This is a genomic window from Bartonella sp. AA16NXGY (assembly GCF_042197325.1).
GTDB lineage: Bacteria > Pseudomonadota > Alphaproteobacteria > Rhizobiales > Rhizobiaceae > Bartonella.
In genome coordinates this window covers 1-41,272 of the sequence record NZ_JBHIRR010000014.1, presented here as the reverse complement: position 1 = coordinate 41,272, position 41,272 = coordinate 1, and the positions used below count along the sequence as shown (strand labels likewise).

The 41,272-nt window shown below is 36.1% G+C and carries 33 protein-coding genes, 1 tRNA gene and 4 pseudogenes; 18 read left to right on the top strand and 20 right to left on the bottom strand.

Features of this window, described 5'->3' with window-relative positions:
• Nucleotides 1-78: 78 nt before the first annotated feature.
• Nucleotides 79-2,708 (top strand): annotated as a pseudogene (locus ACFINK_RS07610) (restriction endonuclease); the annotation flags it as partial.
• A 93-nt stretch (nt 2,709-2,801) separates the two neighbouring features.
• Here ACFINK_RS07610 and ACFINK_RS07605 read toward each other — a convergent pair.
• The 7 genes from ACFINK_RS07605 to ACFINK_RS07575 all read right to left on the bottom strand — a co-directional run bounded on the left by ACFINK_RS07605 (nt 2,802) and on the right by ACFINK_RS07575 (nt 8,507).
• Nucleotides 2,802-3,083 (bottom strand): hypothetical protein, encoded by a 282-nt coding sequence (locus ACFINK_RS07605; RefSeq protein ID WP_375638593.1) that lies wholly within the window; start codon nt 3,081-3,083, stop codon nt 2,802-2,804.
• A 245-nt stretch (nt 3,084-3,328) separates the two neighbouring features.
• Nucleotides 3,329-3,637 (bottom strand): BrnA antitoxin family protein, encoded by a 309-nt coding sequence (locus ACFINK_RS07600; RefSeq protein ID WP_375638596.1) that lies wholly within the window; start codon nt 3,635-3,637, stop codon nt 3,329-3,331.
• A gap of 690 nt (nt 3,638-4,327) precedes the next feature.
• Nucleotides 4,328-4,894 (bottom strand): biotin transporter BioY, encoded by a 567-nt coding sequence (locus ACFINK_RS07595; protein ID WP_375629706.1) that lies wholly within the window; start codon nt 4,892-4,894, stop codon nt 4,328-4,330.
• A 257-nt stretch (nt 4,895-5,151) separates the two neighbouring features.
• Nucleotides 5,152-5,709: a biotin transporter BioY gene (locus ACFINK_RS07590; RefSeq protein WP_375638591.1), complete on the bottom strand. Its 558-nt coding sequence runs from the start codon at nt 5,707-5,709 to the stop codon at nt 5,152-5,154.
• Nucleotides 5,706-6,362, bottom strand: coding sequence for an energy-coupling factor transporter transmembrane component T family protein (locus ACFINK_RS07585; RefSeq protein ID WP_375613809.1), 657 nt, complete (start codon nt 6,360-6,362; stop codon nt 5,706-5,708). The genes ACFINK_RS07590 and ACFINK_RS07585 overlap by 4 nt, the downstream gene beginning before the upstream one ends.
• Nucleotides 6,359-7,039 carry an energy-coupling factor ABC transporter ATP-binding protein gene (locus tag ACFINK_RS07580; RefSeq protein ID WP_375613810.1) on the bottom strand — a complete coding sequence of 227 codons (681 nt, stop codon included), beginning with the start codon at nt 7,037-7,039 and terminating at the stop codon, nt 6,359-6,361. Before ACFINK_RS07580 ends, ACFINK_RS07585 begins: the two co-directional genes overlap by 4 nt.
• A gap of 40 nt (nt 7,040-7,079) precedes the next feature.
• Entirely contained in the window at nt 7,080-8,507 is a 1,428-nt protein-coding gene (locus tag ACFINK_RS07575; RefSeq protein WP_375638589.1) for an amino acid permease, read from the bottom strand.
• A 164-nt stretch (nt 8,508-8,671) separates the two neighbouring features.
• Here ACFINK_RS07575 and ACFINK_RS07570 point away from each other — a divergent pair, with 164 nt between their 5' ends.
• Entirely contained in the window at nt 8,672-9,010 is a 339-nt protein-coding gene (locus tag ACFINK_RS07570) for a hypothetical protein (RefSeq protein ID WP_375638587.1), read from the top strand.
• Between the two features lie 527 nt (nt 9,011-9,537).
• Here the strand turns inward: ACFINK_RS07570 and ACFINK_RS07565 are convergent.
• Entirely contained in the window at nt 9,538-9,714 is a 177-nt protein-coding gene (locus tag ACFINK_RS07565) for a SlyX family protein (RefSeq protein WP_375612388.1), read from the bottom strand.
• A gap of 454 nt (nt 9,715-10,168) precedes the next feature.
• Here ACFINK_RS07565 and ACFINK_RS07560 point away from each other — a divergent pair.
• Nucleotides 10,169-10,244 (top strand) — tRNA-Thr (locus ACFINK_RS07560).
• Nucleotides 10,245-10,331: 87 nt separating this feature from the next.
• Here the strand turns inward: ACFINK_RS07560 and ACFINK_RS07555 are convergent.
• A pseudogene (locus ACFINK_RS07555) lies at nt 10,332-10,533 on the bottom strand (helix-turn-helix transcriptional regulator).
• A gap of 1,027 nt (nt 10,534-11,560) precedes the next feature.
• Between ACFINK_RS07555 and bgtA the strand changes: the two are divergent.
• Complete coding sequence (bgtA, locus tag ACFINK_RS07550) at nt 11,561-12,223, top strand: gene transfer agent endolysin BgtA (protein WP_375612387.1); 663 nt, start codon at nt 11,561-11,563, stop codon at nt 12,221-12,223.
• Nucleotides 12,220-12,447: a hypothetical protein gene (locus ACFINK_RS07545; protein WP_375618608.1), complete on the top strand. Its 228-nt coding sequence runs from the start codon at nt 12,220-12,222 to the stop codon at nt 12,445-12,447. The genes bgtA and ACFINK_RS07545 overlap by 4 nt, the downstream gene beginning before the upstream one ends.
• Before the next feature lie 1,800 nt (nt 12,448-14,247).
• On the opposite strand, the gene ACFINK_RS07540 is transcribed toward ACFINK_RS07545, so the two are convergent.
• The 3 genes from ACFINK_RS07540 to ACFINK_RS07530 all read right to left on the bottom strand — a co-directional run bounded on the left by ACFINK_RS07540 (nt 14,248) and on the right by ACFINK_RS07530 (nt 19,593).
• Nucleotides 14,248-14,520 carry a DNA adenine methylase gene (locus tag ACFINK_RS07540; RefSeq protein WP_375638585.1) on the bottom strand — a complete coding sequence of 91 codons (273 nt, stop codon included), beginning with the start codon at nt 14,518-14,520 and terminating at the stop codon, nt 14,248-14,250.
• Nucleotides 14,521-16,200: 1,680 nt separating this feature from the next.
• Nucleotides 16,201-17,352: an FMN-dependent L-lactate dehydrogenase LldD gene (gene lldD, locus ACFINK_RS07535; RefSeq protein WP_375632491.1), complete on the bottom strand. Its 1,152-nt coding sequence runs from the start codon at nt 17,350-17,352 to the stop codon at nt 16,201-16,203.
• 1,152 nt (nt 17,353-18,504) lie between these two features.
• The gene (locus ACFINK_RS07530; protein ID WP_375613513.1) at nt 18,505-19,593 is read right to left on the bottom strand and encodes a 2'-deoxycytidine 5'-triphosphate deaminase; all 1,089 of its coding nucleotides are present in this window, start codon (nt 19,591-19,593) and stop codon (nt 18,505-18,507) included.
• A gap of 238 nt (nt 19,594-19,831) precedes the next feature.
• On the opposite strand from ACFINK_RS07530, the gene mutL reads away from it, so the two are divergent.
• Nucleotides 19,832-21,685 carry a DNA mismatch repair endonuclease MutL gene (gene mutL, locus ACFINK_RS07525; RefSeq protein WP_375638583.1) on the top strand — a complete coding sequence of 618 codons (1,854 nt, stop codon included), beginning with the start codon at nt 19,832-19,834 and terminating at the stop codon, nt 21,683-21,685.
• 109 nt (nt 21,686-21,794) lie between these two features.
• Nucleotides 21,795-22,031: a DUF2093 domain-containing protein gene (locus ACFINK_RS07520; RefSeq protein WP_375608064.1), complete on the top strand. Its 237-nt coding sequence runs from the start codon at nt 21,795-21,797 to the stop codon at nt 22,029-22,031.
• Nucleotides 22,032-22,050: 19 nt separating this feature from the next.
• On the opposite strand, the gene lpxK is transcribed toward ACFINK_RS07520, so the two are convergent.
• Both lpxK and waaA read right to left on the bottom strand, forming a co-directional pair.
• Nucleotides 22,051-23,091, bottom strand: coding sequence for a tetraacyldisaccharide 4'-kinase (lpxK, locus tag ACFINK_RS07515; RefSeq protein ID WP_375638582.1), 1,041 nt, complete (start codon nt 23,089-23,091; stop codon nt 22,051-22,053).
• Nucleotides 23,081-24,403, bottom strand: coding sequence for a lipid IV(A) 3-deoxy-D-manno-octulosonic acid transferase (gene waaA, locus ACFINK_RS07510; protein WP_375638580.1), 1,323 nt, complete (start codon nt 24,401-24,403; stop codon nt 23,081-23,083). The genes lpxK and waaA overlap by 11 nt, the downstream gene beginning before the upstream one ends.
• 1,203 nt (nt 24,404-25,606) lie before the next feature.
• Here waaA and ACFINK_RS07505 point away from each other — a divergent pair.
• From ACFINK_RS07505 to ACFINK_RS07455, 11 genes and pseudogenes are all read left to right on the top strand, one after another.
• Nucleotides 25,607-26,233, top strand: a complete 627-nt coding sequence (locus ACFINK_RS07505) for a beta-ketoacyl-[acyl-carrier-protein] synthase family protein (protein WP_375638579.1) — start codon at nt 25,607-25,609, stop codon at nt 26,231-26,233.
• A gap of 10 nt (nt 26,234-26,243) precedes the next feature.
• Nucleotides 26,244-27,077, top strand: a complete 834-nt coding sequence (locus ACFINK_RS07500; RefSeq protein WP_375638577.1) for an AMP-binding protein — start codon at nt 26,244-26,246, stop codon at nt 27,075-27,077.
• 107 nt (nt 27,078-27,184) lie between these two features.
• Nucleotides 27,185-27,652: a hypothetical protein gene (locus tag ACFINK_RS07495; protein ID WP_375638575.1), complete on the top strand. Its 468-nt coding sequence runs from the start codon at nt 27,185-27,187 to the stop codon at nt 27,650-27,652.
• Nucleotides 27,640-28,002: a hypothetical protein gene (locus tag ACFINK_RS07490; protein ID WP_375638573.1), complete on the top strand. Its 363-nt coding sequence runs from the start codon at nt 27,640-27,642 to the stop codon at nt 28,000-28,002. Before ACFINK_RS07495 ends, ACFINK_RS07490 begins: the two co-directional genes overlap by 13 nt.
• A gap of 463 nt (nt 28,003-28,465) precedes the next feature.
• Nucleotides 28,466-29,059, top strand: coding sequence for a class I SAM-dependent methyltransferase (locus tag ACFINK_RS07485; RefSeq protein WP_375638571.1), 594 nt, complete (start codon nt 28,466-28,468; stop codon nt 29,057-29,059).
• Between the two features lie 6 nt (nt 29,060-29,065).
• Entirely contained in the window at nt 29,066-29,509 is a 444-nt protein-coding gene (locus tag ACFINK_RS07480) for a hypothetical protein (RefSeq protein ID WP_375638569.1), read from the top strand.
• A 50-nt stretch (nt 29,510-29,559) separates the two neighbouring features.
• Nucleotides 29,560-30,282, top strand: a complete 723-nt coding sequence (locus ACFINK_RS07475) for a phenylacetate--CoA ligase family protein (protein ID WP_375638567.1) — start codon at nt 29,560-29,562, stop codon at nt 30,280-30,282.
• Nucleotides 30,283-30,373: 91 nt separating this feature from the next.
• A complete protein-coding gene (locus ACFINK_RS07470; RefSeq protein ID WP_375638594.1) occupies nt 30,374-31,057 on the top strand; it encodes a citrate/2-methylcitrate synthase in 684 nt (227 codons plus the stop codon).
• Nucleotides 31,058-31,149: 92 nt separating this feature from the next.
• Nucleotides 31,150-31,452: a hypothetical protein gene (locus tag ACFINK_RS07465; protein WP_375638565.1), complete on the top strand. Its 303-nt coding sequence runs from the start codon at nt 31,150-31,152 to the stop codon at nt 31,450-31,452.
• Nucleotides 31,443-32,240: an ApeI family dehydratase gene (locus ACFINK_RS07460; protein ID WP_375638563.1), complete on the top strand. Its 798-nt coding sequence runs from the start codon at nt 31,443-31,445 to the stop codon at nt 32,238-32,240. The genes ACFINK_RS07465 and ACFINK_RS07460 overlap by 10 nt, the downstream gene beginning before the upstream one ends.
• A 91-nt stretch (nt 32,241-32,331) precedes the next feature.
• Nucleotides 32,332-34,607, top strand: a pseudogene (locus ACFINK_RS07455) (type ISP restriction/modification enzyme); the annotation flags it as partial.
• Between the two features lie 960 nt (nt 34,608-35,567).
• Here the strand turns inward: ACFINK_RS07455 and ACFINK_RS07450 are convergent.
• From ACFINK_RS07450 to ACFINK_RS07425, 6 genes and pseudogenes are all read right to left on the bottom strand, one after another.
• Entirely contained in the window at nt 35,568-36,038 is a 471-nt protein-coding gene (locus ACFINK_RS07450) for an SMI1/KNR4 family protein (RefSeq protein ID WP_375638561.1), read from the bottom strand.
• A gap of 270 nt (nt 36,039-36,308) precedes the next feature.
• Nucleotides 36,309-36,659 carry an HNH/ENDO VII family nuclease gene (locus ACFINK_RS07445; protein ID WP_375618707.1) on the bottom strand — a complete coding sequence of 117 codons (351 nt, stop codon included), beginning with the start codon at nt 36,657-36,659 and terminating at the stop codon, nt 36,309-36,311.
• An 88-nt stretch (nt 36,660-36,747) separates the two neighbouring features.
• The gene (locus tag ACFINK_RS07440) at nt 36,748-39,312 is read right to left on the bottom strand and encodes a DUF6990 domain-containing protein (RefSeq protein ID WP_375638559.1); all 2,565 of its coding nucleotides are present in this window, start codon (nt 39,310-39,312) and stop codon (nt 36,748-36,750) included.
• Between the two features lie 6 nt (nt 39,313-39,318).
• Nucleotides 39,319-39,672, bottom strand: a complete 354-nt coding sequence (locus ACFINK_RS07435; protein WP_183194745.1) for a hypothetical protein — start codon at nt 39,670-39,672, stop codon at nt 39,319-39,321.
• 135 nt (nt 39,673-39,807) lie between these two features.
• Nucleotides 39,808-40,416, bottom strand: coding sequence for a hypothetical protein (locus ACFINK_RS07430; RefSeq protein WP_375638557.1), 609 nt, complete (start codon nt 40,414-40,416; stop codon nt 39,808-39,810).
• 127 nt (nt 40,417-40,543) lie between these two features.
• Nucleotides 40,544-41,272: pseudogene (locus ACFINK_RS07425) on the bottom strand (DUF637 domain-containing protein); the annotation flags it as partial.

Below are 41,272 nucleotides of genomic sequence, written 5' to 3'. Positions count from 1 at the left end.
AATGGATTTAATAAGCTTCGTTTTAATTCTTTTGATAAGAATTAACCCTCTCATATGAAAACGGAGCCCTGTTGTAATATGCATCACTTTAATAAGTATGATAATGAACATGTCACTTTACGCTCTCTCTTACAATCCTATCGTGAACAGGCAACTTCAAATACTCTACGAGGGAAAGTGTTTGAAGATTTTGTGACAAAATATCTTATGCATGCCCCTCTTCATTATGGACGCTATGAAAAGGTAGAAACCTATTATGAATGGGCAAAAGAGCATGGGGAAGATGGGCGTGATATCGGCATTGATCTGGTTGCTAAAATTCGTGATGAAGAAGGATATGCCGCTATTCAATGTAAGTTTTATAGTGTAAATCATCAAATCAAGAAGGAAGATATTGATAGCTTTATTGCTGCCTCGGGAAAAAAGATCTTCACACGCCGTATTCTGGTTGATAGCACCGAAGGTAATTGGAGTAACAATGCCGATCTCACCTGTGAAGGACAAGGAGTCCGCATTCAACGGATTAATCTTTTTGATCTGGAAAACAGTCAAATAGATTGGTCAACCTTTGAAAGCAAAGGGGAAGCTACTCTTAAGAAAAAAGAACCGAAAAAGCTTTTAGATCATCAACAAGAAGCGCTTAAAGCTGTTTGTGACGGTTTACAAGAAGCAGACCGCGGCAAGCTGATTATGGCGTGTGGAACGGGAAAGACCTTTACCAGTCTGAAGATAGCAGAAGCTCTTGCTGGTCAAGGTAAACGTGTTTTATTCCTTGTCCCCTCTCTTTCTTTAATGTCACAAACAATAAGAGAATGGACAGCAGATACAGCAATACCCTTGCGTTCCTTTGCGGTGTGTTCTGATACACAAGTTGGCAAGCGTCGTAAAGCCCAAGATGATGCTGCCGAACTCGATGTCTCGGATCTCGCTCTACCAGCAACAACAGATTCTCAAAAGCTTGGAGAAAAAGCCAATAAGACTTCTCCTGATGCCATGACAGTGGTCTTTGCTACCTACCATTCGATCCAAGTGATTTCGGATGCGCAAAAAAACCATGATTTACCCGAATTTGATCTAATCATCTGTGATGAAGCCCATAGAACCACTGGGGCTTCATTGGGAACAGAGGACAATGAATCTGATTTTATCAAGGTTCACGATAACAGCATCATTCAAAGCAAAAAACGTCTGTATATGACAGCAACGCCCAAGATCTTTACCGATGATGCCAAAAAGAAAGCCAATGAGATCAATGCCGTTCTAGCATCTATGGATGATGAAGAGCTCTATGGAAAAATCCTTTATTCTTATAGTTTCTCCCATGCTGTAAAGAATGGACTTTTAACGCCTTACAAGATTATCGTTTTAGGTGTTGATGAAGGAGAAGTGAGTAAATCTATCCAGCATCTGATGACAGATGAGAATTATGAACTTATTCTTGATGATAGAACAAAGATCATGGGTTGTTATCAAGCTCTTACCAAAATAGATCTGAAAATTGATCTTGGAGATGATACAAGACCCATGCATCGGGCTTTGGCTTTTTGTAGAAATATTGATACTTCTGAACGCATATGTAGAACATTCAACGATGAAGAAGTTAAGAAAGATTTACGTGATCTTCATGAAAACCATAAAAATATTCCTCCTCTTAACTGTCAAGTAGATCATATTAATGGAAAATCTGGTGCCAAAAACCGTACGATAAAACTTGATTGGTTGAAAGAAGATGCGGGTGAGAATGTCTGCCGTATATTAACCAATGTACGCTGCCTTTCAGAAGGTGTTGATGTTCCTTCCCTTGATGCGGTTATGTTTTTACACCCGCGTAAAAGCCAAGTGGATGTGATACAAGCAGTGGGACGTGTGATGCGTCGTGCAAAAGGCAAAAAGATGGGTTATATCATTTTGCCGGTTGGTGTTCCTGCTGGTGTTTCACCAGAAGAGGCATTAAAAAACAATAAGAGATACAGTGTTGTCTGGCAAGTTCTCAATGCTTTGCTTGCCCATGATGAGAATTTTAGTAAAACCCTTAACCAGATGGTCTTAGGACAAGACGTAAGCTCTATCATCGACATTGTTACAGTTTCTAAAAAGACCGAATTAGAGAATGTCACCACGGTTATTGACGAAATCACGCTCCACGAAAAATCAGAAAAATCCGGACTTCGTATTGGGACACAAGCTCATGAACCGCAACATAGTCATAGCGTAACAGGAAGATTACCCTTTTTTGTTGAGTTTCCCAATGCTCTCAAAACACTGATTGTTAAAAAATCTACTATGAGTGATTATTGGGGCATTTGGGCGAACAATGTTGCTGAGATTGCACAAAACCATATCACACGCCTTCAAACTCTGCTTTCTGATCAAACAAGCGGAGCTTATCATGCCTTTGATGCGTTTCATAAGGAATTAAAAAACAACTTAAACAGTGAGATAAAGCAAGAAGAAGCGATTGAGATGTTAGCGCAACATCTTGTAACGCGTCCCGTGTTTGAAGCTTTGTTTGAGGGCAATGAATTTGTGCAAAACAATGCCATTTCGCAAGCAATGGAAAAATCTTAACAGAACTCGATAAAACCAATATTGAAGAGAAAACGAAAGATCTTGATAAATTTTACAACAGTGTCACGTTCTGTACAGCAGAGATTACCAAAACTCATGCAAAACAGAATCTTATTATAAACCTTTATGAAAGTTTTTTTGTAGTGTAGCTGCAAGAATTTGTTTAACTCTTTATTTGAAGAAAAAAGAGTTAACTCTATAGGAATCAAAATTCCAAAATATTGCTTATTTTGTTAAATCTGATTTTTAGAACGTGGGTTAGGAATATTCTGAAAGTCGTTTTCAGAATCAATCACTTCAGGATTATAAAGACTATTTTCTCCCGTTAAAACATAAATCCAATAGCAGATCTTCGAGTTAACAGAAAACTTTTCGATTATTAAGGTAGCACATTGATTATCACAGTTAAAATCGTATCTCCCTTCCTCTAAAAATTTATCAGCATCATTGATATTAACTAATTCTGAGGCTGGATCTATTTTATATTTATAAGAAAGGAAGTTAATGGTATTCATAAAGTTAACATAATTACAATGTCTATGTCTTATCAGACGGCAGGTGTTGCCTAAGTTATCTTAGTGACAACGGGAGGGTAGTGTATCCCAAATATACTGCGTCGTTTAGAATCGTTTGGCTGAAAATTAAGGCTATAAAATTTTAATTGCAAAAGCAATACGAGTTTTAGAGAACTCTGCAGTGAAAGCTGCTTAGATTTTTAGAATATGGGCCCCCCCTTCTCGGCTTTTAAGTGGAGGAGAAATCAGTGCATTGAACGAAGCATGGCATCACGTAAAATGGCGTTAATCCGCTTTTGATATCCTTTCCCTTGACTTTTAAAGTCACGCGCTAGCACGTCTGAATCCACACGCACTGTTGTGACAGTTTTGGGTAGTTTATAGAATGGATTGCGAACGGCATTTTTCCAGAACACATCATTGAGTGACGGAATATCACTATGATCAATTGCACTGTCCGGCATTGCAGCCAGTTTATCAACTTCAACTCTCTGTTTATCTGTCAAAGGTGATAAGTTACCTACATCAATTTTATAACGAACTTTCTTCTTTATAACGTTTCTTTTCTTTCGAGTTGGCTCGTCGTGCTGAAATAATACGGATTACCTCTATGCCATCTTTATCGTCATGGACAGTATGCGCTACGAATATTAATAAAAAACCATCCATGAGCCATAAAGCTTGCTCACCATACTCTCGTTTTCAATACGGTCTTGTTTAACCATAGTGAATGGGGCTGCAAAAACACTTGCAGCTATTTCAAAACTTTACACGGTGCTTTCTAAGATTACTTTTTGTTTTAGCTTCATTCCATTCAAATCTCATTTTTATACCTTATATTAATACATTTACTTATATTAACACATTTATAAGGGTATTATATACATCAAGAGTTTTAGATGAACACTTAATTATCCATGTTTTTGTACAATTAATATAATAATAATTTAAAAATTAGTGATTAATTAACTAAAAATATTAAAAAAATAATAAATTATTCTAAGGCTTTATGCATATAATATGCAAATCGAATAAAACTTACAAGCATGTTGAATAAAATGATATTAATTGGCTATTTGGGAGCTGCTCCTGAAAGCAAAAATGAATTTTGGTGCCGAAACATTCAATTTTCGTATGGCTATCTCTGAGAGCTATGCAGATAAAAATACCAATAAAAAGTAGACAAAACAAAATGGTATTCCGTGGTGCTTTTTAAGCTACATACATTTGGCAAAACTTGTTCTTCAGTACAGAACTGCCCCTTTTTCCGAATGAATGAGAGGAACGGTTTTTTTAATGGTCAACGCTACAAAGGATGCAATCAGCACTTTCAAGAAACCACTAACCAAAAAACCTAATGAACTTATTAAAACTGTCAGCAAAGGGACCTGTGTCATATAAGCCACCCATGGTATTCCAAAAGAATAGACTATCCCAATGCCACCCACAGTATTTATCACAAATAATATTATAAAATTTAACCGGTGCCAAAATAATTCTACCATAAAGCCAATAAAAAATGCAGCAAATGGAAAACTAATCAGATAACCACTCGTAACTCCTGAAAAAACACTAATTCCACCACGACCACTAGGCAATAGAGGTAACCCAATCGCAATAAGAACAAGGAAAAGAAGTGATGCTAAAGCTCCCCTTTTCGCTCCAAGTATAGAGCCTGCTAACATCGGAGCCATAGACTGAGCTGTAATAGGGACGCCCAGCAAAAAAGGAAGATAAATAGGAGGAAAAAGACTCAAAACAGCGTAAATAGCGGCAAATAAAGCAATATAAACTAAATCTTTTGTATTCACTGAATTATTCCTTCACTAGGGAAAAGCTTTCGTTATTGTTGTACAATTAATAAAAAGTATCAGATTTATAAAAGTACACTTTAAATGCCTTAGATATAGAGAAAAATACTATAATAATTTATTTTAATAACATCACTTATATGAATCATATTAGATTCTACAGTGTTTAATTACATCATAAATTACTATAGTTAAATTCAATAATAGTGATATATGAATATTATATAATAACAATATAACAAAATAATACATTTATTTTAGTTATTATGCTTTGAATGAATGAGAGGAACAGATCTTTTAATCGCGAGTGCAATAAAGGATGCAATCAATACTTTTAAACAATCGCCTATCAAAAAAACTGATGAAGCCATTAAAACCTTCAGTAAAGAAACTTTGGTCATATAAGCTGTCCATGGAACACCAAAAGAATAAACTATCCCAATGCCACCAAAAGTATTTATTATAAATAATGTTATAAAATTTAACCGCTGCCAAAAAAACTCTACCATTAAACCAATAAAAAATGCGGCAAATGGAAAACCTATTAAATAACCACTTGCAATTCCTGAAAAGACACTGATTCCACCACGACCACCAGGCAACAGAGGCAATCCAATCGCAACAAGAACAAGAAAAAGGAGTGACGCTAAAGCACCCCTTTTTGCCCCAAATATAGACCCTGCTAGCATCGGTCCCATCGATTGAGCCGTAATAGGTACCCCTAGAAGAAAAGGAAGATAAATAGAAGGGAAAAGGCCCAAAATAGCATAAATAGCGGCAAATAAAGCAATATAAACTAAATCTTTTGTATTCATTTGATTCTTCTTTTACTATAAAAACTTTTATTATTATGAGATGCTATATCAATAGTATCAGCATCATAAGAACGCGCGTCCAATGCTTCAGCCACTTCTGAAGCCATTCTTATGGTTCGTATAATTAAAGGTATCGCAAGAGCAACAATGTTAGTATTAAGTCCTCGTGCTTGCTGTGCTTCATGTACCTCATTAAACTTTTCACCCAAAAGAGGAATAAACCTGATCGCCATAGAGATAACCATACTCACTTTTGATGGATTTATACCAAAACAACGAAAGGGCTGGAGGCCTGCTTCAATTGCATCCACCATATCTGACACTTTTGTTGTGAATGAAATAACTGATGATAAAGAAAAGAGGATAACAAGACGTAATATGACCTCAACCCCCGTAAGCCAACCGCTAAAAATAGTTTGAAATACAAATAGAAGAACTAAAAGCAATCCCATCGATTTAAATTGCTTTATCACAGTTTTGAAAGGGATTTTGGCGACTCTATAGAATAAGATGACCAACAATAAAAATAAACCAAGAAGCGCTATGGAAGAAACCATTATTATAAAAGTTCCACAGGCCGTAAGAAATAATAACTTAACTCCAGGACTTAACCTATGAATAAATGTATCCCTCGGAATATATAAACCGATCATGACATTCTTCTTATATACTCCTTTATAGCAACAAAAGGTACATCATCAATTGCTATCTCCCCCTTATCAAAAACCAGCACTCTATCAAACTTTTTCAAAAACTCTAAATCATGCGATACAACTATTGCCGTTTGCGGTAATTCTTCTATCACTTGCGTAACGCGATGCTTATTTCGCAAATCAAGTAATGTCGTCGGCTCATCAAAAATAATGTAGTCTGGTTTCATTGCAACTACACTAGAAATAGCAACAAGTTGTTTTTGCCCACCACTTAATAAATGGACAGCGTGATTTCTGAAATCTTGAAGTTCATAGCGCTGTAAAATTTCATCTACACGCTCCTTAATTTCATCTTTATTAAGCTTTAAATTTTTGAGACCAAAGGATAAATCCTCTTCAACTAATGGTAAAACAATCTGATTATCGGGATTCTGAAAAACAAATCCAACTTTACGTTTTACTGCTTTTGCATCGCGTTTTGTATCAAGCCCATCAACGCTTACAAAACCATGAGATGGTAATTGGAGCCCATTAATAAGGCGAACAAATGTACTTTTTCCAGAACCATTCGCACCTATAATAGCAACTCGTCTTTCGGTAAGCTGTACAGTAATATTTCTTAAAACACACAAATCACCAAAAACTTGTGTTACCTTATCAAATTTTATAATCCCCAAGGTTTATTCCAATCAATCCCTTTTATTAGCTCTTCTTTCTCTATCGCTTCAGTTTATAACCTAAAAGTAATAACAAGCACCATAGAGGAATAATAATGACTGCCAAACTCATATCAGGCATCTGTACAGGAATATATGCTTCAAGAAAAGGCAAGCTTATTCCTATCATATCAAAAAGTCGAGTCATCAATCCATTTTTCCCAAAACCACTGACAAACATAATGCAAAATAATAAAGCAAGAAAGCAGAGGCAAAGATAGTTAGCGTAAGGATATAAACCAAACGCATAAATAAAATCGCCCTTTCTGTTCTTATGGGCATTGCGAAATTTCAAATGAACAATAACAATAATAGCCCAAGTAATCACTGCTGCTGCAGTTGCAAGAGCCATGATCCGCATGAAACTATTATCAGGAACAAGAGCATTAACAACGACAATCAACGCCGTACATAATGAAGAAAAAAGGATAGCAATATAAGGAACACGAGCAGCACTCAGTTTACTAAAAATATGTGGTGCATTTTTTTGTACAGCTAAACTATAAAGCATACGGCCATTAGAATAAATGCCACTATTGTAAACAGAAATAGCAGCCATAATCACCACAAAATTCAAAATATGACCAGCAGCAGGAATTCCTATAGTCTCGAAAATTGTGACAAAAGGACTACCATTTTTTCCAATCATATTCCAAGGGCTGATTATCATAATAATGCTGATAGATCCAATATAAAAAATTATAATCCTCCACATAACTTGACGGATAGCCGCTGGAATTGTTTTTTGTGGATTAGATGCCTCTCCAGCAGCAATACCAATAAGCTCCGTTCCTCCAAAAGAAAACATTACTACAGAAGTTGCTAAAACAACCCCTACTGCTCCATAAGGGAAAAAACCACCATGGTCCCAAAGATAATGAATATTCGCTTGATTTTCCCCTAGTCCAGTGACAATGAGAAAAATTCCAAAAATAATCATACCAATAACAGCAGCCACTTTGATCAAAGCGCAAACAAATTCAAATTCTCCATAAAAACGAACATTAAACAAATTAACAAATGTAACAAATAAAAGAACAATGAAAGATGTCTTCCAATGATCAATCAAAATCCAATGATCAAGGTAAAACCCTATCACTGTAAGTTCAGCCATGCTCACAAGAATATAAAGAAACCAATAATTCCAACCTGTTATGAAACCAGCTAATCTCCCCCAATATTTATAAGCAAAAAAACTAAATGCTCCTGAAGACGGTTCTTCTACTGACATTTCACCAAGCATTCGCATAATGAAATACATAATAAGCCCGCCGACAAGATAAGATAAAATAACTGAGGGACCAGCTAATTGAATTGCCTCGGTTGACCCATAAAAAAGTCCCGTCCCAATAACGCCACCCAAAGCAATCATTTGAATATGGCGATTTTGAAGGCTACGCTTCAATTCCTCGTGCTTTTTTTCAGACATCATGCCTCACTACTTTTGTTGAACTTAACCTCAACTTTTATTGAAAAATTAGGCACCTCTTTCAAAAAACACAAAACAAACGTAAACTTATTTTCTTATCATAATGCAACTCCTTATTTTTTTGTGCATTATACGTATGTCCCGTTGAAGTTTTAAGAAAAAATATGCTCCACCCTTTATTTAAATTAATGTCCTTCATTTTCGTTACACTAACCATTATAGCATTGGTCATTGATAACGCACACTCTGTAATCACATCACATTGGACAACAACCCCCTTTAATAAAATTTTAACAAACCTTCTGCAAACAGATATCTATCACCTTAATCAATCTCTATGCAAGGTAATGCCTGATTTTCTGTCCTCAATTTGCATTACTCTCACTTATTTACCCGCATGGTCTATCTTTGGTGCTTTAGCAATAGTATTTTGTATCTTAAATTACGAAAAACAAAAGCCTTTTCACAAAATATCATATGCATATAACGAAGAGTACATTTGATCTTTAAAAAAACTTCTAGAGCTCTCTGTACTATAACATAATCGATGTCGCTTAAAACCCCTCACTCTATTAAAACAACTGAAGATCACTTGATCATCAGAAAAAATTAAAACGCTTCATTATAAATATAGGCGCTCACTTATGATTTCTATAGATAACGATAACATCACTTTATTTGTATCAATTTAAAAAAATTAGCGAATAAATCTACCTCCCATCTATAAGAAAACTCTGTACAGAAAAAACTTAAAATATTGCAGTTCATATATTTTTCTATGGCTGTTTCTTTAATACTCTACAAAAACTTTTCTTAATTTTCGTACTAGAAACCCCATATAAAAAACGTCTTCTAATATCAGCTCTCCTTATAAGATTGGAACTTATTAAAATTAATGAAGAAGCTTATAAAAATTATTCTACAAGTCTAACAAAATGCGTGAAATAAAAACTCCTCTGTAAATAATTGCAATTGTGATAAAAAATATTTCGCACCTTCTCCCTATTGAGAAAATGGTAAGATAACAGCTTCAGTAACACTCTAGTTCTTTTAAATCTGAAAATCGTCTCGCTAAAATATCAACTTTTTTAGATATCTCATCCAAACTTTTCCATTGATTAGTTACCTCTCGAGAAAGTTCCTCAATGAATTTTTCTTGGTAAGCTAGCTTCATTTCTAGTTCTATCAGCCGATCTTCATCCGACATGATTTTTACTCCCTCTTAAATAAAAAACGTGATTAATTTTATTAATCCTCCTCCCTTTTTCTTCCCATAAAAATGAGAAGTAACTTCTCAACTAATTCTACTCATCTATTTGCACATTATAAAAGGTTTATGATGATCTTTATTTTCCCAATCACTCTATGCAACAAATTTCTTTCTTAAGAATCAGAAAATGTTTTTATCTTTACTAAGTTATCTTGACACCATTTTTCATCCTAAAGATCTACATTCCCAGCTTCTTAATTTAAGTGCTATCGTAAATTGAAAAGCATTTTATAGCATTAAGGTCAAAGAATACTTTCCTCTGACTTTTACATAATTCTCCTTCAAATTATTATCATATGTATAAATTATTGAAAAAATGCATTCTTGCTTTTATACGTACTTTTAGCTATTACCCTCAAATTAGTTTTGTCTCATTGACTTACAAACCTATGCCGCATTAGCTCAGTTGGTAGAGCACATCATTCGTAATGATGGGGTCGCTGGTTCGAATCCGGCATGCGGCACCATTTTATTTCTTAAACATATTGAAATATATATTTTTTTTAATTAATTATCTGTTTGAAGACCACCTTCTAGGGTTTATACAATTTTATCTAATCTGTTGTTATTTGCTCCGTATTTTTCTCTGGAGTAAATGCTAAAATCTCTTTCTTTCTCCACCTCACTGCTCTCCCTAGCTTATATGGCTCCGGCCCCCCTCTGAAGCACCCAATTGCGAATCGTTGTTGTGGATATACTAAAAAGCTGTGCACACTCACGTATTGTTACATATCTATTGCCATCATCAAATATCATCTCATTGCCTTTTTATTTTTTATGTTATGTGAATGGGCTGGGATGCTAGGAGGAGAGAGCTTCCTATATTGTCAAGCAGCTTTTTGTCAAAATCTTTTGTGTCTCTTGTGCTATTGCCTCTAAAAAGATTTCAATAGCTTGATTGATTTGTTTAAGAGGCTGCTGGAAACGTAGCCAATACAACACCAGACAAAGATGATACCATTGGACCCGAACGCCCTACCAAATGCTTCATATGAAAAAGAAAATATATGAAACCGAACTAATTGTTCAAATTTATTACAGTACAATATTCTTAAAAAAACTATCAAATATCATTGGTCTATATATTGAATATGCTCCACTAATATATTGTTTCAGTTGGAAACAGACTGTAAGAGAGGAGAAATATCCATTATGTTTTTTATGTAACAGTTTATTTAAAATCCTTCATAAAGTTATTTTTTAATGAAATTAAGCAATTAGGGGAAAAAACAAAGAATAATTAAATTAACTATAGATTTTTTTATTAAATATGTATAACACGTTATGTATATGTTTCATTGATTCTAAGATAATTTTTAGATATATAATGTTAAATTATAATGTTTTTTTGTTTTTATAAAAAAATTCTGTGGTGCAATTTATGACTTTTGAAATTACTTAAAAATCAACACCTAATTATTTCATTAATTATTATGTCTCTTATTTTTTGTTAAAAATGCTTTTTGTCATTGGAATTATTGAAGTTTTTTCAAGTAAAGTTCTTCTAAATCATTCTGGATCAACTGTAAGAATTTGTGAGTGAAATCTATCTGATTATAAATGGAATTATTATAAAGTTATTGTCTTTAGATGGAGATCAATTGCTGCAAAATGAATAGTATTTAGCATAATCTTTATTCAAAAAAATGATATAGATCTTAAAATAATCCACTATGGATGTTTTGAATTTATTATGCCCTTTCGCTGTTCTGTTCTTAAAAATGAGTAGATGTAAGTTTTTAATTCATATCCTGCTTTGTGTAGTTTTTTATAGGTAAAAATAATGCGAAAAATATCAAAAGAAGGGCTTGTATTGATTAAGCAATTGGAAGGCTTGCGTTTATCAGCTTATGAAGATTCTGGTGGTGTCTGGACAATTGGTTATGGACATACAAGTGCTGCTGGTGCCCCAAGCGTTCACAAAGATATGCAAATTACGGAAAAAGAAGCTGAAAAAATCCTTTGTCAGGACTTGAGGGAGTATGAAGCTGTTGTTGAAAAAGCCGTTACCGTTCCTTTAAACGATGAACAATTCGCGGCATTAGTATCATTTTGCTATAATGTAGGAATCACAGCATTTCGTAGTTCTACACTTTTAAAAAAGCTTAATAAAGGTGAATATGAAGCGATACCAACCGAATTGCAAAAATGGACAAGAGTGGGAGGAAAACGTATCCAAGGTCTTGTCAATCGCCGAGCAACCGAAGCAGGATTGTGGGCAAAAGGAGCTCATGTTGCCCCCAATTATCATGTAGTAGAACCAGAAGGCGTAACAGGTATTTGCAAAGTAGAAGCTCTTGCACCAATCATAGGTTCTTTTTCAGGGCTTGGAGGTCTTTTTGCAGGAAATGGTCCTGTTCAATGGGTTCTAGCAGGCATTATGGTTTTAGCCGCTTGTACGGCTATGATATACATTGCTAAACGTTTTCAGGAACACCGTCTATGATTTTATGGATAAAAAAATATCTGACAATGACGTCAGCGCTCATAGCAGCTTTTCTTATAGCTTTAGTCAAAGCCTTTTTTCTTGGGAAAAAAGTTGAGAAGCAAAAGCAAACAAAAGAAGATTTCAAGATAGCGACAACACGGCTTGAGGTAGAAAATGAAATTAATAAGAAAAGTGATGCTGATGTGCGCACTAAGCTTTCTAGCTGGTTGCGCGACGAATGAACGAACTTCTTGTATTGGATGGCTGCCAATTTATTTGAATCGACAAGATATCAATGTCATTAGTCCAAATTTGGCGAGAGATATTTTAAAACATAACGAACAAGGTGAACGTTTATGTGGTTGGAGAGATAAACGGAAAATAAAGTGATAAAAATATAATTCCTCTGAAACATCAATCAATGAAAAGATTTGAAAGAGGTGGATACATTCAGATTAAAAGTAAAAGCACTTAAAGGATTAAAACACTCTGGTGGTCAATTAGATTTAATTAGAGTGACTGAGGTGTCTGAATTGAAACTAAAGGATTCAACAGATTATGTTTGTGTAAAATGATTGAGTCTATTGATGTATTCTAAGGGCATCTTTGTTATCCTATCAAAAGAAGATGAGAAAAGATTTTATGGATTGCACTACTATCGTCGTTCAAAGAACTGATCATACACAAAGGCTCTGTTTTCAACAAAAATAACATCTAGGGGCTGGCATGCTTGAAGAAAAGAAATCTACGGAGCTATATAATGAATAATGGTAAGGCTTTTATGTGATTTGTAAATGACGTTGCTTCAACTTCCTAATTATAATAATGGTGTTGACGATAAGGCAAATACTTTCGCACTGTATCTGCTTTTTCATGCTAAAGTGGCGGGAAAACATTGTGAATGATCTTGGCTTTTAATTTTTCTATAGGTAAATTCCCTATGTGGGAAATGACATGCAACTCCAGTCGAGAAAACCAACAACCATTTTTGCTTTTATTTTTTAACTTAGCTTTTTTACTTTCAAAAGTCGCCTAGCAATTTCTTGAAAAATATTGCTTTACTATTTTAAGATAATTTTTTTCTGAAATAAAATCCTTCTTTTAAAATATTACGGTAATATCTTGCAAACTCATGTACTGCTTTTAGAGAAAGTTTGTAATAAGACCGTGCCTTTCACGGCTTTTATTGTGATGTGTATAACGGAAAAATTAAGAGTGCGTATTATCTTTTCGAACATTCAACTACAATCTTATTTCATCACAATATTTATCTTGAGAAGATACTTTTAGAAAGATACTGATAATCTATAAATCGCTCTCCCCTAATTCACCTTCTCGCTCATCCTTCCATGCATTGCCTGTCCACCTTTTAAACCACCTTAAATTTTTGATATAAAATTTTTTCTTTAATTTTTATTTTTTATTGAATCATAAAAATGATATGTCTCAATCTCACCTCTATGCATCTTTATACGCTCTGATTCTTGTTTCTAAAGCCCAGATTGCCTACATATCGTACTGTTTTTATATTTAATGTATATTTTTAGATTTATTCCTAACTTGTTAGAAAAGTTGCTATATTTTGATAGAAATATCTTCTATCAGTTCACTTTTTTCAAAAGATTCTGAAAGGATTCTCAAAAAGTCTGTAAAGTTAAAGACTATTTAATACGTATTGTTTCTTTTTTAGAAATCAAAATTGGTGATGCCCCATTCCTTACCAGCAATTGTGTTATTTGCAGAGCAGTCTGTATAAGATGGTGTATAAAGTTAACTAAAGTTTTTTGAATTTCTAGCATATTGTTTAAAGACAAAAAACTCCCTCTTATTATGCAAGCAGCTTAGACATCGGCTGATAATCCTCCCGCTTATAAAAATCCTTTCTTTAATAACCTTCAAAACCACAATTAAAGTGGTGAAAGATAAAACAAGATTTTTAGGCGATCATAACGCACAATAAAATCAGACCAGTCTAAATGTTCAATGCTAACACCTGCTAAACAGTGGAAATAAGTTTTAGCACGCATTCAAATTGGAAGGGCTTAAGCCCCCCGCGCGCTACGATGGTTTTCTACTCTCATCGTACGATTTACATTCCCTCTAAAACTTAATCGCTGTAAATATAAAAATCTTGAAGCCCGTTCTAAATCCGTGAGAGTTTCTGGATCTTGCTGTATTAAACGTTGAAATTCCTCACAACTGCTCATCTGAAATGCTAACATTTTCATAAAAGGACGATAGTGGCGTTGTAACATCCCTAAAAAGTTTACGACATAACCTGAGAGATTATTGCTGATTTCAGGAGATAGAATCAATTTCTGCTCAAAGAAAATCTCACCCATACCAACAAAAAGGTTTAATGCTACATGCTATGAGGAATGTTCTCAAATAATTTTGATATTTTTTGATCAAATTTCTTTTGCCACCAATATCGGCAGCAACTGGTGTAGAATTAACAAAATTATAATTTTTTATCTTAAAATGTATCCATCATTTTTTACATTCTTTCATCTATCTTAGCCTTCTTTTCACAGCTTCAAATGATAAAAAGTAACTGCAATGTTAAGTCGTTTTGCATCGAACAAATTTCTCGCAAACTATCCCTATTGGCTAGATGACAATCCATCCTCTATTTAAAGAGAGAAAAACTTTTCTTTTTTATTCAGCGATAAAGTAAATATTATCCAATTACTTATGAGTAGTAATTCGATCAAATGGAAACTGTAATTCTTTCTACTCTAAGTAATCTTGTACCCATTTATATAGGTTTAGGAAAGCGTGTTGTTATAAATATTCATAAAAATGCTTCAAAAATTGATATCAGCAAAACTTCTGTTTAAAAAAGGAAAAGATGTTCTCTTACCTACTACTGAAGAAACTATTCAGATTTGTCTTGATGTTGCTGAAGAGCTTCAAAAAACATGAAGTTATCCCAACGCTTACAAGTGTGCCAACAATTCAACTTTGAGATAATAGATCAGTGAGTTATGCCAATCTCACCAATCTGTTGTTGTCTGTGAAGAGCATAGTATCAAAGGAGAAGCTTGGAGATGCAATTGTTAAATCGCTTATGGAACAAAACATTCTATGCCAATTTGTATCATTGCCCCCCCCCCACCATCCCCATCTGCAATAAAAACGAACTGGATATTTTAACAAGTTATAAAATCAATCGAGAACGCATAAATAGTGTTAGAAATGACATACTATACAAAAAATATTCAACTGCTTCCTAATATGCTCGTCAGTTCAAAAACATCATAAATCATTGAGAATACAAGAAAATAAGAAAGAAAAGCACATTAATTCACGCAGTTTTGCTCTCAGTAAACGAGCTTTTTTAAAGATAGTACGGATATTTTTTTCATTGCTTAAAAATGTACTCCATAAAAACAATATCATATCCATATAATATATTATCCAATGATAATTAATATAAATAATATATAGATTATAGAAATATTATCTATTAGATACATTTTTTATTATAATTATAGCTTAAAATAAATACATATTGACATTTTTAATAATTTTATTTATATACTATAATTAATATTATTTATATTAAAATAAAACTAAATGGATTTTATAAATTTACGTTTTATGCCAATATGGAAAAGAAGTAATTAACATATTATATTTTAATGTTTTTTATATACAGGAGGGAAAAATGCTCACAGCATTATTTATAGCTATTTTTTCTATATCAACAGTTGTTTTACCTTTAATATCAGCGCTTGTTCCTTTTTATCCGTAGAATGAGCTTTTAATAAAGTAAATAAAATATGTATGCAATGTTATTATTGTTTTTTTTCGTGTTTATTATTATTAATACTTAATATTATTGTAGTTACTGAGTATTTTCTGTGATTTTATAGAGGAGCTTATTGATCTTTTCTATTTAACTTTAACTGTCAACATATTTTTTAAAATATATAATTATGCTCCTCTATAAAAAGACTTTCTTTTTCTGAAAGAAGTATAACATATTGCTTTCATTGCTTAAAAACATCTATATTTACTAAACTCTTGCGTGTAATATCTTTGATTGTCTGAGTACCAGTCAGTGTCATAGCTACCCGCATTTCATTGGCAAAAAGATCAAGGAGATGCATAACACCTTTCTTACCTGCTGCTGCAAGCGCATAAACAAAAGCACGGCCAATCATAACAGCATCCGCACCTTGTGCTATCATGCGTACAACATCAAGACCAGAACGAACACCTGAGTCCACTAAAATAGTCAAATAATCCTTTACAGCATCCGCAATTGCAGGCAACGCTCGTGTTGTTGATAATACACCATCAAGCTGACGTCCGCCGTGATTAGAAACAACAATACCATCCGCACCAAATTTTACTGCTTCTCGTGCATCTTCTGGATCAAGAATACCTTTCAAAATCATTTTTCCTTTCCAAAAATCGCGAATCCATTGTAAATCATGCCAACCAATTGATGGATCAAAATTTGCACCAAGCCAACCAACGTAATCATCCAATGCAATTTTCTTTTTGAGATAAGCAGAGACATTTCCAAGATCATGAGGGCGCCCCATAACACCAACGTTCCAAGCCCAATATGGATGAGTCAAAGCTTGTAAAAAACGACGTAAACCAGCATAAGGACCAGACATTCCCGAATGCGCATCACGATAACGTGCACCAGGAATTGGCATATCAACTGTAAAAACCAACGTGCGTACACCAGCCAACCAAGCCCGTTCTAGTGCATCACGCATGAAACCGCGATCTTTGAGAACATAAAGTTGAAACCAAAATGCACCTCCAACCGCTTCTTGCACTTCCGCAATAGGACAAACTGAAACAGAGGATAGAGTAAAAGGAATCCCTTTTGCCGCTGCGGCACGCGCTGCTTTTACCTCTCCACGACGTGCATACATGCCCGTTAGCCCAACAGGCGCAAGTACAATCGGTAAATCAAGTGTCTGATCAAAAAGCTTGATTGAAAGATCAACTTCACCAACTTGCCTTAGAATCCTTTGACGCAATGCAAGTGCTTGAAGATCTGTACAATTACGTCGCATCGTTTCTTCAGCATAAGCCCCACCATCAATATAGTGAAAAAGAAAGGGAGGAAGACGACGCTTTGCTGCCTTACGATAATCAAGTGTTGAAGAAATAATCATTGATGGCACCATTGTTCCTAAATGAAAAGAGAAAACATCCTAAAACGCATAAAAGCGAATCCATGTACCTACCTATTCGCTATTCTCCCAAAGCACTCTATTGAATAGATAGAAGCAACAGAGACTGCCACTTTCTAAAAAAACTAATTGATAAAAACAACGTCTTTATTGCTCTTATCCAAATTTAAAATCTCACAGTATGAAGTATCATTAATAACGTATCTACTCATATATTCTTCATGTGCAATTAAAATGTTATACTCTCTTTAAAGCAATCCCTCTTCGAAAGCGATTGCTCCGTAGCTTAATTAGTCATAATTTAAAGTCGCTTCTCCCTCCAAAGATCCTTACATTATCAGTTATTAAGAATATAGAGTGTCATTAAGTATAAATCATAATCTCCTCCAAAAGATGAAAAAATCCTTTATTAATACTGGAAATAAAGCTGTCGCATACATGCAGAAATCTTCTTATATCAATATTCAAAACTGAGATCTGTTACTTATTCATGAAAGTTTATAAAAATATATAGTGCCTAATTCATATAAAGCATAAAAACTTTTAATGTTCATACCAATAGAAACCTTCATATTTAATTGAATAATTTTCTAGCAATATTATATCTTGAGGCTATAAATGAGTTACTAAAATTAGAATAATGTTTATTGAAAATAATTGTTACTAAACTGGAGTGAAAACTTATTTATTAACTCTTAAGGATAATTTTTATGCGGAATAAAATATACTGGTTATTACACTCTAGAAAAATTGAGTCAATTGCAGCATCCAATCTCGCATATTTACTTTGAAAAGTGAGTAGCTACTGTTATGTTGAATTTTATTAACCTATTGATTTATTATAATAATAAATATGAATAACATATTGAATATAGTAAAATTCTTTCATTGTAAATTTTGTCACGATGAAATAATCAAAACTATTCTTTTGCACATCATAAATGGAGTTCGTATAGATAGAACCTCTTGAAAAAAGAAGTAAAAATGCCTCTCATACCCTCTCAAATGCAAGAGATGAGATAACCTTGGAAATTAAAAATAGAATGCATGACGCCAGTTTTGCGAAGCACAAAATTTTCTTTTATCTAAAATACGCTTTCTGCATACATGTTATCAAAATTCGTAGTTCCCAACTCATTTAAAATGCTTGGACAACTTTAAACCCTGTGCTTGATAATGTGATCCAACATCATGTCCATAAAGGGTTGATGGTCGATTAAGCATATGCTCATAGACCAAACGGCCAATAATTTGACCATGCTCTAAGATAAAAGGAACTTCATGGCTCCGCACTTCTAAAACCGCTCTTGCTCCTTTTCCACCCGCCTCCTTATGCCCAAATCCTGGATCAAAAAAGCCTGCATAATGCACCCTAAACTCGCCAACTAAAGGATCAAAAGGTGTCATTTCTGCGGCATAAAGCGGAGGCACATGAACAGACTCTCGTGAAACTAAAATGTAAAATTCATCAGGATCAAGAACCAACTCCCTTTGACCACGATCAAAAAGAGGTTCCCAAAAATCTAAAACGTGGGCAACGGCACGTTTATCAATATCAATAACACTTGTATGATGTTTACCACGATAACCTATAAGCCCGTTTTTGTCTCCCTTTAAATTAATGGAAAGACCAATACCACCAACACTAATATTAGGAAAATCATCCGATATCAGTGTTTCTTGCCTTTGCAAAGTGTGCAACTCTATTTCATTTAAATAACTTTGCCCTTTTCTAAACCGAAGCTGTGATAAATGTGAGCCTGTATGCACCAAAATTGGAAATGTGCGTGGACTAATTTCCAAATAAAGTGGACCATGATAACCAGCACAAATTTTATCAAACTCCTGAGCATTATCCGTAATGACACGTGTAAAAATATCTAATCGTCCTGTAGAACTTTTGGGATTGGCAACAGCAGATAAGAATTCTGGTAAAGCTAAACTTTCTAAAAGAGGAACAATATAAACACACCCCGTTTCCAAAACGGCTCCGTCTCGTAAATCAAACTCATGCAACTTTAACCGTTCAAGCTTATCCAAAACTTTTGTATCAGGTCCCGGCATAAAAGAAGCACGTATACGATAAGCTTTCTCCCCTAAACGAAGATCAAGGCTTGCTGGTTGTATTTGAGATCTATCAAATGGATACTGAGCCTTGAGAAAGTTATTCTCAATCAAAGCTTGTATATCACTATCTGCTAAAATACCGCTTATACGCGCCATATATATTGCCTTCCCTTTTTACATTGTTTCTTTTTTGACCTAGATGATAAACTGGTGCAAGCTATTTTAAAGTGATAAAAACTATTTTTATGTTTTTTCCAACCGACTTGTTAACATAAAATAAAATAGGAGGTATTGTAAAAATAATACCTCTCATGCTCTCTTATTCTTGAATGTCTCGCAAATGATGTTATCATAATTTTCTATAGAACCCTTAAGATTCCTGTTAGAATTTATTATGATTATACGCCATCTTAGCGAAAATATTATTAATCAAATCGCCGCCGGTGAAGTTATTGAACGACCAGCAAATGTTGTCAAAGAACTTGTTGAAAACGCTATTGATGCTGGTGCAACACGCATTGAAATTATTACAGCAAATGGTGGAAAAAATTTTATAAAGGTGAGTGATAATGGTTATGGAATTCCTGCAGATCAATTAACTTTAGCAGTTTCTCGCCATTGTACCTCAAAGATTACCGATGACGTACACAATATCTGCTTCCTTGGATTTAGAGGAGAAGCCCTCCCCTCTATTGGTTCTGTTGCTAAACTTAAACTCATTTCACGAACAAAAGATGCTGAGAGCGCTGCTGAAATTTCCGTTACTGCAGGAAAAATTGTAGGACCCAAACCAGCTGCTGCGAATCTTGGAACAATTGTTGAAGTTCGTGATCTTTTCTTTGTCACGCCGGCACGATTAAAATTTATGAAAACTGATCGGGCTGAAACAAATGCTATTAGCGATATGATTAAGCGAATTGCTATCGCATTTCCACATATCCGCTTTTCTCTTTCAGGACTAGACAGAACATCTATGGAATTGTCTGCTACAGAAAATAATATTCAAGGACAATTACAACGTATTACGCAGATTATGGGAAAAGAATTTGCCCCTAATAGCATTGCGCTGAATGCTGAACGCGAAGCGGTGCGCTTATCAGGTTTTGCCTGTTTGCCATCTTTCAACCGAAATAACAGCCTTCATCAATTTGCTTATGTTAATGGACGTCCCGTGCGTGATAAATTTCTATGGGGCGCTATCCGAGGCGCTTATGCTGATGTCATGACACGAGATCGTTATCCTGTCGCTATTCTTTTTATTGACCTCCCACCTGCTGAGGTAGATGTTAATGTTCACCCAGCCAAAGCTGATGTACGATTCCGTGATCCAGGATTAATTCGTGGTTTGATTGTTGGAGCTATTCGTGAAGCATTGCAGCAATCTGGTATTCGTCCTACTTCAACCCGTTCTGAAGCAATGCTTGCTGCATTTCAAACACAACAATCATTGGCACAACAACCATTAGGCAGTTTTAAGAACACGCACCAGTTCTCTTCTTACAGTTCACAACCTCATCATTTTACCAGCGCTCCAATGGTCCAAAAACCATTGGATAGTACTCACTCTTTTGATTTAAAAGAAGATGCCGCTCCTATTATGGAGGGCTTAAATACACCAAGTGGGGATGCATACATTCCAAGCACGACATCTTCATCAGAAGAGTTATCTTATCCATTAGGAGCGGCCAGAGCACAAATCCATAAAAACTATATTATCGCCCAAACACAAGATAGTTTGATCATTGTCGATCAGCATGCAGCTCACGAACGATTGGTTTATGAAGCACTCAAAAATGCACTTTATTCCAAACCACTTCCTTCACAGTTATTACTTATTCCTGAAATTGTAGAACTCTCTGAAGAGGATGCAACATGCCTTTTAACGCATAAAGATGCTTTGCAAAAATTTGGATTAGGAATAGAACCATTTGGACCAGGAGCAATTGTTGTGCGTGAAACACCTTCCATGTTAGGAGAGATCAATGTCCAAGCCCTTATTAAAGATCTCGCAGATGAGGCTGCTGAGTATGATACAACAAATAATTTAAAAGCAATGCTTGATTATGTTGCAGCAACGATGGCCTGTCACGGCTCAATACGGTCAGGGCGCCTTTTACGCCCCGAAGAAATGAACACACTATTACGACAAATGGAGGCAATACCTAATACAAGTACATGTAATCATGGACGCCCTACTTATATTGAACTCAAATTGGCAGATATAGAACGGCTTTTTGGCAGAAAATAAGCCCTTCATCATTTTTACAAGAAAAATATTTTAAAATTAACTCTCGACTTTATAATATATTTTATGGCACTTTTCTTGAATCTCTTGTATCAAGTAAAAAGGAGTTATAATGTTTCCCAATGGTGAACGCGAAGCAAAAATTCATTATTCTAATAATGGATATGACATTATAGAATATGGTACCTATACCATTTGTGCTGTTAGCGGGCAAAAAATCCCTATAGATGATTTAAAATATTGGAATCATCACCGCCAAGAAGCATATGCTAGTTGTGAAATCTCCTATCAGCGCGAACTTGAGTGCAACCCATATCTCAAGCAATTGTTAAAAACAAAAGAAAAATAACCCCTCAAAAGCTATAAATTTAGCCTTTGCCTTTTAGACAAGAAAATTCAAGGGAACGTTTTCTAAAGCGGGTTATGACCTCTTCAAGGACCATACGACAGAAGTTTTTTTGAACAAAATCGACATTCACATCAAAGATAATAAGATTTTTCAAATCTTTTTGCATGTGAATTGTCTGTATACGGGTATAATCTTTAGCTGTTGTTGCTAGCCATAAATTGTGCATTTTAGCCTTTTGTATAAGGCTTTTTAAATTTTTATCTGTGAAAAAATAGTGGTCTGGATATATATAAGTTTGCACCACATGACCAGACAATTCTTTAATAGATTTAAAAAATTTATCTGGATTGCCAATACCAGCAAATGCCAAAAATGATTTTCCTGAAACCTCATCAGAGGCACTGGCTTTAAGATGAGCACGATATAAAGGCTTTCCAGTACGCAAAACAAAAAAAGCGACATTATCAGGCGCATCGGAGTGACCAATCAATAAAACACTATCCATAAAAGAAAACTGCGTTTTTAATGGTACGCGCAAAGGTCCTGCTGGAAAGACAGCTCCATTACCAAAACCGCGCATCGCATCAACAACGAGTAACGCATAATCCATATAAAGACGGCGACTTTGAAATCCGTCATCCATTAAAATAAGATTACATCCCTCTTGTTTAAGCCGTTGTGCCGCTGCATAACGATTAGGTGATACAGCTACAAAAGCATGCCGTGCAAGTAAAAGTGCCTCATCTCCAACATCGCGTGCATTGTCATATTTTTCATTTACAAGATGTACCCCTTTAACTGATCCACCATAACCACGAGATATAATACCAGGTACGAAACCAAGTTCTTTAGCCACTTTTGTAAAAGCAATAACAACCGGCGTTTTACCCGCACCACCACATGTAAAATTTCCAATACACAAAACTGGCAGATCAATCACGGGAGGCTGTCTTGTCATAAAACGACTTGAAAAATAACCATACCCCCATGAAACTGGAGCTAACACAAAACGCAAAAAGCTTTTATTTTTCCACCAAAAACGAGGGGCGCTAATATGCATATCTACCCTGACGCTGACGTAAACCTGTTTGTATTACAAGGGGTTGTAAAAATGGATCTAAAATCTTTAATGTGCGCTCAAATGCACCTGCCATACCTGTTGCCACTTCATGAGCCTTATCAACCATTTCTTGCCGCAATGTTTCATTTGTTAAAAGCTTATACACCTGAATAGCAAGCTGTTTTGTATCTTGAACCATATATGCTGCATCACGCGTTAGAAATTGTTTGAACATCTCTTGAAAATTTGAAACATGAGGCCCTGTCAAAATAGCGGAACCAAGCAAAGCCAATTCCAATGGATTGTGTCCACCATTTCCACATAACGATTTACCAACGAAAGAAACTTTCGATAAGCGAAGAAAAAGTCCCATTTCTCCAATGGTATCTCCCCATAAAATATCGGTATTCATGTTTGGAACAGCATCTCTACTCCTACGAATAAAACTTAACCCCTTATTATCGCATTTTCTGATAAGATCTTCTGAACGTTCTGGATGACGAGGCACAATAATTGTTAATAAATCTGGCAAATAATTTTTAACAATTTTATGGACCTCAAAAGCAATCTCCTCTTCCCCTTCATGCGTTGAAACAGCTGCCCAAACTGGGCGATTGCCGATAGCATTACGATAACGTGCAAGCAATTCTTGATTTTCAACCAGAAAAACATCAGCCTTGAGATTACCAGAAAACGTAACAGATTTTACGCCAAGTGTATGGTAATAAGCTACATCTCTTTCATTTTGACCAATCGCCAAATCAATATCCTTAAAAATATGTTTGGCAAGAACACGTCGTTTTTGCCAAGCTTTAAAAGAACGTTCAGACATATGGGCATTAACCAAAATCTGCGGAATACGCATTTTTGCAAGTTCTTTAATACGAAGAGGCCAAATTTCTGATTCACAAATTAAGACGAGATCAGGCTTCCAATGACGAATAAAACGGCGCACTGCAAAATCTAAATCCAAAGGAGCATATTGATGAATCAACCTATTACCAAAATATTTTTTCACAAGAGTAGAAGATGTCACCGTCCCAGTTGTCATTAATACATTGATTTCCAATGATAAAATATAATTTATAAGTGGAACAAGTGCAAGTGTTTCTCCAACACTTGCTGCATGCAACCAAACTAACGAACCTTGGGGGCGTATATGAGAACTTTTACCTAAACGCTCTTTTTTGCGACACCACTCTTCTTTTCCACGAATAGCACGAAAGAACAAATAAAAAGGAATAACAGGACATAAGCAAAAACCAATCATTCGATAGCTTAAAAGAGCCGTATGTGCCTTTAATTCTACCATTTAAAATCACCTCATCCAGCTATTTTAAGATATCTATATACTTATTTTGTTAAAAAATTCATCAACACTATTGGTTGCATCCATATTTTTTAATATCATTCATATCTTAAATAAAAAAAGCTTAATCCATGAGAAAATTCAATACATATACACATTATTTAAATCTCTTTTAATTAAATTTTGTAACTTATATCGATTTTATCACTTCATTCTGCACCCTATAAAAAATCTTACTCAAAAATAACAAAACTACATTTCAGTCGATTATAATTTTTAAAATATAAATGATAAACCTATGACATAGATTGTATCAATTTTTTCAACTCACTGAATAAATACTTCTTATGATTTTAATGAGACTTTGAATTTTGCACGTTGGTATTTTAGAGAAAAAGCTTATTTTTACATATGTTAGGTATTGTCAATTTTTCAAAAAAATAACCCATATAGACATTACAACCTAATATAAATACAACAAATAAAATGTGTTTAAAAGAAAGCTCAATCTCTATTATTTCATTTCAATAAAATGAATATGTCAAACTAATCTTAAAAAACTTTTGAATAGTATAGAGTTCTCATTTTAAATTGTGATATAATCTCTTAAAGGTAATCCAGAAAAATCTAATCTTGTTTAATAGAGAATTTCTTAAAAGTCTTAAAGCAATTTAAATAAGAGTTTTCAAAATTTTAAATCCTCTCTTTTCAGGAGGTCGCAATGATATATTATTCCTTTTAAGATTGTATATAATCAACACAAAATGATTAACTTATAGATTGTAGTTTTAAATGAGTACTCAAGAAATCCTTATGAGGTAAGTTAACTTCATAAATCTATTCAGTTTCTCTAAGTTTCTAATTTTGGTAAAGTTTCTAACGACTTTCATGGTTTCTAAGCTTATAGTAATAACTCGTTGAAAAAATTCCAATAGATAAGTAACGAGTGCTAATAATCTCAACAGAGTAATAATTGCTATCATTAATAATGCTACTCTTTTTATTAATCTTAACGCATTAGTGTCTCATACCCCATTCAAAAGCAGAGTGACTATTCACAATATAATCATAAACTTCGAGTGATAGCTGTCATGATAATATTGCTGTTGTAAATAGGTTGATAGAAACTGTCTTGCATTTTTATTAAGCGTAAAGATGGTGGTGCAATAATGGATTTTATACCTTGCACGATTAGAAGGAATGGGAGTGATATCGACTGATCAAAACTACAGTGGACCACGGCGTTCGCGGCCTTTTGACCGGCATCGTAGCGGATTTGTTTTAGCGGAGGGTGCAGGTCTGTTTGTTATTGAAAAATTATCTAACGTATTGGCGCGGCAGCGTGAGCCGTTGGCCTATTTATTGGGTTACGGCGGTGCACTTTGCACACAGCATATTGTAGCGCCGCATAAAGATGATCTCGAAATGCAACTGTCGATGGAGCGGGCCATCGAACATGCGGATGTTGACCGTACCGCTATTGATTTTGTGAATGCACATGGGACATCGACAGTACAAAATGATCAGCACGAAGCCAGTGCAATCAGAACGGTTTTTGGCGCGCACAACCCGGCGATTGTGGCGACAAAATCTTGGCACGGGCATCTGATTGCTGCTGCCGGTGCGATGGAAATTTTGGGTGTACTGGTTTCTTTTCGGAACAATGTTTTGCCCAAAATTTTGAATTGTGATGAAATCGATCCTCAATTGCCCGCTGGTATTGCGCTTGTGAGGGAGCATCAGTACCGACCGCTTAAATACGCATTGAAAAACTCATTTGGTATGGGCGGTGGCGCAAGCAGCTTGGTTTTAGGGAATCCACAATATCTGTAAGGGACACCTCATGCTAACAATATATTCCTTATTAGAAAGAAACTGGCAAGTGATTTGTCATCACAGTCATTATTCGGCAGAGGATGTCAGCATGATGACAAAAGGGTGTGCAGATACAGTAGTTAGATATTGTCGTGATCGCCCGCAAGGGGAGCAAAATAAGCTGTTTGTTTTTGTGATTAGAAATAATTTCGAAGGCATGATTAGCTATTTTGTTGCGTCTGTGCTAAAATTGAAAGCTTGGATCGTCAGTATTCATGATTTAGACATTGTTGATATACTGGTTGATGCTGATTGCATTGCGGCTGTTGTAATGAGCCATGAAGTCAGGGATATTAATATCATCAGTCACCGGATTAATATCGCGTTTGATCACTGTCTTTCAACTGTGAACGAAAATCTGGCTGATTTTACAGCATATCCGTGCGCGCATTTCTATTTTTGTACCTCCGGAACAACCAGTAAACCCAAGTTGATTCAATATCATGAAAATATTCTGATTGAGAATGCCATCGCGGTGAGCCAATCTCTTGGACTAAGTAATGAAGATTGCTCATTGTGTTATTTCCCAGTGCAGTATATGCATGGTCTCTCTACTATGCTATGTGCCTTCTTATCGGATAGCAAACTGGTATTTGAAAAATTTCAAATAAGTAATATTGGTGAACTCGTTTCGCACTATAGCATTACCAACTTGCCTTTAATCGGTGACTGGATGCTGGTAGTAAGCGACAATTTTTACCAAAAGCCGAATCCATGTGCAAAATATCTTGAATGCATCCGATCGTTTGCTCACCGTACAAGCATCGGGTATCCTCTCATCATGTACGACGTTATGGAATAACTTCGGTCAGACCGAATCCGGACCGCGCTTGTTTCATAATAAGATCTGTTCGCTACACGATTGAAAGAACCAGTAAATATGGCGTTGTAGCGCCGGGTAAGGCTTTGGTGAGTGATATAAAAATTGATTTGCGCCCCATTGATCGGGCGGATGCTTCTGATTCAGTGCGCCGTACGTTTTATAAAACGCCTTTCGCGTGTGATGGTTATGTTGATAGTTCCTTGCAATTAAAGCCGCGTGATGAATGGTTTGATTCCGGCGACCTGTTTGTTAAAGATGAATCCGAATGCTATTACTGGATAGCCAGAGCCGTTAATGAATTTAAACACAATGGTAAGTTTATCCCAGTTCAACTGATCTCAAATGACATTATTAAGTATGCCGGATGTTTAAGGCATTACTTTTCAAAAGCACAGAACGGCGATCTTTATCTCAACCTTGATATGTCGGCAAATAGTGAGCAGGTTAAAGTCGTTACTAAACTATTGACTGATAAATGGTATCAGTATGCATTTAAAGTAAATATCAGAAAAATTGCCACGACAAATACAGGGAAAATAAAATGTACCGTGTAGATAAAGCTCATGGTATGAGCAGAGTGTATGTTAATCGCCGTGCAAACAATTATCTGTGCATTGTGAGCCATTCTTTTTATACCTATTTTTTAGCTATTGATAGGCTTCATCGTTATTTGCCTGTATCGACGAGACGTACATCGAGAGTGATATTGCACCGTGAAATGGCGAAGGTACTTTTTATCGATATATTTAAACGGATTTTGCCAGATGTAAAGATGTCACACAGTTCTGTGAGCCATGGACGGAGTAAAAGTATTATGTTGCTTAATAATGATCCGCGGATTCAGTCTGTCGTGGTTGATATCGAATTTATTGAGAAAAAAAACTACCGAGGCCATTTATGCTAGATTACTGTGAAAAATGCGCGAACTTTCCAGAAGGGCAGGTGCTGGATAATCGGCTATGCACCACAATATTTAGCTGCATGGAGAGCTTGTATAAGGCATTATGCGCCATCTCGGCGTGTACTTTTGATATAAATGATTACTTTTTAGTTGAACATGACAGGACGCGATGTGTTTTTCGGTACGTTGGGAATACATTTGTGTTTAAAGGGATGACGTTTATTTGTAACTGCTATTATCTTTGTCAATCTGTGATAACCGTTGTTTTGCTGGATGCATGTTTGCAATCAATTATTTTAGATGACCTCTTATATGAGGACGTAACCGTTTCTATACCCAGTTAGTTTTTAACGAGTTTATGGCAATGCCATAACTAGCTTCATTTAGAGGAATATGTGATGAATGATTTACTGGTAAATATCACCCCTGAGCACTATGAAAGGTATGCTACTGAAGGTACATCACCGTGGAATGCGTATTTGATGGAAAGAGTTCTGGAAGAAGCATCTGGTGTTACTTCTGCGAAGAAAAAATTCTCGATATTGGCATGGGAACTGGCCACATGCTTTTCAAGCTTTACCGCTCCCAAAAACTCACAGACTATTTCTTTTACGGGGTTGATATTGATCCCCGTATGGTTCAGTTTTGTGTTAAAAAATGTACCGAGTTAAAATACCAGCATGCATTCAACATCATTGAAGCCAGCGTCAGCAATTTACCGTTTCCCGATAACTCCTTTTCAATGATTTATGCCCGTTCCGTAATTCATCACTGGGCTGAACCTAAAAAAGGATTACAGGAGTTGTGCCGTGTTTTAGATCGCGGCGGTCGTATTATCATCCATGAACCCCTAGCTGATGCAGAAGAAACAGCACTGGGTGTTTTTAACCAATCACGTCGTGAATGCGGTGTGGCAGCTATGTCCACAGAAGAAAAATTCACATTAGCCGGTATCACCGATTTTTTATATGGCTGCGATCTTAGTGAGATGAGCTGGACAGTGAGACGTGGAGAAGGTCTAGCAGCTCTGGGTTGTGCAATTTTTATTAAAAAGGTCTGAGTTATCATGGATTATTTCTGTGCTGAAATGTATGCAAAAATGCAACCACGTATAACGGCAATAACTGGCTGCCATGCACTCGATTACATTGCTTTCCGCGATTTGGTTAGGATAAGTACACGCGTTTATTCGATCACTGGTGATAGTGGTTCTTTGACTCAAGTGGACTCTGCGGGTGAACACTTACCGATGCTGATTAGTGCTACAAGTGGCATCACTGGGGCGATGAAAATGGTCAGCGTTCGTCTAAAATCCAGTAAGGAAGCGGTCAGCTCATCAGAGCATAATTTAATTCGTAACCTGCGCGCGCGGCAATTTTTTTCCCCAGGGGATGTTGTTGGCAACCTGTTTACGATTAATCTGTTTTCATCTTTACACTACTTGGCGTGTGAAATTGTAAAACATTGCCGTGCACATGTCGTGCCGGTTGGCGATATGCCCTGCTGCTGAAGAGTCATTTCGAGTTTCTGGCTGAAATACGGCTCTCGGTACTGTTTGGCGTGCCCAGCACCATCGTTCAGTTCGTTGAAGCTATGCTCAGCCTTGGGGTTCCACTGGCAATTAAAAAAGTGCTCTTTACCGGTGAATCGATGCTGGGTGTGCATGAAAACTATCTGCGCGAGATGCTGGGCGCCGATCTGCGGATAATTGGTTTATATGGTTTGTCGGAGTGCGGTTTCATTGGTATGTCCTCCGAAGGGCGGCTTAATCGGCACCTGCTCTTCAGCGATGATTTTTTCTTTGAATATGAAGATAAGAGAGGGCTGCTAGTGACATCGCTGGATCCCGATGTCTCGCGCAAACTTATCAGATATTCCGTGGGCGATATGGGCACATTATCCGTTGAAAATGGTGACCTCTATTTTGAAGGTATTAAACGCAATGCTGTTGATTTTAATTTCATGGGAAATTTGATTAGCCATGAAAAAATATTCAAAATTATTAATCGAAGATTGCCCGATGTGATTGTTCAAATTGTATTGTCTTTATCCGCGGATAGACAAGAGATTATGGATATTAAAATCTGCTGCGAAGTATTTCACAACCTTGATTTGTCCGAACTAACTGAGGAAATCTATCATTTGTCGGATATTTATGAAGCCTATATGAAAAAGCGCGGGCGTATTAACCTCACCCTCGTCGAATATAGCGATTTGCTTTTCTCATCCAGAGGGAAATGCCTGCTAGTTTATGACGCAAGGGAGTCCTGTAATGCAACTTGATAATTTGTGTAATGAAATTGTATCAGGGAATTCGCATACGATAAATGTCAACATAAGGTTTTATAGCGTGTCACCGGAGCAGCAGGAGTAAATCACGTCAGATGATGTTATTGATAATTATGATTTAGATAATAACGTATTGTTTATTCGTGGATGTAATTTGATTGATATTGCCGATGAAAACCTTTATTTGCAGAACGCATGGTTTGCACTGACCGGCAACCTTCTTAATGAAGAACAGATGGATCGGCTGATTCAGAATGCTAGCGCCGAACTGCAAAAGACGAACCCTACAGCCAAACTGCAGGCGATGCATCAACTGATCAATGCATTGCCATCTTTGAGTTTAACGCAGCGCTTTATGATGTTATTATCGCAAGTTGAGGTTTCGGCGGCTCAGGGTAAGGTCATGGCTCCCGTAAGCGACGGTGGTTGTCTTAAAATTATCTTGCTGATGCCGCGGATTATTGCATTGGCGCGCTCTTCCCAACAGTTTTCCGATTCGCCGGAGATCGAAAATTGCAATACCTTTGAGCGTGCTTTTTGGTTAGCATTAACTAGCAAGGAAGCTTCTTCCGACTGGGATATTGATATGCTTTGCCGGTGCATGTCTCTACTGCTGGGCGGGTTTGGTATTGTGACACCCACAACCACCACGATAAGATTTATTGCCAGTACCAAGAGCGACGTCATTTCTGCACTAATCGGTGAGTTTTGTGCCACTGGCCCCGGCGCATATGGGAGCCTGCAAATATGCTATCATGCGACTTTCTAGTGTCCTCCATGAGATTGAAGCCGGGAATCTTGAGGCCGGCGGTAACGCATTATTGCAAAGACAAACCCTGGCTAGGGTTTGGTCACCCGATTATGCAACGGGATGTCCGAGTTGATTTCTTTTTTTCACGCTTTCAGATGCCTATGCGCCCCTTCAGTTCGCTTGCGCGATCTATTTCGGACAATACAGGACTGCAACCCAATGTCGATTTTCTAATTGCAAGCATCATGAGCAAACATCGGGCTTCTCCTGAGCTGGGATTGTTGGCTTTTTTCGTTTGTCGTATGCCGATACTTCTCGTGCACTATCAAGCGCGGTTTAGTGCTCATTCCTTCGGTTTATCATCAAAGGATTTAAGAAAAAAATATAAAAAAGTCCCCAAATTATGGCTATAAAGCATCGCACCGAGCCAAATTTCTTGAGTATATGTCAGAGTATCACCTTAACCGCACCGATGCGTGCTTGCGGGCAAATCAATATTTCTCACTGGAATTTAGCCCATAACTATTTGAAACAGGGCTTGTTACTCGAAGCCTTGCATCAGTTTTCAGTTCGATTCGCCACCGTGGTGGCTAAAAACTCGGATCTCACTTATCGCTATCTCCCTGTCATGGTTGAACAGTTTTTCTCTACCACCCATTTTGATAGCGATCGGTTATGCGTTGAAGGACATATTGAACGCATTAATGAGGCCTACCGTATTCACTGTAAGGCTAGCACATATGACAATGGAAAGGCCGTTATTGCGCAGGCAATCATCATGGTCAGTAAGGTCTGCTTCTTTAGCTCGTGTTCTGAGAAAGCCGCTCTTCCATTACTAGGCGATTTATGTAAGATTTCTTCCGTAACCGGAGATTCTTGTACTTTTTCCTTTAATGCGCATCACCCGCTTTTTGAGGAACATTTCCCCTCCCACGCCGTATGTCCTGGTTCACTATTGATTGAGATGGTTCTGGCTTTGGCCACGCAGGGTAGGGCGAAAAATATCGCATCTGTTGCGCTGAAAAAAGTAAAGTTCATTGAAGCAGTTTATCTGGGAGATACCTATCAGTTGACCATTAAACAGGATACAGAGTGTGAACCGGGTGGCGTTTTTTATATTCATACGGAAACTAAAAAACGAAGCACTTGCGGTAAGTTTTCTATCAAATATAAAAAGGAGGATGCGCCATGTTTAACATAATAATCTCTTTTATTCCGTGGAGTATTTACTCCTGGGTTATCAATGGAAACGTTTTAACTCTGGTCGAACGCTCTCTCATCTTAACTGTGCTTTTATCATTCATTCTGTTGATGATGTGTTGCGTAATGAGTTTGGAAAAAGCTTGGGGTCACGAGGAGTCTCCATTCTCGACCCTTTCACTGGAACAGGTACCTTTATCACAAGGCTTTTACAATCTAAACTGATCAAACCAGAGGACATGGAATATAAATTCCGTCATGATATCCATGCCAACGAGATTGTCTTGCTCGCCTATTACATAGCAGCCATTAACATTGAATCGACTTATCATAGTCTTATGAAAGGTGGGTATATTCCTTTTAAGCATATTGGTTTGGCTGATACGTTTCGAATGCTTGAAAAGAAAGATTTGTTACAAGAATTATTTAAAGAAAACAGTGAATATTTGGAACTCCAAAAAAATCTAAATATCAAAGTTATCTTTGGCAATCCTCCTTATTCAGTGGGACAAAAAAATGCCAATGACAGTGCGAAGAATACTCCTTATCCTATTTTAGATAAACGGATCAGTGAGACTTATGCTTCTCAAGCTAAATCAATGAATACGCGAAATTTTTATGACAGTTATATTCGTGCTATACGCTGGGCTAGTGACCGTATTGATAATGCTGGGGTAATCGGCTTTGTTTCTGGCTCTGGTTACGCAGAAAAATCGACAATGAACAGTTTACGAAAATCTTTAGCCAAAGATTTACGAGCATTTATGTACTTAATTTACGAGGGGATCTTCGCAAGAATATGTTAAGCAATGGAGTTGCTCAAGAAGGTGAAAATATTTTCGGCAATGGTAGTATGACGGGTATTGCGGTAACGCTATTTATCAAAAATCCCAATGCTTCTGGAGATTGTAAAATTTACTATCATGATATTGGAGATAATCTTTCTACCGAAAAAAAACTTAAGAGGCTTCAATATTTTGGTAGTATTGGTGGTATTACATGTGAAAACGGTTGGAAAGTAATTACACCGGATGAACATGGGGATTGGATAAATCAACGTGATAACAGTTTTGAAACATTTCTAGCCTTGGGTGTTAAGAAAGGGCATGACAAAAAACTGTTTGAAACGTTTTCTCGTGGTATTATGACAAGTCGTGATCTTTGGGCATACAATTCAAGTCGTGCAATTTTAGCGAAAAATATGAGTAACATGATTGCCTTCTATAACAGTGAAGCAGAACGTTTTAATAATGCTTATGCGCACACTGACAGTAAATCACGTACAAAGGCTGTAGATAATTTTGTTAATTCAGATACAAGCAAGATAAGTTGGAGTTTGAATATAAAAAAACAATTAGCAAGAGGTCATATTTTAAAATTTGAAGAAGTCGGTTTTGTTCAAAGTTTATATCGTCCTTTTACACGACAGTGGCTTTATTATAATCGCATTTTTAATGAAGCAATTTATCAAATGCCTCGTATCTTTCCTGTAGAAAAAATGATCAAAAATACAGTGATACAAGTTTCTGCTATAGGGGCAAGAAGTGGCTTTTCTGTTATTATGACTAGGGATCTACCTGATTTTCATGCAATAGATACAGGTCAATGCTTTCCAAAATATATTTATGAAGATGCTACGGTTTCAAAAAGTGAGAAACAATCCCATTTATTTGCAAATTCTACAGAGAAAAACACAACAGCTGGTTTACAGAAGCGTGATGCCATTACTGATGAAGGTCTAGACCATTTTAAAGCCGCTTATCCTAATGAAACTATCACGAAAGATGATCTATTCTATTATGTTTACGGTCTTTTACATTCGGAAGATTATCGTGCTCGTTATGCTGATAACCTCTCTAAAGAACTGCCTCGTATCCCTTGTGTAAAGAGTGCTAATGATTTTTGGAAGTTTGTAACAGCAGGGCGTAAACTGGGTCATTTGCATGTAAACTATGAAGATGTAGAGCCTTATCCAGTCACATTTAAAAAGGGTAATCCAAAACAAACAGAGATCTCTAATTCTGAGAAACTCTATTACGTTACAGAAATGAAATTCGCAAAAGTAGGTAAAGAGAAAGATAAATAAACAGTTATATATAACAGCAATATCACAATAACAGATATCCCTCTTGAAACTTATGAGTATATCGTCAATGGCAAACCTGCTCTTGAATGGGTTATGGGGCGTCAATGCGTAAAGACTGATAAAAAGAGTGGTATTGTCAATGATGCCAATCACTATGCTGTTGAAACCATTGGCAACCCTGCCTACCCTCTAGAGTTATTTCAGAGGGTTATTACCATAAGTTTAGAGATAATGAAAATCGTTAAGAACCTACCAAAACTAGAAATTAGAGAAACTGAATAACTTATAATGCATGCTCACATGATGAGTATAATAAACTCACAAGGGGTATAAGGTCTTATACCTATAGGTTATTATATCCCTTTTATAAATTGCTTACATATAATCTTTAAAAGGAGTGTTTATATGCGTTATTCTAAAAAGAAGAAACTTGCACTATTAAATACTCTTATTTTGATTGCTTTAAGACTTTTAAGAAATCCCATCTTAAAGTGAATACGCTTCTTTTACATTGCCTTTAAGATGTTATATCGTAATCTAAAATGATAGCTTTATTGTTATCAAAAGCTTTGTTTAAAGAGGGTTATGTATATTCATTTTCTTATATTACTTATAGGTTTTGAATGTTTCTTAAACCCTCAAAACCCTTACAAAACATACATCATTAGTTGAATTTATAGGTTGTATTATTGATATAGGTTGTTTTTTGAAAAATTGATAAAAAATAATATATTGAAATATAATGACTTTTATTTTTTATTGAAAAATATGTAAAGGGGGGAGTAAAAGGAACCCTCAAAATACTCAAAACTCATAACCATAATGGTCTTGATAGTACTTCTTATGAATTACAAGCTATCTTTTGAAAGGCTTTAAAGGATCACATACTTTATCATAAAGCACATTTTAATCACTCACTAAAATAATCTATTTTGTCAGTTCAATTTACTGACACATAACTGACAAGTTTTAATCAATTCACATCATGGTTATCTTTAAAGGTTGTACTCTTGATATGAGTTATGTTTTTAAAACACTAACCTATTGAAATATAATGTTTTAATTTTTTTATCATTAAAAAAAAATAATATAGGGTCTAAAAAGAACTGACAACACTGACACGGTCTATTAAAAGGTATTTTGCTCATCTCTATAATGATCAGTTTCTATTGAGATGTTTTCATAAATCGCAATTATCCTATTTATCAACTAGTTGTATAACATCATCTAAGGTATAGGTTTTCATGAATCTTCCCCTACATACTCTTTAATTCTTTTGCAGAGAAATTCATAAAAATTACTTGCGTAATATTCGGAATCTTCAGATGTATACTTGAGATAGAGTGGGCATTCACCATCCCGAAACTGTGTATAATCAAAATAAAAGGTTTCACCAAAATCAGTTGTGCAGATAACAAGTTGTTTGGGGTCCGTAAAGCCATCTCTTCTATCGAGTAAGTTTCGGTAAACAATATCACCAGCAGGAATACCTGCGCAGATTTCATAAATACTGAATATTTCTTCACCTCCAATTTCTCCTCCTCCATAATTTTTTAAAAAATTCTTATAGGAAGAGGTAAATTGTAAACCAAGAGTGTTCTCAGCTGTTTTAATCCGTACATCATCAGGGGCATTATCTTGAGTACCAAAATTAATAACATGACTATGCATATCAACATATTGTGCAACATCTGATAAAGTATAACTTTTCATAAATTTTTCTCCATAAGTCACAGCGTGTTTTTACTCATAATGAGTGTTCCTAATGATCAATCTTTTTCTACTATAGCCAATGGAATTGAGATGAGATTGATAAAATCATAAGAGATATGTTCTTGACGGAGCTCTTTTCTCATCTGTCTCTGTACAATCATCTCGCATTTACAATATATGATGGAATTAAAGGAGGTGATCATTAAAGTTTAGAGAGCGCCTTTTAGGGATATTATTTCAATATTTGCAATAATTACTCTTTCTTTTTTCCTACTTAGGAATTTTTTTTGAAATCCAACAAATAACTTTTCTGATAAAATTTGTCTTTGGATTCATAGGAGCAACCAAACTCCTGCCTTGATAAAATGAGTAGAGAACCTCAACGAGAGGACTATCTTGTTCTTGTGTCACAGGATGTAACATAATAGGTCTAAAATCGACTCCAATAGGTGCTCTTCCTGATACCATTCTTTCCACATTTGTACCCGTTACTATCTGTCCTTCTTCTTTCCAAGAAGAAACTGTTTCGGGCTCAAACAGTTCATCTTCCTGATAAACTTTTTGACTTTTAAATTCCACCGGCTCAGCTGCCCCCATACTTTTTTTCTTTATCCATTTCATGATTCATAATCCCCTCGATTTTTTCAAAATAATCAATTTATTCTTTGTTCTAAATAGACTTAAATAAACTCTCCTTCCAAGAGCGAGGTTATTCCTCGCTAGAAAGCTCTGAGTGATCATCAAAATCTTTTGCTACCCGTTCAATCAAAGCGTAGCTCACTTGCTTCACCTTTGCTACTTCTTTGGCTAAAGCTAATGCACGTTCAAGGTGGGTTTTGTTGATGCTCTCGTCAAAGCCTAGGTGATCCTCTGCCGTAAAGCTTTGCTGATAAGATTGTAAGGTTTCAGCATCACCCAATAAAGCAAGAGCGCCAAGATGAAGTAAAGCATAATCCGTATCGTTTGCTTTAGACGTAGTGCTTTTTTTCCAAGGAGCAGTGCCATAATCAGAGCGAAGTCTTTTAGAAAGGTCAATGTCTGTTACCGCCCATTCTAAAGCATCATCAAGCGCCTGTGTTAAACGATCCGTAGTGACTTCTGGTTCAAAGATTTCTAATCCCTTGGCTTCAAAATTAAGCTGTATATCTGGAATATCTTCCGTGTGGGTAGGATCAATGAATTTACAAGCGGTGGAAAGAATGCCCGTGCTAATCAAAAAGGCGCTATCAAATTGCGGGTAGTCTTTGGCAATTTCGTCGTTATAAAGAATATCTACTTCACGATCAGCCAATTGATAGCTTGCCATATGGTCATTCTCATTGATTTTCTCGGTTGACCAGCCTAGGCTTTTTAAAAGTGCATGAGCACTTTCCATGGTAAGACGATCATCAGTGTCATCTGCTTCATCCACTTCCTCTGCCACTTCAACAGAAGTTGTTTTAGAAGCAACAGATGCTGTTTGCGCATCCAAACTCAAAATCGGTGCATTTTTCGGAAAACCTGCTCGATAACCCCGTGCAAGAGTGAGGAGATTATCAATTCTATATTTTGAGATTTCTTCCACAAAACCTAAAGGATTTCCCTTTCTAAAATTCTCCTTATAAGATTTGAGCTTTTCAACATCCCCAATCAAAACAAGCGCAATAAGGTGACGCGCTACAAGATCAAGTTCACTGTCTGGGGAAAAAGCCGCATAATCATAAATGATTTGATTGACATTTTGCCGATCTGCCCATTCAAGTATATCTGTACAAATCTCCTTTAGCTTGCCTCTATCCAATTCAGTACTAGAAACTGTATAAACTTCTTCTGCTTCTTTGAGGGCTATATATTGAGGCATATTATAGAAAATTTCTCTATGAGCAGTGGAAAAACCAAGTGTTGAAAGGGAAGCCTTAAACGCAACAATCGGCTCTTCTTCATCACTTTGAAGGTTATACATTATATTGATAATACGGTCTTTACTTACAAAATAAGCATTGCGATTGTAGTTTTTATCACGATAAACTGTCCACCCCATTTCTTTTAATTGCTCTGTAACTTTATTGAAAGTAATCAAAGCTTTCGGACCAAGATGTGCTTCTGCTGCTTCTCGCTCATTAAGGATTTTCAGATGTTTTTCAGAAAATTCAACGGCATGGTTAACATATTTTTCTACTTCATCATCATCCAAATGTTCAGAAATCGTACCAGCTTCTAAAAAATTTTTATAAGATTTCAGGATATCAATTCGACCTGTCAACGCTAAACAAGCCAAATGCCAGACTATATCTATATTGTAGCTATACTTTTGAACACGTGTTTTGCTTTCTATTGATGCTTGTAAATCTTGGGCGCGTGCCCACTGTATTATCCGCTCAGAGATTTTTGTTAACTCTTGCTCATTCAATTCCTCTACACAAATATCAATTTCCTTGCCAAAACCACTAAAAAAACCTCCTCCAATCGTGTTAAAAGACTTATAAATATCCGTAGGTCGTATCCAATTATATTCTCTCCTATAGTGAATATATTCGCAAGCTACAGAAATCTCTTCGTTAGAGATCTCAGCTTCAAGACGAACATTGTAATTATCATGAAGACGTATAAAGCCAAAATCAAATTGAATAAAACGGTCTGGCAAAGAGAGAAACATTCTCTCAGGTTCCATAGCAATCCATCCTCGCGTTTTGAGGATGCGACTTGCTGCGATGAGATTTATCGAGCGCTGTTTTGGCTTATTGCGCGTTAGAATATCGTCTAATTCCCCATTTTTATAGACCTGTGCAAAAAGAAGCAAGCGTTCATTCCACGTCATTATTTTATAATCAGAAAATTCTGATACGTTTATTTTGGGCGTAGACTCATAACTCCTTAAAGCTTCTATCTCGCCGAGAAGAGCCTTTGCAACAAGAGAATGATTAGCAGCTTCTTCATGTAATTTTTTTTCAATATCTTGTGCTTGCGCCCAAGTAATGACTTTGTTTAAAGCAGATTCAATATGACTTTCTGAAAGATCCGGTACCGTAACCCCGAAATCACCTATTTCTGGATAGAGTATATATCCATACCGTGACTTTTGCCCCCTAGAATATTCACAAGCAAGACTATAAGAAGCAGTTGTGAGACTAGCTAATAACCAAAATTTTTCACCATCCGTTTCATGTTTCACACCATAGCTCAAATCCACAATGCGATCCGGAAGATAATAATAGGCAAATGTATCGCCTACTTCATCACGATAGAGCTCACAGCCCAGACTTTTTAATATTTCTGCTGCATCTTTAGTTTGCATAATGTTTCACTCTTCTCCAACCGCCGGATAACAGCTAACTGTATAAGGAATTATTCTATTCCACTCTTTGTTTATTTGATTTTCACTCCAATTGTCTCTAAACTCTTTCAGAAGCTCTGCATCTCCTTCAAATTTTTTCAAATCTTCTTGGTATTTATTAAGCTGTTCCTTATTTTCGCCCAGATAGCGTTTCATAATTTTCCCAAAAGGTTTTGCATCTCCTGTTTTATACGCTATTTCAAAATCTTTTTGACATTCTGTTAATTGAAAATTACCAGTTTTTATATCAATAACTTTTAATACACCTTTCTCCACATAAATAATATCAGGGCGATGTATTTTTTTTAACGAAAAGTTCATAGATTATTCTCCATAAGTCGCAGTTTATTCACGCTAATACTGTTCTACCACTGTAAATAATAGTTGATCTTTCGTCTCCCAGCCAAGCGTTTTTAAAATCTCTGTCACGTCTTTAGTTCGCATCGCTATTCACTTTCATTCAAAAAGTCCTGGATAATGAAAAACGTTAACGTCAGTTTTGTCTAACTTATTATTCAATTGTCCTTTAATCCATTCTTTACTAGCCTCGTTTAATTCTTTATCACTTCCTTTAAAATCTTTGAACGATTCTTGATATTTCTCTAAGAACTCTTTGTTCTCTTTAAAAAATTTTATAAATTTTCCTTTTGTGGACTCAGCATTTCCTTCTTTATATGCCTCTTTTAAAATCTTTTGTTGTTCACTTAATTTAGAATTCTTCCCCGTTTTTACCTCGCCAATTTTTATTTTACCATTCTCTATATAAACAATATCCGCACGAGATTTTACTACCCCCTTATCCGTCTTAGTTTTGAATACTATTTCTGTCTCGCATACTATACATCCTTCATCCTTTAATTCTTGTTTTTTCTCATCGCGTTTTTTATCATGATGCTTCCTGACTTGTTCAAGTATGTTACCCTTTCCATCATTATTGTTTTGTGGTTCTTTATTGTTTCCGTTTTTTTTTCTTATTTTTACTTTCCTTCTGAGACTCTTTATTTTTTTCTTCTTGTGAGTTTTGATTTGTTTTTTCGCTATCTTCTGCAGAATTTTTCGATGCAAACCAATAGGTAAGGAAATCAGCTATAGCGGTTCTATTGTTAGGAGATTGAACAATAGTTGCTCCACCAGCCATAAAAAGAGACAGAGCTGCCAACTCTTGTGGCGTAAGCGACACAATGAACGCTACAGCAGCTGCTACCGCAGGAAGAAAATTATTTTCGGCAGCATTACCTGCGGCATCAGCGCCAGTATTGACATCACCACCAGCAAGGGCAGCGGCAACGCCCCCGGCAGCCCGTGCGACATCAATGGCATGATCATTAAAATCAGAAAACTGTGCTTCAATCTTTGCATTGATACGCGCTTGTTCTTCTGCCGTTGGAACACGACCATCCAATGCTGCTATTTATTTTTGTATAAAATTTTTGGTCGACAGTTTAAACTGGAGCATAGCAGTGGCTTCACCCACAGCACCCCCCACAGCACCGGCCGTGCAAGCACCACTCGCAACAGCGCCTTTTAAGCAGCCAAGTCCTGCGTGGGCAACGATCTGTGTGACCGTGTCTATTTTGCCTTCTGCCTTGGCGGTACCGATTTCTTCCGCCAACGATTTGCCAACCGTATCAGACAGGGCGATGCGCAGATTGTTAAAAAAGTTCTTGTCAAGAGAACCACCCTCAAGAGCCGTTTGAACGCCTGTGCCAATGGCGGCTTTGATCAAGTTCTTTTCCGCCTCACGGGTGATGCGATCAACCAGAGGAGCCGTTTTAGGCAAGGATTGTCCAACACCTGCCATTTCGGTTAGTTGGCTGGTTAAGCCTGCTGTCAACATCGATGAGACAATGCTGAGAACATTCTTTGAAGAGCCAAGCTCATGCAAGGCACCGGCAATATTGCCGCGATTATTGACAAGAGC

What these genes read in the sequence shown, in the direction of transcription:
- ACFINK_RS07605 (WP_375638593.1), bottom strand. Translation starts at nt 3,083, where the DNA reads ATGAATACCATTAACTTCCTTTCTTATAAATATAAAATAGATCCAGCC.
- ACFINK_RS07590 (WP_375638591.1), bottom strand. Translation starts at nt 5,709, where the DNA reads ATGAATACAAAAGATTTAGTTTATATTGCTTTATTTGCCGCTATTTAT.
- ACFINK_RS07585 (WP_375613809.1), bottom strand. Translation starts at nt 6,362, where the DNA reads ATGATCGGTTTATATATTCCGAGGGATACATTTATTCATAGGTTAAGT.
- ACFINK_RS07575 (WP_375638589.1), bottom strand. Translation starts at nt 8,507, where the DNA reads ATGTCTGAAAAAAAGCACGAGGAATTGAAGCGTAGCCTTCAAAATCGC.
- ACFINK_RS07570 (WP_375638587.1), top strand. Translation starts at nt 8,672, where the DNA reads ATGCTCCACCCTTTATTTAAATTAATGTCCTTCATTTTCGTTACACTA.
- ACFINK_RS07565 (WP_375612388.1), bottom strand. Translation starts at nt 9,714, where the DNA reads ATGTCGGATGAAGATCGGCTGATAGAACTAGAAATGAAGCTAGCTTAC.
- bgtA (WP_375612387.1), top strand. Translation starts at nt 11,561, where the DNA reads ATGCGAAAAATATCAAAAGAAGGGCTTGTATTGATTAAGCAATTGGAA.
- ACFINK_RS07545 (WP_375618608.1), top strand. Translation starts at nt 12,220, where the DNA reads ATGATTTTATGGATAAAAAAATATCTGACAATGACGTCAGCGCTCATA.
- lldD (WP_375632491.1), bottom strand. Translation starts at nt 17,352, where the DNA reads ATGATTATTTCTTCAACACTTGATTATCGTAAGGCAGCAAAGCGTCGT.
- ACFINK_RS07530 (WP_375613513.1), bottom strand. Translation starts at nt 19,593, where the DNA reads ATGGCGCGTATAAGCGGTATTTTAGCAGATAGTGATATACAAGCTTTG.
- mutL (WP_375638583.1), top strand. Translation starts at nt 19,832, where the DNA reads ATGATTATACGCCATCTTAGCGAAAATATTATTAATCAAATCGCCGCC.
- ACFINK_RS07520 (WP_375608064.1), top strand. Translation starts at nt 21,795, where the DNA reads ATGTTTCCCAATGGTGAACGCGAAGCAAAAATTCATTATTCTAATAAT.
- lpxK (WP_375638582.1), bottom strand. Translation starts at nt 23,091, where the DNA reads ATGCATATTAGCGCCCCTCGTTTTTGGTGGAAAAATAAAAGCTTTTTG.
- waaA (WP_375638580.1), bottom strand. Translation starts at nt 24,403, where the DNA reads ATGGTAGAATTAAAGGCACATACGGCTCTTTTAAGCTATCGAATGATT.
- ACFINK_RS07500 (WP_375638577.1), top strand. Translation starts at nt 26,244, where the DNA reads ATGCTAACAATATATTCCTTATTAGAAAGAAACTGGCAAGTGATTTGT.
- ACFINK_RS07490 (WP_375638573.1), top strand. Translation starts at nt 27,640, where the DNA reads ATGTACCGTGTAGATAAAGCTCATGGTATGAGCAGAGTGTATGTTAAT.
- ACFINK_RS07480 (WP_375638569.1), top strand. Translation starts at nt 29,066, where the DNA reads ATGGATTATTTCTGTGCTGAAATGTATGCAAAAATGCAACCACGTATA.
- ACFINK_RS07465 (WP_375638565.1), top strand. Translation starts at nt 31,150, where the DNA reads ATGCAACGGGATGTCCGAGTTGATTTCTTTTTTTCACGCTTTCAGATG.
- ACFINK_RS07460 (WP_375638563.1), top strand. Translation starts at nt 31,443, where the DNA reads ATGGCTATAAAGCATCGCACCGAGCCAAATTTCTTGAGTATATGTCAG.
- ACFINK_RS07450 (WP_375638561.1), bottom strand. Translation starts at nt 36,038, where the DNA reads ATGAAAAGTTATACTTTATCAGATGTTGCACAATATGTTGATATGCAT.
- ACFINK_RS07445 (WP_375618707.1), bottom strand. Translation starts at nt 36,659, where the DNA reads ATGAAATGGATAAAGAAAAAAAGTATGGGGGCAGCTGAGCCGGTGGAA.
- ACFINK_RS07440 (WP_375638559.1), bottom strand. Translation starts at nt 39,312, where the DNA reads ATGCAAACTAAAGATGCAGCAGAAATATTAAAAAGTCTGGGCTGTGAG.
- ACFINK_RS07435 (WP_183194745.1), bottom strand. Translation starts at nt 39,672, where the DNA reads ATGAACTTTTCGTTAAAAAAAATACATCGCCCTGATATTATTTATGTG.